Annotated in this window: 43 protein-coding genes and 2 pseudogenes; 37 read left to right on the forward strand and 8 right to left on the reverse strand. The window is 68.2% G+C overall.

The window, feature by feature from the left end:
* Positions 1-248 (reverse strand): transposase (locus AOK01_RS42650; protein WP_169800130.1); only part of this gene is annotated, 248 nt, incomplete at its 3' end.
* Positions 224-685 carry an IS5 family transposase gene (locus tag AOK01_RS13555; RefSeq protein ID WP_055511251.1) on the reverse strand — a complete coding sequence of 154 codons (462 nt, stop codon included), beginning with the start codon at positions 683-685 and terminating at the stop codon, positions 224-226. The genes AOK01_RS42650 and AOK01_RS13555, both read right to left, overlap by 25 nt.
* Positions 686-952: 267 nt before the next feature.
* Here AOK01_RS13555 and AOK01_RS46535 point away from each other — a divergent pair.
* The 4 genes and pseudogenes from AOK01_RS46535 to AOK01_RS46540 form a co-directional block, all read left to right on the forward strand.
* Positions 953-1,129, forward strand: a pseudogene (locus tag AOK01_RS46535) (IS1380 family transposase); the annotation flags it as partial.
* 692 nt (positions 1,130-1,821) lie between these two features.
* Positions 1,822-2,346: a YceI family protein gene (locus tag AOK01_RS13565; protein ID WP_055511253.1), complete on the forward strand. Its 525-nt coding sequence runs from the start codon at positions 1,822-1,824 to the stop codon at positions 2,344-2,346.
* 244 nt (positions 2,347-2,590) lie between these two features.
* On the forward strand, positions 2,591-3,757 hold the full coding sequence (locus tag AOK01_RS13570; protein ID WP_245702230.1) for an MBL fold metallo-hydrolase: 1,167 nt from the start codon (positions 2,591-2,593) through the stop codon (positions 3,755-3,757).
* A gap of 112 nt (positions 3,758-3,869) precedes the next feature.
* A protein-coding gene (locus AOK01_RS46540; protein WP_425424734.1) for an IS630 family transposase occupies positions 3,870-4,963 on the forward strand; the annotation gives its coding sequence in 2 pieces (ribosomal slippage) (positions 3,870-4,365 and positions 4,365-4,963; 1,095 coding nt in all).
* 482 nt (positions 4,964-5,445) lie between these two features.
* Here AOK01_RS46540 and AOK01_RS44965 read toward each other — a convergent pair.
* A complete protein-coding gene (locus AOK01_RS44965) occupies positions 5,446-5,952 on the reverse strand; it encodes a transposase (protein ID WP_245702236.1) in 507 nt (168 codons plus the stop codon).
* 618 nt (positions 5,953-6,570) lie between these two features.
* On the opposite strand from AOK01_RS44965, the gene AOK01_RS13585 reads away from it, so the two are divergent.
* The 7 genes from AOK01_RS13585 (at position 6,571) to AOK01_RS13610 (ending at position 14,203) form a co-directional block, all read left to right on the forward strand.
* Positions 6,571-7,251, forward strand: a complete 681-nt coding sequence (locus tag AOK01_RS13585; protein ID WP_055511256.1) for a TetR/AcrR family transcriptional regulator — start codon at positions 6,571-6,573, stop codon at positions 7,249-7,251.
* A 181-nt stretch (positions 7,252-7,432) separates the two neighbouring features.
* A complete protein-coding gene (locus AOK01_RS13590) occupies positions 7,433-7,762 on the forward strand; it encodes a recombinase family protein (protein WP_055511257.1) in 330 nt (109 codons plus the stop codon).
* A 548-nt stretch (positions 7,763-8,310) separates the two neighbouring features.
* Positions 8,311-9,600: a bifunctional glycosyltransferase family 2/GtrA family protein gene (locus AOK01_RS13595; RefSeq protein ID WP_079103395.1), complete on the forward strand. Its 1,290-nt coding sequence runs from the start codon at positions 8,311-8,313 to the stop codon at positions 9,598-9,600.
* Positions 9,601-9,617: 17 nt separating this feature from the next.
* Positions 9,618-11,246: ArnT family glycosyltransferase (locus AOK01_RS46120; protein ID WP_281181348.1), on the forward strand; the 1,629-nt coding region annotated here is incomplete at its 3' end.
* 129 nt (positions 11,247-11,375) lie between these two features.
* Positions 11,376-11,876 (forward strand): mannosyltransferase YkcB-related protein, encoded by a 501-nt coding sequence (locus tag AOK01_RS44975; protein ID WP_245702234.1) that lies wholly within the window; start codon positions 11,376-11,378, stop codon positions 11,874-11,876.
* A 51-nt stretch (positions 11,877-11,927) separates the two neighbouring features.
* Positions 11,928-12,671 carry a response regulator transcription factor gene (locus tag AOK01_RS13605; RefSeq protein ID WP_055511259.1) on the forward strand — a complete coding sequence of 248 codons (744 nt, stop codon included), beginning with the start codon at positions 11,928-11,930 and terminating at the stop codon, positions 12,669-12,671.
* Positions 12,668-14,203 carry a sensor histidine kinase gene (locus AOK01_RS13610; RefSeq protein WP_055511260.1) on the forward strand — a complete coding sequence of 512 codons (1,536 nt, stop codon included), beginning with the start codon at positions 12,668-12,670 and terminating at the stop codon, positions 14,201-14,203. Before AOK01_RS13605 ends, AOK01_RS13610 begins: the two co-directional genes overlap by 4 nt.
* 120 nt (positions 14,204-14,323) lie before the next feature.
* Here AOK01_RS13610 and AOK01_RS13615 read toward each other — a convergent pair whose 3' ends face one another.
* A complete protein-coding gene (locus AOK01_RS13615; protein WP_157871292.1) occupies positions 14,324-14,611 on the reverse strand; it encodes an ATP-binding protein in 288 nt (95 codons plus the stop codon).
* A gap of 348 nt (positions 14,612-14,959) precedes the next feature.
* Here AOK01_RS13615 and AOK01_RS13620 point away from each other — a divergent pair, with 348 nt between their 5' ends.
* From AOK01_RS13620 to AOK01_RS13645, 6 genes are all read left to right on the forward strand, one after another.
* Positions 14,960-15,802: a polyphosphate polymerase domain-containing protein gene (locus AOK01_RS13620; RefSeq protein ID WP_245702237.1), complete on the forward strand. Its 843-nt coding sequence runs from the start codon at positions 14,960-14,962 to the stop codon at positions 15,800-15,802.
* Positions 15,799-16,476 carry a DUF4956 domain-containing protein gene (locus tag AOK01_RS13625; protein WP_055511263.1) on the forward strand — a complete coding sequence of 226 codons (678 nt, stop codon included), beginning with the start codon at positions 15,799-15,801 and terminating at the stop codon, positions 16,474-16,476. Before AOK01_RS13620 ends, AOK01_RS13625 begins: the two co-directional genes overlap by 4 nt.
* Positions 16,476-18,251, forward strand: coding sequence for a CotH kinase family protein (locus tag AOK01_RS13630; protein WP_055511264.1), 1,776 nt, complete (start codon positions 16,476-16,478; stop codon positions 18,249-18,251). Before AOK01_RS13625 ends, AOK01_RS13630 begins: the two co-directional genes overlap by 1 nt.
* A 181-nt stretch (positions 18,252-18,432) precedes the next feature.
* On the forward strand, positions 18,433-19,188 hold the full coding sequence (locus tag AOK01_RS13635; protein WP_055511265.1) for a response regulator transcription factor: 756 nt from the start codon (positions 18,433-18,435) through the stop codon (positions 19,186-19,188).
* Positions 19,185-20,765, forward strand: coding sequence for a sensor histidine kinase (locus AOK01_RS13640; RefSeq protein WP_055511266.1), 1,581 nt, complete (start codon positions 19,185-19,187; stop codon positions 20,763-20,765). Before AOK01_RS13635 ends, AOK01_RS13640 begins: the two co-directional genes overlap by 4 nt.
* Positions 20,734-21,582 (forward strand): fumarylacetoacetate hydrolase family protein, encoded by an 849-nt coding sequence (locus AOK01_RS13645; protein WP_055511267.1) that lies wholly within the window; start codon positions 20,734-20,736, stop codon positions 21,580-21,582. The genes AOK01_RS13640 and AOK01_RS13645 overlap by 32 nt, the downstream gene beginning before the upstream one ends.
* 28 nt (positions 21,583-21,610) lie before the next feature.
* Here the strand turns inward: AOK01_RS13645 and AOK01_RS13650 are convergent, their stop codons facing one another.
* From AOK01_RS13650 to AOK01_RS13660, 3 genes are read right to left on the reverse strand one after another with little or no spacing between them, the layout of a single operon-like run.
* Positions 21,611-22,300, reverse strand: coding sequence for a 3-oxoacid CoA-transferase subunit B (locus AOK01_RS13650; RefSeq protein WP_055511268.1), 690 nt, complete (start codon positions 22,298-22,300; stop codon positions 21,611-21,613).
* Positions 22,297-22,968: a 3-oxoacid CoA-transferase subunit A gene (locus AOK01_RS13655; protein WP_055511269.1), complete on the reverse strand. Its 672-nt coding sequence runs from the start codon at positions 22,966-22,968 to the stop codon at positions 22,297-22,299. The genes AOK01_RS13650 and AOK01_RS13655 overlap by 4 nt, the downstream gene beginning before the upstream one ends.
* A complete protein-coding gene (locus AOK01_RS13660) occupies positions 22,965-24,155 on the reverse strand; it encodes a thiolase family protein (RefSeq protein ID WP_055511270.1) in 1,191 nt (396 codons plus the stop codon). The genes AOK01_RS13655 and AOK01_RS13660 overlap by 4 nt, the downstream gene beginning before the upstream one ends.
* Before the next feature lie 83 nt (positions 24,156-24,238).
* Here AOK01_RS13660 and AOK01_RS13665 point away from each other — a divergent pair, with 83 nt between their 5' ends.
* From AOK01_RS13665 to AOK01_RS13690, 6 genes are all read left to right on the forward strand, one after another.
* Complete coding sequence (locus AOK01_RS13665; protein WP_055511271.1) at positions 24,239-25,141, forward strand: LysR family transcriptional regulator; 903 nt, start codon at positions 24,239-24,241, stop codon at positions 25,139-25,141.
* Positions 25,142-25,269: 128 nt separating this feature from the next.
* Complete coding sequence (locus AOK01_RS13670) at positions 25,270-26,217, forward strand: helix-turn-helix domain-containing protein (protein WP_055511272.1); 948 nt, start codon at positions 25,270-25,272, stop codon at positions 26,215-26,217.
* A gap of 128 nt (positions 26,218-26,345) precedes the next feature.
* On the forward strand, positions 26,346-28,139 hold the full coding sequence (locus tag AOK01_RS13675; RefSeq protein WP_055511273.1) for an FAD-dependent oxidoreductase: 1,794 nt from the start codon (positions 26,346-26,348) through the stop codon (positions 28,137-28,139).
* Positions 28,140-28,144: 5 nt separating this feature from the next.
* Positions 28,145-29,200 carry a maleylacetate reductase gene (locus AOK01_RS13680; RefSeq protein ID WP_055511294.1) on the forward strand — a complete coding sequence of 352 codons (1,056 nt, stop codon included), beginning with the start codon at positions 28,145-28,147 and terminating at the stop codon, positions 29,198-29,200.
* Positions 29,197-30,084: a dioxygenase family protein gene (locus tag AOK01_RS13685; protein ID WP_055511274.1), complete on the forward strand. Its 888-nt coding sequence runs from the start codon at positions 29,197-29,199 to the stop codon at positions 30,082-30,084. The genes AOK01_RS13680 and AOK01_RS13685 overlap by 4 nt, the downstream gene beginning before the upstream one ends.
* Positions 30,085-30,528: 444 nt before the next feature.
* Positions 30,529-31,320, forward strand: coding sequence for an MHYT domain-containing protein (locus tag AOK01_RS13690; RefSeq protein WP_055511275.1), 792 nt, complete (start codon positions 30,529-30,531; stop codon positions 31,318-31,320).
* 108 nt (positions 31,321-31,428) lie between these two features.
* Here AOK01_RS13690 and AOK01_RS46125 read toward each other — a convergent pair.
* A pseudogene (locus tag AOK01_RS46125) lies at positions 31,429-31,578 on the reverse strand (FAD-dependent monooxygenase); the annotation flags it as partial.
* A 368-nt stretch (positions 31,579-31,946) separates the two neighbouring features.
* On the opposite strand from AOK01_RS46125, the gene AOK01_RS13695 reads away from it, so the two are divergent.
* The 14 genes from AOK01_RS13695 to AOK01_RS13760 all read left to right on the forward strand — a co-directional run bounded on the left by AOK01_RS13695 (position 31,947) and on the right by AOK01_RS13760 (position 44,900).
* Positions 31,947-33,695 (forward strand): FAD-dependent monooxygenase, encoded by a 1,749-nt coding sequence (locus tag AOK01_RS13695; protein WP_281181349.1) that lies wholly within the window; start codon positions 31,947-31,949, stop codon positions 33,693-33,695.
* Positions 33,696-33,735: 40 nt separating this feature from the next.
* Positions 33,736-34,194: a VOC family protein gene (locus AOK01_RS13700; protein WP_055511277.1), complete on the forward strand. Its 459-nt coding sequence runs from the start codon at positions 33,736-33,738 to the stop codon at positions 34,192-34,194.
* 31 nt (positions 34,195-34,225) lie between these two features.
* On the forward strand, positions 34,226-34,981 hold the full coding sequence (locus tag AOK01_RS13705) for a dienelactone hydrolase family protein (protein ID WP_245702235.1): 756 nt from the start codon (positions 34,226-34,228) through the stop codon (positions 34,979-34,981).
* Positions 34,982-34,992: 11 nt separating this feature from the next.
* On the forward strand, positions 34,993-35,304 hold the full coding sequence (locus AOK01_RS13710) for a DUF6295 family protein (protein ID WP_063792784.1): 312 nt from the start codon (positions 34,993-34,995) through the stop codon (positions 35,302-35,304).
* A 130-nt stretch (positions 35,305-35,434) separates the two neighbouring features.
* Positions 35,435-36,763, forward strand: coding sequence for an ABC transporter substrate-binding protein (locus AOK01_RS13715; protein ID WP_063792785.1), 1,329 nt, complete (start codon positions 35,435-35,437; stop codon positions 36,761-36,763).
* Positions 36,764-36,860: 97 nt separating this feature from the next.
* On the forward strand, positions 36,861-38,108 hold the full coding sequence (locus AOK01_RS13720) for an acyl-CoA dehydrogenase family protein (protein ID WP_055511281.1): 1,248 nt from the start codon (positions 36,861-36,863) through the stop codon (positions 38,106-38,108).
* A 29-nt stretch (positions 38,109-38,137) separates the two neighbouring features.
* Positions 38,138-40,126 (forward strand): ABC transporter permease, encoded by a 1,989-nt coding sequence (locus AOK01_RS13725; RefSeq protein ID WP_055511282.1) that lies wholly within the window; start codon positions 38,138-38,140, stop codon positions 40,124-40,126.
* 2 nt (positions 40,127-40,128) lie between these two features.
* Positions 40,129-40,905 carry an ABC transporter ATP-binding protein gene (locus AOK01_RS13730; RefSeq protein ID WP_055511283.1) on the forward strand — a complete coding sequence of 259 codons (777 nt, stop codon included), beginning with the start codon at positions 40,129-40,131 and terminating at the stop codon, positions 40,903-40,905.
* A complete protein-coding gene (locus tag AOK01_RS13735; protein WP_055511284.1) occupies positions 40,902-41,660 on the forward strand; it encodes an ABC transporter ATP-binding protein in 759 nt (252 codons plus the stop codon). The genes AOK01_RS13730 and AOK01_RS13735 overlap by 4 nt, the downstream gene beginning before the upstream one ends.
* Entirely contained in the window at positions 41,657-42,307 is a 651-nt protein-coding gene (locus tag AOK01_RS13740; protein ID WP_063792786.1) for an NADPH-dependent F420 reductase, read from the forward strand. The genes AOK01_RS13735 and AOK01_RS13740 overlap by 4 nt, the downstream gene beginning before the upstream one ends.
* Before the next feature lie 48 nt (positions 42,308-42,355).
* A complete protein-coding gene (locus tag AOK01_RS13745; RefSeq protein ID WP_055511286.1) occupies positions 42,356-42,772 on the forward strand; it encodes an SRPBCC family protein in 417 nt (138 codons plus the stop codon).
* Entirely contained in the window at positions 42,765-43,472 is a 708-nt protein-coding gene (locus AOK01_RS13750) for an SDR family NAD(P)-dependent oxidoreductase (protein ID WP_055511287.1), read from the forward strand. The genes AOK01_RS13745 and AOK01_RS13750 overlap by 8 nt, the downstream gene beginning before the upstream one ends.
* Before the next feature lie 28 nt (positions 43,473-43,500).
* The gene (locus AOK01_RS13755; protein ID WP_055511288.1) at positions 43,501-44,235 is read left to right on the forward strand and encodes a CoA transferase subunit A; all 735 of its coding nucleotides are present in this window, start codon (positions 43,501-43,503) and stop codon (positions 44,233-44,235) included.
* Between the two features lie 23 nt (positions 44,236-44,258).
* Positions 44,259-44,900, forward strand: coding sequence for a 3-oxoacid CoA-transferase subunit B (locus tag AOK01_RS13760; RefSeq protein ID WP_055511296.1), 642 nt, complete (start codon positions 44,259-44,261; stop codon positions 44,898-44,900).
* Positions 44,901-45,136: the final 236 nt, after the last annotated feature.

Here is a 45,136-nt window from a genome sequence, read left to right on the forward strand (position 1 = left end):
TTGCTGCCGAGCCGTCGGAGGTAGGCGCGGTTGTCGCGGCTGGAGTACGCCTTGTCGCCGCGCACCCGGTCCGGCCGGCTGCGCGGGCGGCCCGGTCCGCGGCGCCGGATGCGTAAACCTTGCAGCACCGGGGCGAACATCGGACTGTCACCCCTCTGACCGGGCGAGGTCTGCCAGGTCAGCGGGCGGGCCCGGTCATCGGACAGCAGATGGACCTTGCTGGTCAGTCCGCCCCGCGAGCGCCCCAACGCCTCACGTCCATCGGCCTCATCACGGGCCCCGCCCCCTTTTGCGGGTAGTCGGCCGCAGGCTTGCGAGGCGCTCCGGCCGCGTGCTGATGAGCCCGGCAGGACGTCGAGTCGATGTTCACGGCCCACTCCTGCCGGGACACCTGGCGGGCATGCGTACCGTCCGGGTCACCGGCATCCGCCTCGATCTGCAGCTCCTGAAGGATGGTCTTCCAGGTGCCGTCGGCCGACCAGCGCCGATGACGCTCATAGACGGTCTGCCAGGGCCCGTACCGATCCGGCAGATCCGGCCAGGGCATCCCGCTCCGGGCCCGGAACAGCACCCCGTTGACCACCCTGCGGTGATCCGCCCACTGCCCGCCCGGCCTGCCGTTGCCCGGCAGGAGGGGTTCAATCCTCTGCCACTGCGCGTCCGTGAGCTCGTGTCGCCGCACCATACGCGCATCCTGCCCGGCCAGCCACGAGATCCACCCAGCCCACCAAGAGCCATCAGAAACGCCCTAGTTCCGCCACGTCGGGATCCCCTGAAGCTGGATCCGGTCCGAGCTTTGCAGCATGCGCTCTACCGGGCGGCGGTTTCACGCGTTGGGGGAAAAGGTAGGTCCACCGCAGGGACGTCCTGAGGCGCGCGTGGGTGGTGGTACGCCGTATCAACGGCGCGCCGGGCATTGACGCCACCACCCTGGCTGAAGTTGAGGAGCCGTGGGGGCTGCCTTGCCGACATCATGATGCTGCGGTCCGAGCTGGCCGTGTCCGGAGCGGTCGCCTCCGACCCCACTGTCTCCCGCCTGATCGACGACCTTGCCACCGCGGACGCGAAGGCACTGAACGTCATTCGCACCACCCGGCCCTCCCTATGGACTGTTGCAGGGAGGGACGCTCATCAGCCGACACTCCCGCAGGAGCGGCCAGTCAGACTTACGCGAAGCGCAACAAGACTGATCAATCCGACGTCGTTGCAGATCGCTACCACAGCCCAGCAGCCTGCGGACAGGTTTGCGGCTCTTATCCACCGGGCCGCCCTCGCACTGGAACGCATGATTTTCGCACTGTGATCCGGCAGATGTCCGTTCAGCGGACAACGCCTCGCCCTCGACGGCGCATTTCCTTCATCGTGGCGGAGACCGATCCCACCGATGAAAGGACGCTCATAGATGTGAACATGAAGCCCACGACATCCTCGACGCCTTCCTACCTACTGCGCACGAGCTCGCTAGTCGCTGAACATTCGCGATCAAGCCATCCGTCACCCCTTCACTATACTTGCTGATGCAGGTAACTATCGGTTGACGTCCACGCTGACCCTCGGGCATGCCCATCTGCCCAAGATCGGCAACCTGCACCGGCAAGTGGACAAAGCGCAGAAACTGCCTATATTTCGACGTCCTAGCCGGTTGGGGACGGGTCAACTGGCACCCTCCTGCTTGTCGCCTAGGCTGGCTAAGCTGAAGCCTGCATCATGCTTGCCCTCGCAAGCAGTTATCGTTATAGTGTCATTGCTGCAGAGGTAGACACTCGCCCTCGCACTTGCAGCAGTCCAGGAACGCACCATCCGCCGAAGGGTCCCGACGTCATGCCGACCTCCGCAACCGTTCTCCAAGCGCCGCCGACAGGGCGCTATGTCATCAATGACTCGGCATCCACTGTCACTTTCACCACCAAGCACATGTTCGGCTTGGGCAAGGTTCGCGGCCGGTTCACCGTGACAGGCGGCGTGATCACCGTTGCCGACCAAGTTGATGACTCCACGGTGGACGCCGAGATCTCCGCTTCGAGCTTCTCGACCGGGAACTTCCTCAGGGACTTCGCAGTAAAGTCACCTCTGTTCCTCAACACCCGCCGTCACCCTGCCAGCTCTTTCCGGGCCCGCAGCATTCAACGCGAGGCTGACAACTGCATAGTCTCGGGGACCCTCACGGTGAAGGGTGAGTCGGCACCCGTCGATCTCATTGTGACGGACATCGACGTTGAAGGTACATCGGTAGTCTTCTCCGCCAAGGGGCTGATCGACCGCTATGCGCTCGGAGTCACTATGATGCGCGGTATGGCCGCTCGCCGTCTGACCGTCGATATCAGCGTCCACACCACTAGGGTGTAGGCGGCGAATCGATTGATACGCGCTGCCGCCAGCCTTCGATCGCGCAACCCTTGATTTGACTGCAACCTTTTGTCAGTTAAATAAAGTCGGTTTCTTCGGTGAGGGCGCGAACAAGGACCTATGGATTTCGTATTTCTGCTAGGGCACCGGATTGACGGGGGAAGTGCCTAGTCTGCTCATTTCCGACCTTCACAGCAGCATCCCCCCTCTGTCCAGTCACGTTATCGACCACGATGCAATTTTAGTGAAAGGCATCTTCGTGCGCACACCTGTTGCCATGAAGTCGTCATCATCAGCGAAATTGCAGTTCGGTCGCAAGTTGATAGGAGTAACCATGAATGCCCATCGTCGTACCTTCCTTCGTAGTGCTGCCGGCGTAGGGGGCATTGCGGTGGCGGGGTCGCTGACCGGCCTCGCCGTGCCAAGCACTGCACAGGCCACTGCGCCCCTGTCCGGTGATGGACTACCGGACTACGCTCCGGTCCCGTCGGGAGCGCTCGGCCCCGCGATGAATGAGTCTGGGTACCACGTTGGCCGCATCGCCGGAAATCTCTACTGGGTCACCGACGGGATCTATCAGGCGCTGTTCCTCACCACCAAAGAAGGTGTCGTGGTGATCGATGCCCCACCGACCATCGGACACAACCTGCTACGCGCCATCAAGCAGGTCACCCAAGCCCTGCGTCGCCCGGAACGGGTCACTCACCTCATCTACTCGCACTCACATGCTGACCACATTGGTGCGGCGGCCATCTTCGGAGACCGCGTGATCCGGGTTGCTCACGCCGAGACCAAGCGACTGCTCCGGGCAGCACGGGATACGAACCGTCCGCTGCCCACTGTCACCTTCGAGGACCGTTACCACCTGCACGTCGGAGGTGAGAAAATCGAACTCACCTACCACGGACCCAACCACAGCCCGGACAACATATTCATCCGCATCCCCAGCGCACGCACTCTGATGGTGGTCGACATCATCTACCCCGGCTGGGTTCCCTTCAGTAACCTTGCCGAGTCGCAGGACATCCAAGCGTGGAAGGCTGCCCACGATCTCGTGCTCAGCACAGAGTGGGACACCTATATAGGCGGCCATCTCGGACGTCTCGGCACCCGGTCGGACGTACGTCTCCAGAAGGAGTACGTCGAGGACCTGACTGCCAGCACTGTCGCGACACTGAAATCGCTGGATCCCACACCGTTTTTCGCCAAGTACGGGGCAACCGGTAACTCGTGGGCCATCTTCAAGTCATACAGCGACGAAGCCGCGCAACGCGCTGCGGACCCGGTCACGGAAAAGTACCTCGGCGTGCTCGCCGGAGCAGACGTGTACACCGTGAAGAACGCGGCGGCCATGGTCAACTCAGCCCGCATCGATGCAGGGATTCTCGGCGCCTTCGGCATCCACCCCTGAGAACTCGCCATAAGATGATGAGCGGGCGTTCTTGAGACGTCTCTAGAGATCTAAAATGGCTGGGGTTACGTCGGGGCGTGACGGTTGGTGTGGGCTGCGCTATGCCGGAGGAATGAGGTATCCCGATGGCGGTGGGCTGACGGCCGAGGAGCGGGCTCGGCGCGAACAAGTTCGGCTCGCAGCCGCTGACTTGATAGAGACGGGGGCCAGCGATGCAGAGGTGGCCCGGCGGTTCAGGGTGACTCGGATGTCGGCGAACCGCTGGCGTCGGGCCCTGGCTTCGGGCGGTCGGCAGGCCCTGGTCTCCAAGGGCCCCGGCGGAGCCCGCTGCAGACTTGAGGCGGGGCAACTGCGTTCCCTGGAAGCAGTGTTGGAGGCAGGTCCGGCTGCATGCGGCTGGAGCGACCAGTGCTGGACGCTGGCCAGGATCGCCGAGATCGTGCGTCGCCGGTTCGGTGTCGAGTACACCCTGGCCGGGTTGGATCTGCTGCTGCACAGGATCGGCTGGAGCGTGCAGATCCCGACCCGCAAAGCCTCTGAGCGGGACGAGTCGAAGATCGCCGCCTGGAAGGACGAGCAGTGGCCCGTCATAAAAAGAGGGCGGCGGACCTGGGCGCCTGGCTCTGCTTCGAGGAGGAGGCAGGTCAGGGCCTGAGGCCGCCCAAAGGCCGCACCTGGGGCCGGCGAGGCCACACGCCCGTCGTGAAGGTCACCGCTGCGGGCACGAAGCGTGTCTCGATGGCCGCGCTGATCTGCACCAAGCCCGGTGCCAGGTCACGGCTGACCTACCGGATCCACCTGGACCGCGGCCCTGCCAAGGGCCGGCGCAAGGGCTTCACCGAGACCGACTACGCCCGCCTGCTGGATGACGCACACCAGCAGCTCGACGGCCCCGTCATCCTGGTATGGGACAACTTGAACACGCACGTCAGCCGCGCCATGCGGGAGCTGATCGCGGCCCGGTTATGGCTGACCGTCTACCAGTTGCCGCCGTACGCACCTGAACTCAACCCGGTCGAGGGCGTGTGGTCGCACTTGAAGAGGTCGCTGGCCAACCTCACCAAACACAGCCTCGACCAGCTAACCGCGCTGGTGAAGACCCGGCTCAAACGGATGCAGTACCGACCCGGCCTCATCGAGGGCCTCATCGCCAAGACCGGACTCGACTTCCAACCCCCCGTAACCCCAGCCATTAAAGATCTCTAGCAGTCGGCTGGCGAAGGTCCGCTGCGAGCCCCCCTCCACGAGCGCCGGATGCGCGAGCCGTCGATGGCAGCGTCCTCCATGTTCAGCAGACCGGTGGCCGCCGCTCCGTCAGCGGCACCTCATGCAGTTGCAGCCAGACGCCGGCTTCGGTCCCGCAGACGCCGCCAGGCGATCACTCCGTTGCAGCCAGCCTGTCCCGCCGGAATATCCCGCCACTGACGCTCTTGCACAGCACGTAGACGATCCCCCGCAAGGCAGCCCAGTTATCAGCCGGCAACCGCGCGGGATACTGATGCCACCTGGAGGGACCGGGCGTAACAGCGGAGCCACTCGTTCCCACAGATCGTCAGGCACCAGATCAGCAGACGCCCAACAGGTCCTGCCGACACAACACCCAGCTATCAAGACCCATAACGAACTTGATTTTTAAATGGTCAGTTATCAGACCTTTTCGCAAGTTCGGTGGGTGTGTGGACCGATGGTCAGGCCGGTATGGGCCAGGAATGACCATGGCAGTCGGGGGTTGGCGTTGATGCGGTGGATGCCTTGCTCGTGGGGGCTTCCTCGGTTGGAGACAGTCCGCTGAGGCGCTCGATGTTGACGGCGATGGCCGTCAGGATGTGTTGGATGTGGGCCTTTCCCTGTCCGCGGTAGCGGCAGCGGCGCATGCCGTATCCGTGGGCGAACTCATTATCCGTGCCCTCCACTCCGGAGCGGACCGCGTAGCGGGTCTTCGACTCGGGTGTCTGTTGCTCGGTGCGGACGCGAAGTTGCAGGTCGCGGAGTTTTCGTGGGGGAAAGCCCACGGTGCGGGTGCTTTCGCGGGGGGTGGTGCACCGGGTGCGGGCCGGGCAGGGCTGACACTGGCCTTTGGTGAACCTGGCCACGATCAGCGGGGCTGCGGTGGGTGGGGAGGTCGGGCAAGGGCCGTGCCGGCCCTGGCTGACCTGGCCCTGGGGGCAGGTGACCTGCTGCTTGGCGTAGTCGATGTGGAAGTCGTCCCGGGCGAAACCCTCGTCCCGGCGGTGCTGCCGGGTGGGGTTGCTCCGGAGTGTCCGGAGACGGTGACCTGGTGTTCACGGGTGGCTTGTTCCAGGTGGGGCAGGGAGGTGTAGCCGGCGTCGACCAGGTGCTCGGCGGGCAGCAGTCCGCGGCGGGAGAGGCGGGTGTGGATGCCGGGCAGAACCTGGCTGTCGTGGGTGGTGGCCGCGCTGGTGGCCACGTCCGTGATCACGTTGGGGCCGTCGGGCACAGGTCTCGGTCAGGTGAGCGGAGAACCCCTTCCAGCTGATGATGTGTCCGTGCCGTGCGTAACGGGCTGAGGTGTCGTAGGGGGAGACGATGACGAGGGCGGCAGTCCGGGGCCGGCTTCCTTCCCGGCGGTGCGCCAGCGCAGGTGTCCTGCGGCGTCACGGTGGTAGTTCTGCACCATGATCTGCCGTAGGGCCTGGATACGAGGGCCTGACGTGCGGTCCGCTCCGTGCCGGTGGAGGTGTTCCAGGAGCCGGACGGCATCGTTTCCGGTGGCAGGGATCCTGGTCTTGGGCTTGGTGGGGTTCTTGCCCAGGCGGACCGGATGTCCATTTGACTGGAGGTGAGAGACAGCGGTGGGGGAATCCTCTCGGATCGCGGGGCAGGACAGTCTGCGGGCGGACGCCCGGCACAACCGGCGGCGCATCCTTTCAGCTGCCCGCGTGGTCTTCGCCGAGCACGGCATCGACGCGCCCATGGCGACCGTGGCCCGGCGGGCGGGGGTCGGCGTGGCGACGCTGTACCGGCGATTCCCGACGCGGGACGCCCTGGTGCGGGCCGCGTTCGCGCACCAGATGGACACCTGTGCTCGGGCGCTCACCGAGGCACTGGCCGACCCCGATCCGTGGCAGGGCTTCCAGCGACTGGTCGAGACGGTCTGCGAACTACAACGGGAGGAACAGGGCTTCCCGGCCGCGTTCGTCGCGGCCTTTTCGGACAGTACGCGCGAACACGCGCGGGTACGGGAACAGGCCGAGCAGGACTTCATGACCCTGGTCCGCAGGGCTCAGGCGGCGGGCGCGCTGCGGGCCGACTTCCACCCCTCCGATCTCGCCGTGGCCCTGTTGTCCCACTGCGGTCTGGTCACCGCACTGCCGGGTGACCGTGCAGCGTCCCGGCGTCTGGTGGCGTACTTGCTCCAGTCGTTCCGCGCCGAGGCGGCCCACGGAGCGCTGCCAGCGCCGAGCGAACTGTCGCTGCGCAGTCTTCCGCTCGCGGCCCACGGCTCCCAGGGACAGCGGTCCTCCGGAGCCTGATACGAAGCGGCGCCTGCCGCGTGGCCGCCCTTCGGGTGACCGCACCACTTTCGCAACAGGCCCTACTGTAAAGGGTGTCGCACAAGGCTGCGAACTGGGCATTTCCTCGGTGGGGCTGGGGTGTTGAGGGCTGAGCGGGTGTGGGTGGAGACATTCACGGGTCTGCAGGCCGCCGGTCCCGGTGGACGCCGCGCGGGCGGCGGGGCGTTGGACCGCCTCCAGTGTCCGGGAGGTGCTGACGAATCCGAAGTACACCGGGCACATGGTGTGGAACCGGCGGACCCGCAAAGGCGCTGGCCACAACTCCCTCAACCCGGCGGAGGAATGGGTGTGGTCCAATGCGCCGGCGCACGGGGCGCTGGTCGGTCTGGAGACGTTCGTGCGGGCGCAGCAGGTCGCCGAGCGCCGCCGGCGCCGCATACAGGGCAAGCCCAGCGAACGGGCCGTCTACTACGTGTGCCCGCCGAAGGCGGAATACCGGTCCGAAGGGTACGGCGCTCACGGGCCATGAACGCTTCGGCCCCGCCCTCAAGTATGTCCTGGGTGTCGCATCGCACGCGAGTTACTTCGATGGGCCCTGCGTGTTCGACCTGTTGCCGAGCACCGTGGAAGTTTGGTTCTGTGCTGCTTTTGACGCGAATGGAGGTGCCGTCGTTGGCAAGGGCGATGACGCGCTCGGCGTCGGCGTTGACCGGGATGTTGGCGTTGTGCGTGATGACGATGATCTAACGCTTCCAGCGACTCTTTCGAATTTCCGAGATGATGGGTTGAGAGATCCATGCGGTGTCGAGATCGTTCTCGGGTTGGTTGGGGACCAGGCACCCCTTGGCCAGGCACACAGATGAGCATGTGATCAAAGGCGTCAGCGAACTCCGTAACACCGTGATGCGGCCGGGCCCACAGTGAATCGTGGAGCACTTCCGGCCATTGAACTGACTCCCTGTCAATTCTCGGTGTTCTCCCCCCACCCCCACAGGCGGCACGACAACAGTGAGGCCCGCGGCCCTGGACCAGAGCCTGTGAGCCGCAGTCTGCTGTCCCCTCATGCCTGAGGAAGCCATGACTCCCACCCCCCACCTCGCCGAAATTGCCGCCCGCGCGGAGCGGCTGGCCCCGTTCCAACCTGTCGACCGTTCACTTCTCCCGGACGCCGGTACCGCGACGGTGGATATCGTCGTACCGGTCTACAACGAGGAACGCGCCCTTCCCGGGTGCCTGCACACCCTCCACGCACGGCTGTCCGAGGGGTTCCCCTTCTCCTGGCGGATCACGGTCGCCGACAACGCCAGTACCGACGACACCCTCGCCACCGCCCGCCGCCTCGCCGACGAACTGCCCGGGGTGGGCGTCGTCCACCTGGACCGGAAGGGGCGCGGGCTGGCCCTGCGCACTGTCTGGGGCGCCAGTGACGCGGACATCGTGGCGTACATGGACGTCGACCTGTCCACCGGACTCGACGGACTGCTCCCGCTGATCGCCCCGCTGGCCAGCGGCCACTCAGACCTCGCGATCGGCTCCCGGCTGGCACCCGGTGCACGCACGGTGCGCGGGCCGCGCCGCGAGTTCGTCTCCCGCTGTTACAACGGCATCATCCGGCTCACCCACGGAGTGCGCTTCAGCGACGCCCAGTGCGGATTCAAGGCGGCCCGTACGGAGGTGCTCCGGCCGCTGCTGGACGTGACCCGCGATGACGCGTGGTTCTTCGACACCGAGCTGCTCCTGCTCGCCGAGCACAACGGACTGCGCGTCCACGAGGTGCCGGTCGACTGGGTCGAGGACGTCGACACCCGGGTGGACGTGGTGAGCACCGCCACGGACGACCTTCGGGGTCTGTGGCGCATGGCGCGTCTCAAGGCCTCCGGTGCTGCCCGCGTCGACATCCGACCGCGCCCCGCACCGTCCGCCGAGCACCCCGACGCCGTCCTCGCCCCCGCCACGGGACGTGGCGTGCTGTCGTGGGAGGTCGGCTGCTTCGTCGCGATCGGCGTCGTCTCCACGGCCGGGCAAGCCCTGCTGTACTGGCTGTTGCGCGGCTGGTGGACTCCCGCCGTCGCCAACCTGGTCTCGCTGTTCGTCCTCACCGTCCTCAACACCGAGGCGAACCGGCGCCTCACCTTCCGGCACTCGTCCACCGCGCCCACCCGCGCCCACCTCGGTGCCGGAGGTCTGTTCGTCCTCGGCTACCTGGTCACCTCCGGGGTGGTGCTGTGGTTCAAGTGGCTTGATCCCGGCGCCTCACCGGCCGCCGAGACCGCGGTCCTCGCCGCGGCGTCCGTCGCCGTCACCGGCGTGCGCTTCGCCGTTCTACGGCTGGCCGTCTTCGCCGGCCCCCGCAGCCGTACCAGTTGACGAGAGCGAAACGAGACATGAGCAACTACGCGCACATCACGTCCGCACCAGCGGCTTCGGAGCACGCCGAGAGGCGTACGTCCGTCCGTTCGCTGCCCACCTGGGCGGCACCCGCGGCACTCGGAGCCGTCATGGTGCTCGCGGCGATCCTGTACGGATGGGCACTGGGTTCCCTGGGCTGGGGCAACAGTTATTACTCGGCGGCCGTGAAGTCGATGGGGAAGAGCTGGACGAACTTCGTTTTCGGCTCCTTCGACCCGGTCGGCGTCGTCACGGTCGACAAGCCGCCGGCCGCGCTGTGGCCGCAGGTGCTGAGCAGTAAGATCTTCGGGATGCACGGCTGGGCTCTGATCCTGCCGCAGATGCTCGAAGGAGTGGCCGCGGTGCTTGTGCTGCACCGCACCGTGCGCCGCTGGGCGGGAGAGGGCGCGGCGCTGGTCGCCGCCCTGGTACTCACCCTCACCCCGATCACCGTGGCCATCAACCGGGACAACAATCCGGACACGCTGCTGGTCCTGCTGCTGGTGTCCGCGGCGTACGCGCTCACCCGCGCGCTGCAGGCCGGGGGCAGGGCCGCGACCTGGTGGCTGTGCGCGAGCGGCTTCCTGATCGGGTGCGGATTCCTCACCAAGATGCTCGCCGCCTGGATGGTCGTCCCTGCCTTCGCCGTCGCCTGGCTCGTGGGAGCAAGCGGCCCCTGGATACCGCGAGTGCTGCGGCTGCTGGGTGCGGGAGCCATCCTGGCGGCGTCCTCCCTGTGGTGGGTCGCCATGGTCGCCCTGTGGCCGGGCGACCGCCCCTACATCGGGGGCAGCACGGACGGCTCGGCCTGGGACCTCGTGATCGGCTACAACGGACTCGGGCGGGTCTTCGGCTCCAGTGACGGAGCACCCCAGGGAATGGGTGGCGGAGGCGGCGGGTTCGCCGGCGGGTTCGGCGGTGAGTCCGGCCTGACCCGGATGTTCGACACACAGGTGGGTGGTCAGATCAGCTGGCTGCTGCCCCTCTGCGGGCTGGCTCTGGCCGGCGCGGTCGTCGTGGCGGTGCTGCACCGACGCGGGAAGCTGCCCGCCTCCGTCCTGCTGCCGACCTCCGGCTGGCTGCTGTGGGGGACATGGCTGGTGGTCTGCGCCGCCGTGTACTCGACTCAGAAGGGCATTTTCCACCCCTACTACACCACCCAGCTCGCCCCGGCCATCGCCGCCCTGTGCGGAGGACTGGCGGCCGGCCTGGTCCGTGTGCACCGTGCGGGCTTCCGCTGGGCGCCACTGGCCGGCGTGGTCGGAGTTGTGGTGAGCGTGGTTTGGGCGGTGGTACTGGTCCGCCGTGTTCCCGACTGGAACGGCTGGCTGGTCTGGCCGGTGCTGCTCGTTGGCTGCGCCGCCGTTGTCCTGCTGGTGCTGGCACGACGGAACGCCCGATTGCTGGCGGCTGCCGTGGGCGCGGCGGTGGCCTCGGTCCTGGTGGCCCCGGGAGCCTGGGCGTTGACCGTGCCTGCCTCCACCGGCATGGGCGGCTCCAACCCGACGGCCGGTCCGACGACGATGGGCTTCGGCGGAGGCGGCATGTCTCGGCAGGGTGGGAACGGCGGAGGCATGCCGTCCGGGATGCCGTCGAACATGCCGGGCATGCCCGGTGTCGGCGGGNNTCCCTCGTCCGGCGGGATGCCTTCCGGCATGCCCACGGCGGGTGCGAGCGGCATGCCCGGTGCCGGCGGGTCGGGCGGATCAGGTGCCCCCTCGTCCGGCGGGATGCCGTCCGGGATGCCTTCCGGCATGCCCACGGCGGGAGCGGGCGGCATGCCCGGTGCCGGCTCGGGAGGTGCCCCCGGCGGGCGCGGTGGTCTCGGTGGCGGTGGGGAACTCACCGCTGACCAGCGCAAGATCCTCCAGCACGCCGTCAAGCACGCACCCGACGCACGCATCAAGCTCGCCGTCGAGGGCGGCGCCATGTCCGCCAGCCCCTTCATCCTGGGCACCGATGAGAGCGTCATCGGCATGGGCGGCTTCACGAACAGCGACAACGCGCCGTCGGTGGCCCAGCTGAAGGAGTGGACCAAGAACGGCGAACTGCGCTACATCTTGGGTTCCGGCACCAACGGCGGTGGGCCGGGCGGCATGTCCGGTGGATACGCCAAGCAGCGATCCGACTGGATCGCCGACAACTGCACGAAGGTGCCGGCGTCGTCCTACGGCGGCACGACCTCCGAGGAGGACAGCGGAGGTGTGATGGGATTCGGTGGAGCCAGCGTGCTCTACGACTGCGCCGCCAAGTAAGCCGGGCCGGAGCGGGCACCAGCCAGACGGCAGAACGGATCAGCAGACGTCATGACCGACAGGTCCGCAGCGGCGAGGCCAGGACATCGGCTCCTCGTGGTCGAGGACGAGCCCAGCATCCGCACCCTGCTGGAGGCGACGCTTCGTCTGACCGGATACGAGGTGAGCAGCACCGACACCGGACAGTCGGCCCTCCTGGAGGTCGAACGCCTGGAACCGCACCTGGTGCTGCTCGACGTGATGCTGCCGGACCTGGACGGCTTCGAGGTGACCCGCAGGCTGCGGGCGGCAGGGAACGACTGTCCGATCCTGTTCCTCACCGCCCGCACCGAAACCCACGACCGCGTCAGCGGCCTGCGGGCGGGCGGAGACGACTACGTCTCCAAACCGTTCAACATCGAGGAGGTCCTGCTGCGCATCGAGGCCATCCTGCGCCGAACGGCTCCGGCCGTCACGGCGCGGGTGATGCCGAGCGTTCTGAGCTACGCCGACCTGGAACTCGACGAGGGCGCCCACGAGGTGCACCGCGCGGGGGAGTACATCGCGCTGTCACCCACCGAGTTCAAGCTCCTGGCCTACCTCCTGGCGAACGCCGGACAGGTGGTGAGCAAGCTCCAGATCCTCGACCATGTCTGGAGCTACGACTTCGCGGGCGACGTCCGGATCATCGAGACGTACGTCCGCTACCTGCGCAAGAAGATCGACCGTTTCGATCCGCCGCTCATCCAGACGGTGCGCGGCGTCGGCTACAGCCTCCGACTCTCCCGCGACCACGGAGGGACGCCGGAGCAGTGACCCGCTTTCTGCCCCGGCCATCCGGATCACTGAGACGACGACTCGTCCTCGGCGTCACCGTCCTCGCCACCGCAGCCGTCCTGGCATCCCAGACCCTCGGCTACGTAGTGGTGCGCTCCTGGCTGCTCGACCGTGTCGACGAGCAGCTCGTCGAGTTCCACCCGCCCGCGCCGGCTTTCTACGACGCTCTCGACGGGACACTGCCGACGCCGAGGGAGCAACCGGACATACTGCCTTCGGATTTCCACGTCTACTTCTACGACGCCTCCGGGCGCCTCCTGAACGGCTCGCTGGGTTCCGAAACGAAGCCAGGACCCCGGTTGGCCGACGACGCGCAGGACCTCGGTCTTCGGGACGGGCATCCGGAGACCTTGCCTGCCACCAGCGGTGACGGCCGCTGGCGAGTGATGTTGAACCCCGGCCCCGGGGGTATGAACGCGGTGGTCACCTTGCCGCTGGACACCGTCGACGGCGCCGCTTCGAAGATCCTGTGGCTGAACGCGGTCCTGCTCGCCGTCACCATCGTCGCCCTGGTCGCCCTGGGCCGATGGGTGGTCCGGCTGGGCTTGTTGCCCCTGACCAGGACGGAAGGCATCGCCCAGGACATCACCGCGGGCCGGCTCAATCTGCGGTTGCCCGACACTGATCCGCGCACTGAGATCGGACGCCTCGGCCGGGTTCTGAACTCCATGCTCGACCGTCTCCAGAAGGCGCTGCTGGCCCGTGAGGCGTCCGAGGCCCGGCTGCGTCGGTTCGTCGCCGACGCAGGGCACGAACTGCGCACCCCGCTCACCGTCATCCAGGGCTACGCCCAACTCGCACTGCGTCCGGAGCGACGCCTGGCGCGGGAACTGCAGGAGGCCAACCGGTTCATCGCGCAGAACGCGCAACGCATGAGCCTGCTCGTCGACGACCTCCAACTCCTCGCCACCCTGGACAAGGAACCCTCGTACCGGAGGGAACGGGTCGATCTGCTGTCCCTGGCGGCGGACGCCGTCACCGCGACCGTGGCCCACAGTGCGTCCCACCCCGTCGGCCTCGGCCCGCTGTACACCCCGGCCGATCCCACTGGAACCGAGGAACTCGACATAGCGGAGACCGTCGGCGACCCGCACCGGCTGCGGCAGATCCTTGAGAACCTGCTCTCCAACGCCCGCATCCACACCCCGCCGGGTACCCGCGTCCACGTCCGTGTCGGCACGACCGAGGCGGGTCCCGGAACCGGCGGCACGGACCGACCCGGACGCTTCACCGTTTCCCCGGCCCTGCCGGAGCGCATGCTGATCAGCGTGATCGAGGTGGCGGACCAAGGGCCGGGTCTCGTACCCGTCGACGCGGAGCTCGTCTTCGAGCGCTTCTACCGCGCCGACCCGGCCCGCTCCCGCCTCCACGGCGGCAGCGGCTTGGGCCTCGCCATCGCCGCGACCATTGCCGAGGGCCACGGGGGCCGCCTCGAACTCGACACGGCCCCCGGCCACGGTTGTACCTTCCGCCTGGTACTCCCCGCAGCCGGCCCTGGTCAGCAGCCTTAAGACTGTTGAGGGCTGTCAGCGAGAGATACGAGCGCGGGAGGATCGCGCCCTCTTCGCAGGCGCCTACAGCGCGCTCATGAGGTCAACGACCAGTGGGCGCCACCCGTTCCGCTACCACGGTCAGCTCGTCGCCCAGTGCCCGCGCCCGTTCCGCCATGTCGACGATCCCGCTGCCACCGACGGACCCGGCCGGGCGGGCCGCGGGTACCCGCCGTCGTCCTCGACGGTCAGGGCCGGCTCCCCGTCCCCGTAGGCGAGTTGGACCATGACCCGTCCGGCACCGCTGTGTTTGGTGACGTTGGTCAGCGACTCCTGCATGATCCGGTGAACGGCCGCGGGAGCGGTGGGCGCCTCTTCGTTGACCTGGCGGAGTACACCGCCCGTGGCCACCACCGTGAACCAGCCCACGGCCACCGGACACCGCCGCCGAAAGACAGCGGGTCCGGTGTTGTCGGCAGACCGCCTCGCCCGACCGTCCCTCGGCGTGTCCTCGGAGTTGTGCTGCGATGCGAGTGAAGTGCCCTGGTTTTCCTTCTGTTCACTTGTACGTCTTCTTGAATACTCCTGAAATCAACCCGTGTTTCTCATGGGCTCCTCATGCGCTGTTGGTTGCGTGTGCCAAGCGGGTCGGTCCGCAACGTATGAGCAAGGAGGCGCATGGTGTTCCTGTCGAAGGCAGCCGCGGCGCGTGAGGGCCGGGCAGCCGAGCCCCGGCTGGCGGACAGCGGGGATCAGGGGAGCGAAGACCCGTTGCACGTGGCCAGTCGGCTGCACGCGTTCAACCGGTTCGAGCTGAAGTACCTGGTTCCGGTCGACCAGGCGGCGCAGATCCGCGACGAATTGGCCGAGCGGATGGACCGCGATCTGCACAGCCCCGTCGGTGGGTACGGCGTGTGGAGCCTCTACTACGACACTCCTCAGCTCCGCTTCTACTGGGAGAAGATCGAGGGTCTGAAGTTCCGCCGCAAGCTGCGTATCCGGCACTACGGCAACCTCGACGGAGTCGTCGACGAGTCGCTCGTCTGCGTAGAGATCAAGCAGCGTGTCAACCGGGTCACGCAGAAGCGCCGCATCACCCTTCCCTATGGTGTGGCACGACGGTTGTGCGACGGCCGGGAGATGGTGGAGCACTCGCCGAAGGAGAGCGCCTTCATCCAAGAGGTCCTCGACCTGACCGTGCGGCTGAACCTGCAGCCCACCGCGATCACCGGGTACCAGCGTGAAGCCCTGGTCGGGCGCGGTGCCGACACCGGACTGCGGGTCACCTTCGACCGCCGTGTCCGAGGCCGGGACCGGGACTTCCACTTCGGCATTCAGACGCCGGAGAACCGGTTCACGATCCCGCCGCACATGTCGGTCATGGAGATCAAGGTGAACGAGCGCACCCCTCACTGGATCACCGATCTGGCCGCGCGGCGCAACCTCAACCTCGTACGCATCTCGAAGTACGTGCAGTCCATCGAGGCGTTCGGACTGGCCCCGCGTTCGGTCTTCCACATCAATGAGGCGGACTGTCCGCCGCCCACCCCCACTGAAGAACAGCCGCCGAACGGGCGGCCGGCGCAGCACGACGCGTCGTTGAAGGTAGGAGCACAGTGAATTTCGAACTGCAGGAACTCAGCGGCACGTTCAGCGTGGCCGACGTCGTGGCGGCGATGGCGCTCTCGTTCATTCTGTCCACGCTGATCGGCTACGTGTACCGGTACACGCACCGCAACGTCTCCTACAGCCAGTCCTATGTACAGACGCTGGTCGTCGTCGGCATGATCGTCGCCCTGATCATGCTGGTCGTCGGCTCGAACCTGGCCCGCGCGTTCTCACTCGTCGGCGCCTTGTCGGTGGTCCGCTTCCGCAACGCGGTCAAGGAGACCCGCGACGTCGGCTTCATCTTCCTGGCCATGGCGATCGGCATGGCCTGCGGCGCCCGGTTCTACACCCTGGCCGCGGTCGGCGCCGTGGTGATCTGCACGGTCATCCTGGTGATGTTCAAGTTCAACTGGTTCGCGCTGAACGTGCAGCGCCAGGTCGTCAAGGTCCAGGTCCCGGCCGGCGAGGACTACACGCCGCAGATCCGTGACGTACTGATCAAGTACACCAGTGAGTTCGAGCTGGTGAGCACGGAGACGATCCGCGGCGGCGCCCTGAGCGAGATCTTCTACACCGTCCGTCTGAAGAAGGGCGCCGAACCCGGTGACCTGGTCAGCGCCTTGCAGGAGCGGACGTCCGGCCAGCGCGTCACCGTCCTGACCGGCTACGACACGACGGATCTGTGATGAGCGGCGAGACCGCCGCGCGGCGCGGGCGGCGACTGAAGGACCGGCTGCCCGTACGGCTGCGCCACCACTGGAAGCCGGCCGCGGCGCTGGGCGTCGGGCTCGCCGCAATGGTCTATTTCCTCGGCGACGCGCGGATCTCCCCGTACGTCACATCGTCCTCGCGAGTCGAGGCGGACGCCATCACCGACAACGTCAGGGGCACGGTGGGCCTGTACGACACCACGGTGGCGCACTCGGTCCAACTCACCTACCAGCAGGCCGATTTCAGCAAAATGATGAAGGAGTTCAAGGAGGACGGTACCAAGGACTACATCGAGGCCGACCTCGTGATCGACGGTGTCTACCTCAACGACGTCGGAATCCGCCTCAAGGGCAACTCCACCTTGTCGTCCCTGCGCGGCAGCAAGGGCATGCCCGGTGGCGGCCGGAACCTGCCCGATGCCGCGCAGGGCGCTCCGGCCGGTACAGCCGGTGCAACCGGCGGGGCCGGAAGCCGGGACCGCGGCCAGAGCCAGCAGGCGGGCGGCGGTCCCGGCGCGGCCGACGGCACGGGTGACACGGGCGGCATGGGCGGCATGGTGCAGTTCAACCTGTCCGCGAAGAAGCCCGAAGAGCTGCCCTGGCTTGTCAAGATCGACGAATACGTCGAGGGGCGTGCCTACCAGGGTGAGCGGGAGATCTCGCTGCGCCCCGGCAGCAACGGCCAGGTCCCGGTCAACGAGGCGCTGTCGCTGTCGCTGACCGAGGAGAGCGGGCAGAAGGCCGAGCGGTACGCCTTCACGGAGGTGAAGGTGAACAACCGGCCCACCGTCACCCGCCTCATGGTCGAGGCACCCGACACCGACTACGCGGACGATGTCGCCGACGGCAACGGTGTGCTCTACAAGGCGAGGGCGAGCGGCAGCTTCGAGTACCGGGGCGACGACCCCAGCGAGTACGAGAGTTCCTTCAAGCAGCTGAACAAGAAGGGCAGCCAGGATCTCGAACCGGTGATGAAGCTCATCAAGTGGGTCGACAGCGCGTCGGACAAGGAGTTCGCCCGCGACCTCGACAAGTACGTCGACGTCGACTCGCTCGCCACCTACGTCGCCGCACAGAACCTGCTGCTGAACTTCGACGACATGGCCGGCCCCGGCAAGAACTACCTGTTGTGGTACGACCTGGACACCAAGACGTTCTCCGTCCTGGGCTGGGACTACAACCTCACCTTCAGCGGAGACGCGACGGCCGGGCCGGACGACACGGTCGGCATGGGCGGCATGGGCGGCGGCATGCCCGGCGGCGACCCTGACGCCGGGGGCACCGCCGACAGCGGCACCGCCGGTGGGAAGGACGCGCAGCAATCGCCCGCGGACGGCGCGATGCCTTCCGGGGCACCGCAGGAGCAGCCCAGTGGCATGCCCGAAGGAATGCCGGAAGGGATGCCCAGCGGTGTGCCCGAGGGAATGCCCGGTGGAGGAAGCGGCGGCGCCGGTCAGGAAGACGGCGCGGACGCGGAGGGCGGCAGGGGCGGCCTCATGGCGGGGCACGCCCTGAAGACCAAGTTCCTGGAGTCCGACGCCTTCGACGCCGTCTACAAGAAGGCGTACCGAGAGCTGTACGAGAAGTTCTACGGCTCGGGCACGGCAGCGAAGGAGCTGAAGGCCATCGCGGAGCAGGCACGCTCCGCGGGAGCCGGCTCCAAGGAACTGGACACCGCCGTGACCGAGCTCACCAAGACCGTCACCGACCGCACCGAGGCCCTGGCCAAGGACAAGGACGTGACGGGCTGAGGACTCCGACATCCCGGGCCGCCTTTTCCCCGAAGGCGCCGCCCGGGATGTCGGACTGATCCATTCTTGCGTTTTGACGCTTTGCTGCTTTCGCGCACAGATTCGCTGCCTACCATTGCGCCGCACGACCAGGAAACGCCCTGTTCCGAGGCCATCTGTCCGTACTCCGAGGTGCCAGAACGTGATCGACGAGCACACCCTCACGCGCACGCCCGCCACCGGACACACCATCCTGGTCGTGGAGGACGACGCCAGTATCCGAACCCTGCTGACCTCCGCGCTCAGCGTGGCCGGTTTCGCCGTGGCGAGCGCGGCCAGCGGGCAGGAAGCCATGTTCGAGGCCGGCAACCGCCGGCCCCACCTGATCGTCCTGGACGTGATGCTGCCCGACACGGACGGCTTCCAGCTCACCCGTGACCTTCGTGCCCAAGGCATCTACACGCCGGTGCTGTTCCTCACTGCCCGGACCGGCGTCGAGGACCGCATCATCGGTCTGAGCTCCGGCGGCGACGACTACGTCACCAAGCCCTTTCACGTCCAGGAGGTGCTGCTGCGTATCCGCGCCATCCTGCGCCGCAGCAACGCACCCGCCTCCGCCACCGGCGCCGGCCGGCCGGCCCTGCGATACGCCGACCTCACCCTGGACGAGACCACCCACGAGGTACGACGCGCGAACCACCCGCTGAAGCTGTCACCGACCGAGTTCCGGCTCCTGGCCTGCCTGTTGGCCCACCCCGAGCGCGTTCTGGAAAAAACTGAGATCCTGCAGCAGGTCTGGCAGTACGGCTTCTCCGGGGACACCCGCATCGTCGACACCTACATCAAGAACCTGCGCCGCAAGATCGACCGGGATCCGCCGGCGTTGATCCACACCGTGCGCGGGGTCGGGTACTGCCTGCGGCTGCCGCGCGGCGATACGCACACGGCCGACCGATGAGACGGTCCCGCCGCGTGCGTCTGCGCCCGCGCTCCCTGCGCAGCCGCATCGTCCTGATCGCCGGCCTGCTCGCCACCAGTGCCGTCCTCCTGTGCCAGCTCGCCGGCCTGACCGTCCTGCGCGGCTGGCTCACCGACCAGGTCGACGACCGGCTCTCCCACTTCAAGCCCCCCGACCGCCTCTACGAAGACTTCGCCGGCAACCGAACGCCGCGGCCGCAGCCCTCGGACGCCGCCCTGCCCTCGGACTACCGGGTCTACTTCTACGACGAGGACGGACGCCTGCTGCGCACGTCTCTGGGAAGCGGCAACAACCCCGGCCCCCGCCTCCCGCAGCGAACAGCCGACCTGCGCCTGCCCACCGGGCGGCCGACCACCCTTGCGGCCGAGGACAGCCCCTCGGGCTCCGGCTGGCGAGCGATCGCACTGACGGGGCCCGGCGACATGCGGGCCGTTGTCGCTCTGCCCCTGGACACCGTGGACGGCGCCACCACCAAGCTCCTGTGGCTCAGCCTCGGCCTCGGTGCGGCCGTAGCCGTCGGAGTCGTCACCCTCGGCAACGCCGCCGTCCGCCTCGGACTGCGCCCGCTCACCCGGGTGGAGCACACAGCTCAGCGGATCACCGACGGTGCCGTGGAACTCAACGTTCCCGTGACAGACCCGGACACCGAGGTCGGCCGACTCGGCACGGCGCTCAACACCATGCTCGACCGCCTGCGCGCCGCCCTGCACCGCACCGAGACCTCCGAAGCACGGTTGCGCCACTTCATGGCCGACGCCGGACACGAATTGCGCACCCCGCTCACCGCCATCCAGGGCTTCGCCGAACTCCTTCTGGACGAACCCGACATGCCCGGCCGGCGACGCCGTGAGGCCCACGCCCTGATCGCCCACAACGCCGGCCGCATGAGCCGCCTCGTCGACGACCTGTTCCTCCTCGCCAAGCTCGGCGACACTCCCATGAGCCACCGGGAACCCGTCGACCTCCTGTCCCTGGCGGCCGAAACGATCGCCACCGCCGCGATCCGCCACCCCCACCGGGCCATCACCCTGGAGCCGCTCGCAACCCACTCCGCCGGCCCCGAACGCGATCTCGATGTCATCGAGACGCCCGGCGACCCCCACCAACTCGCCCAGGTACTGGGCAACCTGTTGTCCAACGCCTGCATCCACACTCCCGCCGACAGCAGCATCCACGTCCGTATCGGGGCCGCCCGCACCCCCACAGGGAAGGGCCTCGGCAACGGCCGGTCACTGCCGCCCGGCACACCCGTCTCGGTCATCGAGGTCGCCGACAACGGCCCCGGCATCAAACCCGACGAGGCCCTCAAGGTCTTCGACCGCTTCTACCGCGCCACACCGCTCGAACCGTCGGCCGACAACCTCGTGGCCGGCCGCGAACCCGGCTCCGGCCTCGGCCTCGCCATCGCCGCCGCCATCGCCACAGCACACGGCGGACGCCTGGAACTGGACAACCACCCCGACGACGGCTGCACCTTCCGCCTGCTCCTGCCCGAATCGACGACCGCGCCGAAGGACGACACCGATGAGGCTCACCACGATCGGGATCACCCGTGACCGAACCGCCGCCGCCCGCCTGGACAAGCAGCACCTCACGCTTCTGCCCCACCCCGACGTGGGCGCCCTGCTCGCGTCCGGCATGGACTGGGCACAGCGCGCCGCAGCCCACACGGGCGACCAGCTCCCCCTCCACGCCGCCACGACCACGGCGCCCCTGCTCACCCCTGGCAGGCTCATGCAGATGGGGCCCAACTACCGGACATGCAGCAAGGAACTGAATCAGCAGCACCCCCCGAAGCCGTCCCTGACCATCGTCCGACCGCACACCACCGCAGGGGCGCAAGCGATCGTGCCACTGCCCGTGTCGCCCGACCAGGGCATGGTCTGGGGCGTGGAACTCGGCGTCGTCGTCTCACGGCACGCCCACCGCATCCCCACGGCCACGGCTCTCGGCCACGTCGCCGGATACGTCGTCGTCAACCACCTGCGCACTACCGGCAGCACAGTGCCGGTGTCCGAGTCCCGGTCCGGCCCGCGGACCCGTCCCGCCCGCTCCGTTCTCCTCATCGGGCCTACTCTCGTCACCACCGACAACGTTCCACTGGGAGGGCGGGGACTGACGCTGACGGCCAGACTCGACGGTCGGCTCCTCCAGAAGGCCAACACCTCCGAGCTGCACTTCGACGTCGCCACCCTTGTCGCCCACGCCAGTACCCTGACCACCCTGCTGCCCGGCGACCTCATCACCACCGGCACACCGGGCGGCACCCTCGATCACCCCCTCGAACCGGGCCAGAACCTCCATGTCGCCATCAAAGGCCTGGGTGACATCACAACCGGCTTGACAGCGGCTGAAACTGAAGCACGCAGGTGAGCAGAAGAGCCGTCTGCGCAAGCAGTCCTCAGGTCCCGCCCGAAGGAGACAGCGTGACTTCAAGGCGCTGCGCGAGGTCGTCGTACGGAATACCGAAGGTCTCAAGGACAGTGGCGCCCCCGGGACCGACCTGGAACGTCGCGAAGTCCGTGTAGACGCGGTCGACGCAGCCGGCGCCGGTGAGCGGGTAGGTGCACTCCGGGACCAGTTTGGGCACGCCGTGCTTGTCGAACAGCGTCATCATCACGAACACCCGCTTGGCGCCGATCGCCAGGTCCATCGCCCCGCCGACGGCTGGGACGGCCCCGGGGGAGCCGGTGTGCCAGTTGGCGAGGTCGCCGGCCGAGGACACCTGGAAGGCGCCCAGTACGCAGATGTCGAGATGGCCGCCGCGCATCATGGCGAAGGAGTCGGCGTGGTGGAAGTAGGCGGCTCCCGGCAGTTCGGTAACCGGGATCTTGCCCGCGTTGATGAGATCGGGATCGATCTGCCCGTCCTGGGCCGCCGGGCCCATGTTGAGCATGCCGTTCTCGGTGTGCAGCACCACCCCCGCCTCCTGCGGAAGGTGGTCGGCCACCAGCGTCGGCCGGCCGATGCCCAGATTGACGTAGGAACCGTGCGGGATGTCACGCGCCACCCGCGCGGCCATCTCGTGCTGGGTCAGCGGCCCCCGGCCGAGATGCTCCACGAGGGACGGAGGCGAGATCGTCGGATTCATGCTGCTGGCACCACCTTGACGACGCGGTCGACGTAGATGCTCGGGGTCACCACGGCCTCGGGATCGAGCACGCCGGTATCGACGATCTCGTGCACCTGGGCCACGACCGTGGTCGCCGCCGTGGCCATGACCGGCCCGAAGTTGCGGGCGGTCCTGCGGTAGACGAGGTTGCCCATCCGGTCGGCCCGGTGGGCACCGATCAGCGCGACGTCCCCCTTGATCGGGTATTCCAGGACGTGCGTGCGGCCCGCTATCTCCCGGGTCTCCTTGCCCTCGGCGAGCAGGGTGCCCGCCCCGGTGGGGGAGTAGAACGCGCCGATCCCGGCACCGGCCGCGCGCAGCCGTTCGGCGAGCGTGCCCTGCGGGGCCACCTCCAGTTCGACGCGTCCCTCGCGGTACAACCGGTCGAAGACCCACGAGTCGGACTGCCGGGGGAACGAGCACACGATCCGGCGCACCCGTCCCTTGTCCAGCAGGGCCGCGAGCCCGGTGTCGCCGTTTCCGGCGTTGTTCGACACCACCGTCAGCTCGGTCGCGCCCAGCCGGATGAGCGCCTCGATCAGCTCGACCGGCATGCCGGCCATGCCGAACCCGCCCACCAGCACGGTCGAGCCGTCCTCGATCCCGGCGACGGCCTCATCGGGATCCCCGCACACCCGAACGCTCATGCCGCACTCTCCAGGACCACGGCCAACGCCTGTCCGACGCCGATGCAGATCGCGGCGACTCCCCACCGCTGTCCCGACGCGCGCAGACGCGCGGCCAGCGTGCCGAGGATCCGGCCGCCCGAGGCCCCGAGCGGATGGCCGAGGGCGATGGCGCCGCCCTGGGTGTTCACGATCGCAGGGTCGATCTTCCAGGCGTCCACGCAGGCCAGGGACTGGACGGCGAAGGCCTCGTTGAGCTCGACCGCCGACACGTCGGCCCAGGAGATCCCGGCCCGCTTCAGCGCCCGCTCGGCCGCCTCGACCGGCGCGAACCCGAACATCTGCGGTTCGAGCGCCGACACCCCGCGCCCGGCGATCCGGGCCAGCGGCCCGCTGCCGATGCGGGAGGCGGCCGCCTCGGAGCCGATCAGCACGGCGGACGCACCGTCGCTGAGTGGTGAGGCGTTGCCTGCCGTGATGCGGCCGTCGGTCCGGAAGGACGGTTTGAGGCCGGCCAGCTTCTGCGGAGTGGATCCGGGCCGGATTCCCTCGTCCCGGGACAGGACGGTTTCGCCGTCCGCCATGACCGGTACCACCAGGTCGTCGTAGAAGCCGGACTCCCAGGCGGCGTGCGCGAGGGTGTGGGAGCGGGCGGCGAACTCGTCCTGGCGCTCCCTGGGTATCCGGAAGCGGTCGGCGAGCTGCTCGTTGGCCTCACCGAGGGAGACGGTCCATTCCTTCGGCATCCGTTCGTTGACCTGTCGCCAGCCCAGGGTGGTCGACAGGGCGGTCACATGGCCGGCGGGGAAGGCCCGGGACGGCTTGGGCAGTACCCACGGTGCCCGGGTCATCGACTCCACCCCACCCGTCAGGACGATGTCGGCGTCACCGCTCTCCACGGCGCGCGAGCCCATGATCGCCGCGTCGAGGGAGGAGCCGCAGAGACGGTTCACGGTCGTCGCGGGCACCGTCGGCGGCAGCCCCGCCAGGAGGACCGCCATCCGGCCGACGTTGCGGTTGTCCTCGCCCGCACCGTTGACGTTGCCCCAGATCACGTCGTCGAGGGCGGCGGGATCGAGCGTGGGCACCTTGCCCAGCACCGCCGAGACCGCGGTGGCGGCAAGGTCGTCGGGCCTGATCTCGGCGAGTGCCCCGCCGTAACGGCCGAAGGGTGTTCGCACTGCGCTGTAAAGGAAGCTGGCAACCATGGAAGCGACGCTAGGGCGCCTGATTAATCACGTCCAATATCTATTGACGCATGATTAATCACCAACGGGGATAAGCTGTGGTCATGGAGCTGCGACAGATCCGCTACGTCCTCGCACTCGCCGAGGAGTGCCACTTCGGCCGCGCCGCCGAGCGGCTCCACGTCGCCCAGTCCGCCCTCTCTCAGCAGCTCAAGCAGTTGGAGCGCGAGCTGGGCACGACGCTGTTCACACGGTCGACGAGGAGGGTCGAACTCACCGAGGCCGGCCGTCAACTGGTTGCCCATGGACGGTCGATCCTGGCCGAGGTCGGACGAGCCGAGGAGCAGATGACGCTGCTCGCCACCGGTCGGGCAGGGCGGGTATCCATCGGCTTCGTCGGCACAGCCACGTACGACGTCCTGCCGCAGATCGCCCGGCGGGTGCGGGAACAGCTCCCGGACGTGGCCCTCGAACTGCACGGTGAACTGCTCAACCCCGCGCTGGTCGAGGGCCTTCGGGACGGCACCTACGACCTCGCGCTGCTGCGCTCCGACACCCTGCCGGACGGCGGCCTGAACATCACCGCCCTGCGGTCCGAACGGCTGGTCGCCGCGCTTCCCGCCGGACACCGGCTGGCCGGCCGGAGCCGGGTCGCCCTCGCGGAACTCGCCGACGAGCCATTCGTCGTCCATCCCTCTCAGGGCCGGTCCTCCATGCACGGTCGGGTCCTCGCCGCCTGCGCCGGTGCCGGCTTCGTGCCCTCACCGTTGACGGAGGTGGGCGAGACCTCCACCCTCGTCGTCTTCGTCGCGGCCGGCCACGGTGTCGCCCTGGTCCCGGAATCGGTACAGAGCCTCCGTCTCGACAGGGTCGTCTACGTCCCGCTCGCCGAGACCGAGACCGTCACCCTTGGGCTCGCACGCCGACCGCTGCGGAACTCGCGGGCCACGGAACGGATAGCGGCGATGATCGAGCAGTACATGTCGGGCAGCACCGGGCAGCGGTAGGCGGGACGCCGAAGGCGGCGACGACCGGTGTACGGAACCGGAAGCCCGGCGGTACTCTCCGGTCCTTGGTCTACACGCGCCCCCGACGCACACCGTGGTGGCGTCGGTATCGAGCAGGCAGGTGCAGCATGGTCGGCGCCGTCAGGATTCCCAGAGCCCATCGCTTCGCCACGGCGCAGATCGAGCCGGACCGTCAGGTGGAGCTCTGGGAGCGGCACAACGCGGAGTCCTTGATCGCCCTGGTCTGCCGGCCGCCGGTGAACCGGTCGTTCGCGGCTGTAGAGGTGAACCTCCAGCTCGAGCGGGTCCATCTCGCCCGGGTACGGGGGACTCGACACGTGGTCGAGCGGTCTGCCGAGCTGGTCGAGGCCAAGCCCACCGAGGCGATCGCCGTCTATATGACCATCACGGGTGAGGCGGTCTTCGAGCAGGACGGACACCGTCAGGTGCTGCGGCCGGGGCAGCTCCTCGTCTGCGATGCCGACCGTCCCTTTCTCCGTGGGTTCGGCCGAGGACTGGAGGAACTGGCGGTGAAGGTTCCCCGTTCGGAGTTCTCCGCGCTCACCGGCCTGGCGACCGTGCCCACGCCCGTCGTCGTCGACGCGGGCCCCGGCGAGAACGCGCACGGTCGGGCCCTGGCCCGGCTCGCGGCACGGGCGGTGCGCCGGGATCGCCCTGTGCCGGCGGACGAGCAGGCAGTCGTCGAACTCGTAGCGGTGCTCGCCGCCTCCGACCACGTCGGCCTGCCGGTGGCACACAGAGTGTCGGCTCGGACGTTCATCGAGGAGCACATCACCGATCCGACGCTCCGTGCGGCCGATATCGCGTCCGGCACGGGCATCAGTGAGCGACATCTGTCGCGTCTGTTCGCTGCCGCAGGCACCAGTGTGCCCGGACACATCCTCTCGCGTCGGCTGGACGCGGCGTACAGCATGCTGACCTGCGATCCGGCCAGAGGCCTCCGCACGTCGGACGTGGCAGCGCGGTGCGGCTTCACGTCCGTCGCGTACTTCTCCCGCACCTTTCGCGAGCGGTTCGGCGTCACCGCCGGTGAGATCCGAGCCGGGTCCGCCTGACCGGCCGCGTCCCACGATGCTCATTTCCGCCATCTCGGTCCGGATCGTTGGGTCGGCCCGGGTGTGCCCGCCGACACTCGTACGCACCAACCCGGTGCCCTTGTCCGGGACGAGGAAAGGTGTGGCACATGCCCGTGTTCGACGATGGTCAGACCGAGACCCGTACGCCCGTGTCGTCGGTGGTCGAGACCGACGTCCTCATCGTCGGCTCCGGACCGGCCGGCGCGTCGGCGGCGTTGCTCCTCTCGACGCTGGGCGTCGACAACATGGTGATCACGAAGTACCGGTGGACGGCGAACACGCCGAGGGCGCACATCACCAACCAGCGGGCGATGGAGATCTTCCGGGACATGGGCATCGAGGATCAGGTCCTCGCCGACGCCACGCCGCACCACCTGGTCGGCGACACGGTCTTCTGTACGTCGATCGCCGGTGAGGAGATCGGGCGTATCCATACCTGGGGAACCCACCCGGCGCGTGAAGCCGACTACCAACTGGCGTCGCCTTGCCTCGTGGTGGACATCCCGCAGAACTACCTTGAGCCGATCCTGGTCAAGAACGCGACCGTGCGAGGCACGCAGACGCGGTTCTCCACGGAGTACCTCTCGCACGTGCAGGACGCGGACGGCGTCGACGTCCTGGCCAGGGACCGGCTGACCGGTGCGGAGTACACCATCCGGGCCAAATACCTGATCGGCGCCGACGGTGCCCGGTCCAAGGTCGCCGCGGACATCGGCCTGCCGTACGAAGGCGCGATGGACATCGCCGGGTCGATGAACATCACGTTCAAGGCCGACATCGAGCGTTACGTCGGGCACCGGCCCTCTGTCCTCTACTGGGTGATCCAGCCGGGGGCGAACGTCGGAGGCATCGGGGCCGGCCTGGTGCGCATGGTGCGTCCGTGGAACGAGTGGCTGATCGTCTGGGGCTACGACATCAACGAGGAGCCGCCCGCCGTCGACGAGGCGGCCGCGACCCAGATCGTGCGCGATCTCCTCGGTATGCCCGACATCGACGTCGAGATCACCGGCACCAGCCTGTGGGGCAACAACGAGATGTACGCCAAGCACCTGCAGAAGGGCCGCGTCTTCTGCGCCGGGGACGCGATCCACCGGCATCCGCCGAGCAACGGGCTGGGCTCCAACACCTCGATCCAGGACTCCTACAACCTGGCCTGGAAGCTCGCCCTCGTGCTGCGCGGTCAGGCCGACCGGAGTCTGCTCGACACCTACTCGGCCGAGCGGGCGCCGGTCGCCGAGCGCATCGTCCGACGGGCGAACCGGTCCAGCCGTGAGTTCGTGCAGTTCTTCGAGGTGCTCGGACTGCTCGACGCCACGACGGAGGCCGAGATGGTCGCGGCGATCGAGGAGCGGAAGGCCAACACGCCCGAGGGCGCGGCCAAGCGCGCCGCCCTGGTCGCCGCGATGGAACTCAAGAACTACGAGTTCAACGCCCACGGGGTGGACCTCGGGCAGTTCTACCGGTCGGCCGCGATCGTCTCCGACGGATCTTCGCTGCCCGCGCCCGGCCGTGATGCCGACCTGTACTACGAGATGTCCACCGTGCCCGGCTCGCGCCTGCCGCACGCCTGGGTCGGTGACACCATGCACAGGACGGCGATGATGGACCTCGCCCCCTACGACCGCTTCACCCTCGTCACCGGCATCGCCGGCGAAGCGTGGGCCTCGGTGGTCGACAAAGTCGCGCACGAGTTCGGGATTCCGCTCGGCACCGTCGTCATCGGGCCGGGCCAGGAGGTCACCGACCTCTACTACGACTGGGCGAAGCTGCGCGAGATCGACGAGAGCGGTGCCGTACTGGTGCGGCCCGACAAGCACATCGCCTGGCGCTCGGTGACCTTGCCCGAGGACCCCGAGGGCGCTCTGCGTACGGCGATGCGCCAGATCCTGGGAAAGGCGTGAACGACATGCGGTTCGACCACGAGACACTCGCGCAGCGGGTGCGGTTCGCCTCAGCCGCGGCAGCGGAGAACCTGGTGGACGAGATCAAGGAGCTCGGCGCGGCGCGGGTCATGGTGATCGCCGCGGAGTCCGAACGCGAACTCGCCCACCGGATCGCCGCGCAGTTGCCCGTGGCGCACTGGCACCACGAGGTGGCCATGCACGTGCCGGTCGAGGTCGCCGAGCGGGCCAGAGAACAGGCCGGCGCCCATCGCGTCGACGCCCTCGTCTGCATCGGCGGCGGCTCGACGACCGGCCTGGCCAAGGCCGTGGCGCTCACCACAGGTCTGCCCATCGTCGCGGTGCCGACCACGTACGCGGGCTCGGAGGCCACCAACGTCTGGGGACTCACCGAGCACGCCCGGAAGACCACCGGCACCGACCCCCGGGTACTCCCGCGAACGATCGTGTACGACGCGACGCTCATGCTCACCCTGCCGGTCGACCTGAGCGTGGCGTCCGGCCTCAACGCCCTGGCCCACTGCGTCGACTCGATGTGGGCCCCACGGGCCGACCCGATCGACCGGGCACTGGCCGGCGAGGGGATCCGGGCCCTGCGCATCGGACTGCCGCTGGTCGCCGACGAGCCGGGCGGCCTCGACGGGCGTGAACACGCGCTGTACGGCGCCTACCTCTCCGCGGTGGCGTTCGCCTCTGCGGGATCGGGACTCCACCACAAGATCTGTCACGTGCTCGGCGGCATGTTCGACCTTCCGCACGCCCAGACCCATGCCGTCGTCCTTCCTCATGTACTCGCCTTCAACGCGCCGGCGGCGCCGGAGGCCGAACGACGTATCGCAGCCGCCTTCGACGCCGGGTCCGCGACCGGCGGGCTCGCCCGACTGCGCACTCGGCTCGACGCGCCCCGGGCTCTTCGCGACTACGGCATGCCGGAGTCCGGCATCGCCCCCGCCGCGGAAGCGATCCTCGCCGCCGCGCCGCCGGGCAATCCGACCCCCGTGACCTCCGACAACATCACCGGGCTGCTGCGTGCGGCCTGGGAAGGAGCAGAGCCCCGATGACCGACACTGTCTCCGCGGAACAGGAGCGTCGCGAGGCGGACCTGGTCGCGCGCGTTGTAAGTTCGTTCGACGACTGCCCCGACCCCCGGCTCAAGCAGCTGATGACCTCGCTCACGCACCATCTGCATGCCTTCGCCCGCGACGTCCGCCTGACCGAGGAAGAGTGGACCAGGGGAATCGAGTTCCTCACCGCAGCCGGGCACATCACGGACGACAAACGCCAGGAATTCATCCTGCTCTCCGACGTACTCGGCCTTTCCATGCAGACCATCGGCATCAACAACGAGGCGTACGGCGACGCCACCGAGGCGACGGTCTTCGGTCCGTTCTTCGTCGAGAACAGCCCTGAGATCCCCGTCGGCGGCTCCATCTCGGCCGGCGCGACCGGCGAACCGTGCTGGGTCGAGGGCACCGTCTCCGACAGCGACGGACACCCGGTCGCCGGCGCTCGCATCGAGGTCTGGGAGGCCGACGCGGAAGGCCTCTACGACGTCCAGCACGACGACGGCCGGACCGCAGGCCGCGGTCATCTGTTCACCGATACCGAGGGACGCTACTCGTTCTGGGGCGTCACACCGACGCCGTACCCTATCCCCCACGACGGTCCCGTGGGCAGGATGCTCGCGGCCGTCGGCCGATCGCCCATGCGAGCCTCGCACCTGCACTTCATGGTCAGCGCCGCAGGACAGCGCACGCTGGTCACCCACATCTTCGTCCACGGCGACGAACTGCTCGACTCGGACACGGTGTTCGGGGTCAAGTCGTCCCTGGTGAAGGTGTTCGAACGCCAAACCCCCGGCTCTCCGACGCCGGACGGTCACGCGGTCGACGGTTCATGGTCGAGGGTCTCCTTCGACATCGTGCTGGCCCCGGCCGGTACGTGACCGTTCGGTGTGCTTCCCACCGGCCGACGCGCGTTCGCGGGAGGCTGGTGGGGCTGCCGAACCGGGCGGCCCACGCGACGAAGTGACGGGTGAGCCCGGGCCCGTGAACACCGTCCTCCACCGCGGCCAGTACCGGGCCGCCGAACGAGCGTAGCCAGGTCCGCTGCCTGCGGCGTCCGGCCGCCGTGGCCTCCGACAGCTCGGAGCCCGAGGTGGCCTGAACCGACCGTCCCGTTCCCTGTGCCCCGCTGACCCAGCGGGGCCGCCGTGCGCTCCGGTCCCGGCCGCCGGGCCCCAACACACGTGCGGCACGGGCGGGCACGGATACACCCCGCGCTCACCGTGACCGCCCACACCCCTGCCCCGACTTCAGCGGGACTCAGCGGACCGCTCCGCTCCGCCCGGTCGCGGCTCGTCCCGCCGTCCCGCACGAAGGGAACCTGTGTGACCGCCACCGTCTCCAACTTCGACTACGGCCTCGTGACGCCGATCGCCGCCTACCTGATGGCCACCGTCGGGGCCGCTCTCGGGCTGCGGTGCACCACACGATCGCTGCGACGCCCCCACCACAGGGCGAGATGGCTGGCCCTGGGCGCCGTATCGTTCGGCTGCGGAATCTGGGCCATGCACTTCATCGCCATGATCGGCTTCGACATCAAAGGCGCGGCGGTCCACTACGACCGGGACCAGACGCTACTCAGCCTCGTGGTCGTCATCGCCTGCGTCGCCGGCGGCATGTTCCTCGTCGGCTACCGAGGCCGCTCCCCGTCGACCCTGGTGACGGCCGGCATCATCACCGGGAACGGGGTGGTGACCATGCACGGCCTCGGTATGAGCGCCATCAAGGTCGACGGCAGCCTCCACTACGACGGTCGCATCGTGATTCTCACCTTCCTCTTCACCATCGTGATCGCCACGGCGGCACTGTGGGCGGCGGTCTCCATCCATGCCCTGTGGTCCAGCATGGGCGCGAGTCTGATCATGGGGGTGGCGGTGACCGGCATGCACTACATGGGCATGGCCGCCCTCTCCGTCCAGCTCACCGGCCGGGCCGCGGCTGAGGAGTCGAGCAGCAATCTGGGGTTCCTCATGGCCATGCTCGCCGGTCCGCTCACCGTCCTCCTGATCGCCACGACCATCGTCATGTTCGACCCCGACATGATGAGCGGTGACGAAGACCTGGACCGGGCGGCATCGGCACCGCGCGGGGCCGACTCCGCCCACCCCGTGCAGTAGGCGTCCTGGTTGCCCGTCAACCGGTTCGACCAACTGGTCGGCGTGCTCGGTCAGGTTCTCGTCGCCGGTGCCCACGGTGTGGATGCGTCCGAGCGAAGTGGCGAACACATCGGCGCCCATGAGACAGCTCGAAGTGCCCCTCTCCAACGCCTCCTTGTCGATTCCGAGGCGTCGGAGGATCTCTGTCGTGCTCTGGTCGGTGATGTGGGCGCGCGGAGTGCCCGCGGGCCGACCGCACTTGGTCACCGGCTGAGTGTGTACACCGTAGGTGGCCGGCTACAGCGCCGCGGTGCCGCCGACGGGCCCGCTGTCCGCGACCAGGGTTGGTGTCGTGGATCTGAGGGGCTCTCGTGCAGTCTCCGCCGGACCTGTGCGGGGCTCGGGGGAGGCCCTGGCCCACGGTCGCACCGTCACGTGCCCTGGACGTGAACACCGTGAGGGCCGATTTGACAGGTGTACGGGGGGGCCGCCCGCCCGGAGCTTCCAGACCCCCGCTCCGCGGAGGTCCCACTCCTGTTCGCGTGGGCGTCTGGACGCGCTTCGGCACCGAGCCGGTCCTTGCCGGCGCCGGTCCGGCCCCTGTCGATGTCCATGCGCTCTGCCCGGCGAAGTAACCCGCGCGAGACATGGACGAAAGAACTGCCTGCCGGGCACTCGACACGACGCGACCTGAGGTCTACTTTGGAAACAGATTTCACCTGACGGAATGGAGGTCAAGTGTGAGCACGGCACCTGTTGAGGCGTCGACCTCGGTGGCGATTGCCGGAGGCGGGCCTGTTGGGATGGCGCTCGCCATCGACCTGGCGCAGCGTGGTGTGGCCAGCGTGGTCTTCGAAAGCCGCGCCGAAGGAGACCGCTTCTCGGCTCGCACCAACATGACAAACGTCCGTTCGATGGAGCACTTTCGCCGTTGGGGGATCGCTGACGCACTGCGGGAGAACGACCCCGTGAGTCCGCGGATCCAGCGGGACGTGGCCTTCGTGACACGATTGAACGGGCATCTGATCCAGCACTTCCCCCGGGCCTACGAGTGGTCCGAGCGGCTGCCGGTCGCCTCGGAGGTCGCCGAGTGGGCGCCCAATGAGGCGATCGAGAAGACCCTGCGGGCCCGGGCCGCGGAACTCCCGCTGATCGATGTGCGCTTCGGGCATGAGGTCGAGTCGTTCGAGCAGGACGACGACGGTGTCACCGTGCACGTGACCGGGCCCGACGGGCCGCGGACGTTCCGCGGTAGCTACCTCGTGGCCGCGGACGGAAGCCGGTCCCGGCTGCGTGGCCGGATCCTCAATGTGCGCTTGGAGGGCAAGGCCAACCTGGCGCGGAGCTTCCTCTGGCATCTGCGTGCCCCCGGGCTCGCCGAGCACTGGAAGGCCTCACCCATGGTGTCCATGACGCTCTTCTACAACGAGGACCGCTCCTGCGACAGCCTGGTACCGCAGTCCGGCGAGGACCAGTGGGCGTACTTCTGTTCGCCGGTTCCCGACCACATCGACGGCGACGACTGGGAGGCATGCCGCGACATGCTCTTCCGTGCGGTCGGCGCCGAGTTCGAGGTCGAGCCGTTGGAGGGCGGGACGTTCATCACCCACTCGATGCAGGCACCGCGCTACGACTTCGGCCGGGTGCTGCTGGCGGGAGACGCCGCCCACCTGGTCTCCCCGATGGGCGGGTTCGGTATGAACATCGGCATCGGGGACGCCGCCGACCTCGGATGGAAGCTCGGGGCGCTCGTCCAGGGCTGGGGCGGCCCCCTGCTCCTGGCGAGCTACAGCATCGAGCGGGGCGAAGCGGCCCGGTTCATCCTCGACGGCTGCGAGCGCAACCAGGCCGTGGGCGCGTCGCAGTTGGTGCGCGACGGTATAGAGGACCCGGGTCCGCGAGGGGATGCCGTGCGCGCCGAGGTCGCCGAGGACATCCGGGTGCAGAAGGCCCGACAGTTCAAGCGCATGGGCGGCCAACTGGGCTACCGGTACTCCAGCTCGCCGATCATCCTGCGCGACGGCGTGGAGGAGCCGGCGGCTGACTTCGAGGACTACGTCCCCTCGGCGGCGCCCGGTAACCGGGCTCCCCACCACTGGCTCAAGGACGGTTCTTCGCTCTACGACCACATCGGCCAGGGGTTCACCCTCCTGGTGCTGGACGACATTGAGACCGGGCCGCTGCGCCGGGCGGCCGCCGCGCGCGGTGTACCGCTCGACGTGGTCGCGCCCGGCGAGCCCGACCGGGCTGCCCTGCACGACCTCTACCTGGCACCCGCGACGTTGCTCCGCTCGGACCACCACGTCGCCTGGCGAGGTCATGAGCTCGGCGACGTCGACCGTCTGCTCGACGTCGTCACCGGGTCGTCGGCCTGGTCGGCGACCGTCACCCCGTGAATCGCGCCGGTCGGCGCCTCACCACACAAAGGAGTTCACCATGCCCAAGGTCACCCGTCTCGGACACGTCGGTCTCTTCGTCACCGATCCGGAGGTCATGCTTGAGTTCTACTCGGGCTTCCTCGGTATGACCGTGACCGACCGCGACGAGCGGCGCGTCTTCCTGAGCTCGCGCCCCGGCGAGGAGCACCACGAACTGCTCCTGGCGAAGAACGCGGAGCGGCACACCGACCCGCAGCAGCTGTCCTTCGTCGTCGAGTCGCTGTCGGACCTGCGGGAGTTCTACGCGCAGATCGTCGAGCGGAAGTACTCGATCGACCACGTCAACAACCACGGCAACGCGATCGGTTGCTACTTCCGCGACCCCGAGGACAACCGTGTTGAGGTCTATTGGCACACGGGCATCGACTGGCCGCAGCCCTTCAGCCAGCCGATCGACCTGTTCCTGTCCGAGTCGGAGCTCCTCGGCGTGCTGGACGACATGAAGGCGTCGGTGTGACCGGGCGGTGCCTCCCGGGAGGAGAGAGCTCTTGAAAGAAGGCATGATCGTCGAGGTCGTCGGCTTCAGAGGCCACGAGGACACCGTCATCGAGGGCTACCTCGCCCGGCCCGTGACCGCCGAACCGACGCCTGGAGTAGTGGTGCTCCACCACGCGCCCGGACTCGACCCGTGGTGCAAGGAGGTGGTGCGGCGCTTCGCGTCCCGGGGCTACACGGCCATCTCTCCGCACCTCTATCACCGGCGCGGTCCCGGGCACTGGGCGGACGTCGCCGCCGCCGCACGTGCGGAGGGGCTCGCCAAGGCGATGCCGAACGAGCAGGTGATGGGCGACATCGCCGGCGCCGCCGAGTACGTGCGGGCGCAACCCGGCGCCAACGGCAAGGTCGGCGTGATCGGCTTCTGCTCCGGCGGCCGGCAGGCGTTCCTGGCGGCCTGCGACGTGCCCTCCCTCGATGCGGCGGTGGACTGCTGGGGCGGGAGCATCTTCCCGCAACCCCCCGATCCCAGTCGCCCGGGTCCGGCGCCGAAGGGCGTCATCCACAGGGCGCCGGACATGTCGATGCCACTTCTGGGGATCTTCGGCAACGAAGATCTCAACCCCACCCCGGAGCAGGTCGACGAGATGGAACGCGTGCTGACGAAACACGGGAAGTCGTTCGAGTTCTTCCGCTACGACGGTGCCGGCCATGCGTTCTTCGCCTCGGACAAGCCCAACTACCGGCAGGAGCAGGCCGTGGACGGGTGGGAGCGGGTCTTCGGGTTCTACCACGAGCACCTGCGCTGAAGGAGGACAGCATGTGCACATGGATGACCGAACAGATCGGTATCGCCGGAGCGGCGCGGGGGGTACCGGACTGGTTGAAGGTGACGCGGGCCAACGTCTTCTACGACCACCCCGTCAGCGCTCCGTACGACCACGCGTTGATCATCGATTTCGTCGACCCTGACGCCGGTGTAGGCGCTCGGGTCGGGATCGAGCTCAGTGCCGCCTCGGCGTGGGAACTGGTACGAGCTATCACGGCAGCCCTCGAAAGCCCGGAGGCCCGGGCGGACCTCGCGGCCGAACGGCACGTCCTGACGGGTTCGGAACACGAAACCGCGTCGTAACCCTTGTGTGGTGCCGGGCACACTGCTACGTTCACCGCATTCCATCTAGTGGAATCAAATTCCACGCTAATTCCTCCCTTGATGGTCTCGACGGCCGCCCCCGAACAATGTGTGGGTTGCAAGGAGTCACATGCACAAGGACGTGTTTGCAGACATTCCGGCCTATCGGCGCACAAGGATCGCTGTTGCCGGACTGAGCGTGGTGCTCGGTCTGGTCGCCGGCGGGTGCGCCGACTCGGACGCCACCGCCACAGCCGGTGGGAGCACCTCCCCCCGTAGTTCCAGCTCCGCGGACCCCTGGGCGGTGACGGACCTGGCCGGTTACACCGGTGGCAAGTCGGGGGCGGCCGACACCAGCCTCTCGCCGGTCAAGATCGGATGGGTCAACCAGCAGGGCGGGTCGCTGGAGTACCCGAGCGCCACACTCGGTGCTCAGGCGGCGGTGAAGTACATCAACGAGAAACTCGGCGGGGTCGACGGCCATCCGCTTGAGCTGAGCACCTGTTACGTGGTGGACAGCGAGCAGGAGGGAAACTCCTGCGGACTGAAGATGGCCAACGACGACGACATCAAGGCAGTCCTCGTCGGCACGCTGATCAACGGCGGTCAGTCCATGCGGGCGGTCATCCAGGGCAGCAAGCCCATCCTGATGTCGAACTCGATCAGCACGCCGGATGCCAAGGGCAAGAACGTCTTCATCTTCAACGGCAATCCCGACTCGATCTTCGGAGGGCTGGCGACCTACCTCGACGACGAGGTCAAGGCCAAGAGCGTGGCCGTCTTCTATCCGCAGGACGCACAGAGCATCGACGGTGTGGATGTGCTCCGCAAGGATCTGAAGAAGCTCGGCATCAAGCTCAAGGCGGTCGGGTTCGACCCGGCGACGACCAATCTCACGGCAGCCGCGGTCGCTGCCGGCGTCCAGACGGCCGACGCGGTCGTACCGCTGGTGTCGTCCCCGCCGAACTGTGTCGCGGCGGCGAAGGCACTGGAGTCCCTGGCGGTGAAGGCTCCGATCGTGTCCACCGGCTCCTTCTGCTTCTCCAACGCGGTCGCCCAGGGACTGGGTGGCGAAGCGCCCAAGTGGCTGCAGCTGTCGACGCAGACCAACGTCGCCGACACCACCCTCACCGATGTGCGGGCCTACCTCAAGCAGTCGGAATCCGCTTCGCTGAAGACGGACGCCCGGACCGACTCCGACGCGACACTCGCCTGGAGCCTGGTCATGACAGCGACGAAGTTCCTCAACGCGGCCGGTGGCGCGGACGCGACCACGAAGACCGTGGCGAAGGCCGCCACGTCGTTCTCGGGACCGATGCTCCTGGGCAGCGAAACGGTGAAGTGCGGTGCCTACACCGACCAGCCGGGACTCTGCGGAGCCCAGAGCCGGGTCTTCGAGCACACCGGCGGCAACACCTTCTCCGCGGCCACCGACTGGATCACCCCATCCGGGCTCTGACGGCGCACGGCACGTAATTCAGGCCGACCACCAACCACACGATCAACCCCCTGCGGACCACGCGTGCCCGCACGGCGGGCGAAGACGAGGAGACAGCATGAGCGCCCCGACCAGCGCCACGATCCGGCCCCGCGAGCCGAACCCGCGCCCCGAAGACCTGGTGCAACACGCGGCGGCCTTTCGGGACCGACTGCTCAAGGAACAGGAAGCGACGGAGGAGCGAGGCGCCTACTCGCCGGAGACCCACGAGCTCTTCCGGCAGGCCGGCTTCTACCGGACCCTCCTGCCCCGACGGTACGGCGGTTACGAGTTCGACGTACCCACGTTCTTGCGGGTGGTCGTGGAGATCGCCCGCGGATGTCCCGGCACGGGTTGGGGCCTGTGCCTCGCGGCCGGGCACGGCTTGCAGATCGGTGGGCTCTACGGCGAGGCCGCCCAGGCCGCGGCCATCGGGCCCGACGGGGACTTCGCCGCACCCATGCGCGGCATCCCGATGGGCACGGCCACGCGAACCGAGCAGGGCTCGTGGCGGATCGTGGGTACGTGGGACTACTGCTCGGGCTCGCCGTACTCCACCCATGCGATGCTCGCGGTCCGCCTCGACGAAGGCGACGGTCCGACGGGCGCCCAGGGCCTGGCGTTGGTGCCGCGCGCGGACTGGATCCTGATGGACGACTGGCGGCACCGTTCGTTCGGGATGCGCGGCAGTGGATCCAACAGCATCGAGGTCGACGGAGCCGTGATACCCGACGAGTTCGTCGTCCGGGGAAACCCGCTGGGGTTCGTCGGCAGGCCGGATACACCTGGTTACCGGCTGCACGGGAATCCCATGTACGCCGGGCACTCGATGGGTTACCTCCAACTGGAGATCACCGCGGTGCTGGTGGGCTGTGCCTACGCGGCGCTGGACGAGTACGAGCGGATCATCCGCGCCAAGAAGACACCGGGCCCACACGGCATTCCGCGGTTCGAGACGGCCGACTACCAGCGCTACTGGGGTCTGGCCAGCGGCAAGGCCGGCGCGGCGAAAGACGTGCTCCTGCGCAACAGCGAGTTCTACATGGAACTCTGCCGGGAGGCGGTTGCCGACGACACGGGGTTCGACTCCGAGCGGCTGATGCAGATCCACGCCAGCACCCACCACGCCGTCAACCTCGCGTGGGAAGCGGTCGAGCTGCTGTTTCGCACCTCCGGAACCAGCGAAGGAGGGTCCAACGGCTCGCGCATGCAGCGGTACTACCGCGACATCTCCACGGCACGGACCAATGTCGGGCTGCAGTGGGAGACCTTCGCCACCGTGCTGGCCAAGGAGCACTTCGGCCTGAAGGCCGACGGACTCGTCTGAGCCGGCGGCACGGCCGAAGGAGAAAGTTCATGGAGACACTTGTTCTTTTCGCGCTGCTGGGACTCGGTTCGGGCGCGGTCATCGCCGCCATCGCGCTGGGTGTGGTGCTTAGCTGGCGGGGCAGCGGCTCCATCAACCTGGCGGCGGGTGCGACGGTCATGGTCGCCGGCTATGTGTTCTGGGCGCTGCGCACCGGGTTCTTCGGGTTCGCGCTGCAGACCGTCCCGGCGATGATCCTGACGCTGCTGTTCATGGCCCTCTACGCCGTGGTCGTGGAGTTGGTGGCCGTGAGACCACTGCGCAGCGCCTCCCCGCTCGCCAAGCTTGTGGCGTCCTTGGGCGTGCTGCTGCTGACTCAGGCGCTCGTCCTGCTGATCTTCGGCACCTCGCCGTTGAACAGCCCGTCGGTCCTCACCAGTGACGTGGTGTCCGTCTTCGGCGTGGCGGTGCCCGAAGCGCAGTTCATCCTGGCCGGGATCGTGGTGGTGCTGGCATGCGGTCTCGCCGTCGTCTACCGCTTCACCGGCTTCGGGCTCGCGACGCGGGCCGCCTCGGAGAGCGAGAGCTCGGCCGCTCTCGCCGGGCTGTCGCCGGACGCCATCTCGCTGGGCAACTCCGTTCTCGGACATGTGGCCACCGGGTTCGTGGGAGTGCTGGCCGCGTCGATCGTCGGGCTGAGCGCCACCACGCTGCCCCTGCTGATCATCCCGGCGCTGGCCGCGGCGCTGTTCGCGCGGTTCACCTCGTTCGGTATCGCGTGCGCCGTCAGCCTGCTCATCGGGATCGGCGAGTCGTTGCTCTACCAGGCGTCGAACGAGTCGTGGTTCCCGACCCAGAACGGCTCCGCCATTCCGGGTGTGCAGCAGATGGCCGAGTTCCTCCTCATCGTCATCGCCCTGTGGTGGCGGGGCTCCGGCCTTCCGCTCCGTGGCGACCTGGTGGAACGGTCCCTGCCGATGGTGCCCAACCAGGACCGGCTCGTCGTACGGATCGCCCCGGTGGCCATCGCGTGTGCCGTGGCCCTCGTGGTGCTCCCCTCCGACTTCCGACAGGCCGTCATCACCGGCCTGGTGGCCACCATCCTGTGTCTCTCCTTCGTGGTGATCATGGGCTACGTCGGTCAGCTCTCGGTGGTCCAGCTGGCGCTGGCCGGAGTCGCGGCCTTCACGCTCTCGCACCTCGGGGCCGAGTACGGCATCGGCTTTCCACTGGGCCCGGTCCTGGCGATCGCCACGGCGACCGTGCTCGGTGTGCTCATCGGCGCCAGCGCGCTGAGGGTGCGGGGCGTCACGCTGGTCGTGGTGACACTGGCTGCCGCGATCGCCATCGAACAGTTCATCTTCGCCAATCCGGACTGGGGCGGTGGTCAGACAGGTGCCTCCGTCGAGTCACCGACGCTGTTCGGCTTCAACCTCGGCACCGACGCCTCCTTCCGTGGCCTGGACGGGTCGCAGCCCAGTCCGGTCTTCGGCTTCCTGGCTCTGGTGGTGACCGTGTTGCTCTACCTGTTCGTGGCGAATCTGCGCAGAGGAGACCTGGGCCGCCGCATGCTGGCCGTGCGCTCGAACGAACGAGCCGCCGCGGCGGCAGGTGTCAACGTGCGTGCCGTCAAGATCCAGGGCTTCGCCATCGCGTCCTTCCTGGCCAGTGTCGCCGGCGTGCTGTACGCCTACGACTTCCGCACGGTGTCGGCGAACAGCTACGACACCATGACCGCCCTCGCCCTCGTCGCGAGTGTCTACGTACTGGGGGTGACCCTGGGCCAGGGGGCGGTGCTCGCCGGATTCGGCGCCGCCGGCGCGGTGATCCCGCTCATCCTCCAGACCTGGGTCCTGCCGGAGAACCGGGTCTCCATCTACATGCAGCTCATCATCGGGGCCGGCCTGCTCATCCAGCTGAGGTTCCGCCCCGATGGTCTGCTGGTGTCCTCGGCGTTGAAGCGGGAGCGACGTGCCCGTGCCTCACGCGCGGAAAAGGCGCTGTCCGTGGTGGGCGCCAAGCCGCAGGGAGGTGTGTGAGCATGGCGAGTCCGATTCTGTCCGCGCGCGGTGTCGGTGTCCGGTACGGCGGAGTGCAGGCGCTCTCCGAGGTCGACATCGAGGTGGGCCCCGGCCAGATCGTCGGCCTGATCGGCCCCAACGGGGCGGGGAAGACCACGTTCATCGATGCCGCGACCGGTTTCGTACGGTGCACGGGCAGCGTCGAGGTGGCAGGCCGTGACGTCGGGCGGATGCGCCCACACGCCCGAGTACGAGCGGGCCTCGGCCGGACGTGGCAGGCCGTGGAACTCTTCGACGCCCTCACGGTGGCGGAGAACCTGGCTGTCGCCGCCCGCCGGCCCACGGCCTGGACGACGCTCCGTGAGCTGGTGGTCAACGGCGACGCAGCCAAGCCCTCGGTGGGCCACGCCCTGGAGGCGCTCGGCATCATGGACCTTGCCGAGGCGATGCCCGGCGAGCTTTCGGAGGGGCAACGCAAGCTGGTCGGCATGGCCCGGGCCTTCGTCGGCGAGCCGAAAGTGGTGTTGCTGGACGAGCCGGCAGCCGGCCTCGACACCGACGAGAGCGCGGAACTCGGCAAACAACTGCGACGAATCGGCGATCAGGGCACCCCGATGCTGCTCATCGACCACGACATCAACCTCGTGTTCGCGACGTGCGACCACGTGGTCGTCCTTGAGTTCGGCCGGGTCATCGCCACAGGCCGTCCGGCGGACGTGCGCCGTGACCCCAAGGTGGTCTCCGCCTATCTGGGATCGGCAGCCTCCGACGACATCAAGGTCGGGGAGGAATCATGACCGAACCAGTACTGCGCATCAAGGGGTTGACCGCAGGTTACGGCAGCTCCGACGTCGTTCGCGACGTCCATCTGGAGGTCGGGAGGGGCGAGGTGGTGGCCCTGCTGGGCCCCAACGGGGCAGGCAAGACCACGACATTGCGTGCCCTCTCCGGTCTGGTGAAGGTCTCGGCGGGATCCGTGTCGATGAACGGGCAGGACCTGACCGGACTGACCCCCGCCGCACGAGCGCGCCGCGCCATCGCACACGTTCCCGAGGACCGGGGACTGTTCCGGGGACTGACCGTGGCCGAGCATCTCAGGCTCGGACCGCGCGGCGAGCGACTCGACCCGGACATGGCCTACCGGTATTTCCCGGCGCTGCCGGCGATCGCCGACCGTCGGGCGGGGGTCCTGTCCGGCGGCGAGCAGCAGATGCTGGCGGTGGGACGTGCCCTGGCCCGCAGGCCCTCGCTGCTGGTGCTCGACGAGCTCAGTCTCGGGTTGGCTCCAGTGATCGTCGAGCAGTTGCTGCCGGTGATCCGGAACTACGCCGACGAGAGCGGCTGCGCCGTCCTGATGGTCGAGCAGCATGTGCACCTCGCCCTGGGGATTTCCGACCGGGCCTATCTGATGGCCCACGGTGCCGGCAGTGACAGCCACGACGCCGCGGTGCTGCGGCGGGACCGCAGCGTGATCCAGGCCAGCTACCTGGGTGGCCAGGAGTGGACACCCACAACCGACCGTGAAGAAGAACGAGACGGAGAACTGCAATGAAAATTGGCATCATCGGGGCCGGCCGCATGGGTCAGGCGCTCACGGGTCTCTTCGTGGAGGCTGGCCACGACGTGGTGCTCGCCAACTCGCGAGGCCCCGAGTCGCTGGCCGAGTTGACGGCTCGGTTCGGTGAGCACACCAGTGCGGCCGATGTACCCGGCGCCGTGGCGGGCAGCGACCTCGTCATTCTGGCCACGCCCTGGGGCAGGACCGCTGAGGCGGTGTCGGTGGTCGAGGACTGGTCCGGCGTGGTGGTGGTCGACACCACCAACAACCGCAGCAAGCCCGGCCCCGACGGCCTCATCGACATCGGGGACCGCGTCTCCAGCGAGGTCGTCGCCGAGTTCGTACCCGGTGCACGGCTGGTCAAGGCCTTCAACACCACGCCCATCCCGTTCCTGGTCAAGGGCCTGGGACCGTCGGCGGGCGAGGACAACGCCGTGTACATGGCCGGGGACGACGACGCCGCCAAGGCGCTCGTCGGAGCGCTCATCGCCGGCATCGGCGGGGAAGCCGTCGACACCGGTGACCTGCACACCGGCGGCTGGCTGCAGGGCATGTCCGGTCCGTTGGCCGGAACCCTCGAAATGATCACGCCGACGGATGCCAGGGCCCGCCTGGAAAAGGCCCTTGAACAGGTGCGTTAGCACCCAGCGAGACCGAACACACCCCTTCGCAAGGAAAGCGAGAACATCATGGCCATTGTCAACGTCAGCAAGTCCATCGCACTCAAGGCCCCGGCCGACCAGGTATGGGAGTTCGTGAGTGACTTCGGCGGCTACGCCGCATGGCAGCCGCACATCGCCTCCGTCGAACTGCACCCCGACGGCGATCGCCTGGTCAACTTCACCCGCGGCGACTCGGTGTTCGACCGGATCTCGGTCAAGGACGACGCGGCACGCACTCTCACCTACGAGCTCGTCCCCGGCCAGAAGACGCCGATGAAGAAGCTCGCCGCCACGTTCACGGTGACCGGGTCCGGTGCCGGCAGCGACGTCGAGTACGCCATCGAGGTCGACGTGCCCGACCCGATGCAGGACGCTGCCCGGGGCGGGATCGGGGCCGACATCGACGGGGCGCTCGCCGGTCTCGACGCCAAGTTCAATGGATGAGGCCGACGGCGGGGCACCCGTCGCCCTTGTCACCGGAGGCGCCGGCTTCATCGGCAGCGCGATCGTCAAGGCACTGACGGCACGGGGCCACCGTGTCGTCGTCCTGGACAGGGCCGGGGACGACGCCGTCGATCTCGCGGACGAGCAGCAGGTCCGTGCGGCGGCCCGCACGGTGCTGGAACGGCACGGACGCTGTGACGTGCTGGTCCATGCCGGCGTCAACTTCGAGCGAGCCGCCCTGCCTGACATCGACGCCGCACTCATGCGCCGGATGATGACCGTCAACGTCGAGGCTCCGCTCTGGCTCCTGCAGGAGTTGACGCCGAGCATGGCCGAACATCACTTCGGCCGGGTCGTGATGGTCGTGTCGGACACCTTCTTCGACCCGCCGCCGGTGCCGGACATGCTCCCGTACGTCATGACCAAGGGCGCCCTGATCGGCGCCGCGCGGGCGCTGGCCCGTTCCCTGGGCGCAGACGGCATCACCGTCAACTGTGTCGCACCCGGCATGACGCCGCCCCCGGTGTCCGAGCCCGGACTGGGCTCGAACGTGGCCGAGGGCGTCCGCTCGCGGCAGGCACTCCCACGGCCCCTGGTCCCCGAGGACGTGGCCGAGGTCGTGGGCTTCCTCGTCTCACGGGAGGCCGAGGCCCTTACCGGGCAGACCATCTGCCCGGACGGGGGGCTGGTGCTGCGGTGAACGACAGCGTGAGGAGACAGAGCGTCTTGTGGACAAAGTAGTCGAGCACGCCGCAGCGGCTGTCCGGGACATCCCCGACGGAGCGAGCATCGCGGTGGGCGGGTTCGGGACGGCAGGCGTCCCGTGGGAGCTGGTGGCGGCACTGCTCGACCACGGCGCGAAGGACCTCACCGTCGTGACGAACAACTGCGGTATCAACGGTGCGGGGCTGGTACGACTGCTGGAGGAGCGCCGCATCAGCAAGGTCATCGCGTCCTACATCGGCCAGAACCTGGAGTTCGCCCGCCAGTACCTCGCCGGCAGGATCGAGGTCGAACTCACGCCGCAGGGCACGCTGGCCGAACGCCTGCGTGCCGGCGGTGCGGGGATCGCGGCCTTCTTCACTCCGACCGGGGTGGGCACGGTGGTGGCCGAGGGAGGACTCCCGCGGCGCTACGACGCGGGCGGCGATGTCTCCGTGGCGTCGCCGGCGAAGGAGGTCCGCACCTTCATGGTGCGGGGTCGCGCCAGGGACTTCGTCCTGGAGGAGAGCATCGTCACCGACTACGCGTTCGTCAGGGCAGCGGTCGCGGACCGTCATGGCAACGCCGTCTTCCATGCCGCGGCGATGAACTTCAATCCGGACGTGGCCATGGCGGGGCGCGTCACGGTGGTCGAGGCGGAACGGGTGGTGGAACCCGGCGAGATCGATCCCGACGCGGTGCACCTGCCGGGAGTCTTCGTCCAGAAAGTGGTGGCTGTGAACGTCGGGAGGATCGAGTGAAGGCCGGCTGGACCCGCCCGGAGATGGCTGCGAGGGCCGCACGGGAGCTGCGCGACGGCGAGTGCGTCAACCTCGGCATCGGACTGCCCACCCAGGTACCCCAGTACCTGGAGCCGGGCATCCATGTGGTGGTCCACAGCGAGAACGGCGTCCTGGCCGTCGGGCCGTATCCCGAGAGCGGCCAGGGGGATCCCGACGTGATCAACGCCGGCACCGAGCAGGTGACCACGTTGCCCGGTGCGGCGTTCTTCTCGTCGTCGATGTCGTTCGCCATGATCCGCGGAGGGCACGTGGACACCACGATCCTCGGCGGAATGCAGGTCTCGGCGACCGGAGATCTGGCCAACTGGATGATCCCGGGCCTCATGGTGAAGGGGATGGGCGGAGCGATGGATCTGGTGAGCGGCGCCGGTCGTGTCATCGTGCTCATGGAGCACGTCGCCAAGGACGGTTCGCCCAAGCTGTTGCCGTGCTGCACGCTCCCACTCACCGGTCGCGGCGTGGTCGATCGGGTCATCACCGATCTCGGTGTACTGGATGTGACGGCGCAGGGGCTGGAGCTGGTCGAGCTGGCCCCGGGCGTCGACCTCGACTCCGTGCTGGGCGCCACGGCGGCTCCGGTCGTCGTGGCACCCCGACTCGCCGACAGCCGTGAAGGAGTGTGACCCGGACCGACAGCCCCCGCCCCGGTCGCTTCGCGCGTGCCTCGGGCCATAACTGACAGCGCCGAGGCGAGGTCCGTCCGGCAGCACTACGCGCGTCGTCCATGTCTCCGCATGGACGACGCGGCCGGTTGACGGCTCCACGCCCGAGCGTCGGACGGGGGATCACGCGGAAAGAGCGCAGCGCCGGAACAGTATGGTCAGTTTTTCAAGACGGATCGGAGGTCATGTGAAGCAGC

The organism is Streptomyces aurantiacus (genome assembly GCF_001418335.1).
Classification (GTDB): Bacteria; Actinomycetota; Actinomycetes; order Streptomycetales; family Streptomycetaceae; genus Streptomyces; species Streptomyces aurantiacus.

Bases quoted from the DNA above. Each gene is read 5' to 3' on its own strand.
- AOK01_RS44975 (WP_245702234.1), top strand. From the start codon at position 11,376: ATGCCCACGGCGGGAGCGGGCGGCATGCCCGGTGCCGGCTCGGGAGGT.
- AOK01_RS13640 (WP_055511266.1), top strand. From the start codon at position 19,185: ATGAGACGGTCCCGCCGCGTGCGTCTGCGCCCGCGCTCCCTGCGCAGC.
- AOK01_RS13655 (WP_055511269.1), bottom strand. From the start codon at position 22,968: ATGAGCGTTCGGGTGTGCGGGGATCCCGATGAGGCCGTCGCCGGGATC.
- AOK01_RS13685 (WP_055511274.1), top strand. From the start codon at position 29,197: ATGACCGACACTGTCTCCGCGGAACAGGAGCGTCGCGAGGCGGACCTG.
- AOK01_RS13670 (WP_055511272.1), top strand. From the start codon at position 25,270: ATGGTCGGCGCCGTCAGGATTCCCAGAGCCCATCGCTTCGCCACGGCG.
- AOK01_RS13660 (WP_055511270.1), bottom strand. From the start codon at position 24,155: ATGGTTGCCAGCTTCCTTTACAGCGCAGTGCGAACACCCTTCGGCCGT.
- AOK01_RS13715 (WP_063792785.1), top strand. From the start codon at position 35,435: ATGCACAAGGACGTGTTTGCAGACATTCCGGCCTATCGGCGCACAAGG.
- AOK01_RS13720 (WP_055511281.1), top strand. From the start codon at position 36,861: ATGAGCGCCCCGACCAGCGCCACGATCCGGCCCCGCGAGCCGAACCCG.
- AOK01_RS13710 (WP_063792784.1), top strand. From the start codon at position 34,993: ATGTGCACATGGATGACCGAACAGATCGGTATCGCCGGAGCGGCGCGG.
- AOK01_RS13735 (WP_055511284.1), top strand. From the start codon at position 40,902: ATGACCGAACCAGTACTGCGCATCAAGGGGTTGACCGCAGGTTACGGC.
- AOK01_RS13730 (WP_055511283.1), top strand. From the start codon at position 40,129: ATGGCGAGTCCGATTCTGTCCGCGCGCGGTGTCGGTGTCCGGTACGGC.
- AOK01_RS13555 (WP_055511251.1), bottom strand. From the start codon at position 685: ATGGTGCGGCGACACGAGCTCACGGACGCGCAGTGGCAGAGGATTGAA.
- AOK01_RS13750 (WP_055511287.1), top strand. From the start codon at position 42,765: ATGGATGAGGCCGACGGCGGGGCACCCGTCGCCCTTGTCACCGGAGGC.
- AOK01_RS13760 (WP_055511296.1), top strand. From the start codon at position 44,259: ATGGCTGCGAGGGCCGCACGGGAGCTGCGCGACGGCGAGTGCGTCAAC.
- AOK01_RS13700 (WP_055511277.1), top strand. From the start codon at position 33,736: ATGCCCAAGGTCACCCGTCTCGGACACGTCGGTCTCTTCGTCACCGAT.
- AOK01_RS13675 (WP_055511273.1), top strand. From the start codon at position 26,346: ATGCCCGTGTTCGACGATGGTCAGACCGAGACCCGTACGCCCGTGTCG.
- AOK01_RS13740 (WP_063792786.1), top strand. From the start codon at position 41,657: ATGAAAATTGGCATCATCGGGGCCGGCCGCATGGGTCAGGCGCTCACG.
- AOK01_RS13650 (WP_055511268.1), bottom strand. From the start codon at position 22,300: ATGAATCCGACGATCTCGCCTCCGTCCCTCGTGGAGCATCTCGGCCGG.
- AOK01_RS13605 (WP_055511259.1), top strand. From the start codon at position 11,928: ATGACCGACAGGTCCGCAGCGGCGAGGCCAGGACATCGGCTCCTCGTG.
- AOK01_RS13745 (WP_055511286.1), top strand. From the start codon at position 42,356: ATGGCCATTGTCAACGTCAGCAAGTCCATCGCACTCAAGGCCCCGGCC.
- AOK01_RS13565 (WP_055511253.1), top strand. From the start codon at position 1,822: ATGCCGACCTCCGCAACCGTTCTCCAAGCGCCGCCGACAGGGCGCTAT.
- AOK01_RS13680 (WP_055511294.1), top strand. From the start codon at position 28,145: ATGCGGTTCGACCACGAGACACTCGCGCAGCGGGTGCGGTTCGCCTCA.
- AOK01_RS13695 (WP_281181349.1), top strand. From the start codon at position 31,947: ATGGACGAAAGAACTGCCTGCCGGGCACTCGACACGACGCGACCTGAG.
- AOK01_RS13630 (WP_055511264.1), top strand. From the start codon at position 16,476: ATGAGCGGCGAGACCGCCGCGCGGCGCGGGCGGCGACTGAAGGACCGG.
- AOK01_RS13595 (WP_079103395.1), top strand. From the start codon at position 8,311: ATGACTCCCACCCCCCACCTCGCCGAAATTGCCGCCCGCGCGGAGCGG.
- AOK01_RS13665 (WP_055511271.1), top strand. From the start codon at position 24,239: ATGGAGCTGCGACAGATCCGCTACGTCCTCGCACTCGCCGAGGAGTGC.
- AOK01_RS13725 (WP_055511282.1), top strand. From the start codon at position 38,138: ATGGAGACACTTGTTCTTTTCGCGCTGCTGGGACTCGGTTCGGGCGCG.
- AOK01_RS13645 (WP_055511267.1), top strand. From the start codon at position 20,734: ATGAGGCTCACCACGATCGGGATCACCCGTGACCGAACCGCCGCCGCC.